General features: G+C 41.4%; 43 protein-coding genes, 4 tRNA genes and 2 pseudogenes. 16 read left to right on the top strand and 33 right to left on the bottom strand.

Annotated features, from left to right (window positions below; genetic code table 11):
- Positions 1-117: 117 nt before the first annotated feature.
- A pseudogene (locus ACPEH5_RS00705) lies at positions 118-267 on the top strand (integrase); the annotation flags it as partial.
- Between the two features lie 14 nt (positions 268-281).
- On the opposite strand, the gene ACPEH5_RS00700 reads toward ACPEH5_RS00705, so the two are convergent.
- A tRNA-Lys gene (locus ACPEH5_RS00700) sits at positions 282-357 on the bottom strand.
- A gap of 254 nt (positions 358-611) precedes the next feature.
- Here ACPEH5_RS00700 and cycA point away from each other — a divergent pair.
- A complete protein-coding gene (cycA, locus tag ACPEH5_RS00695) occupies positions 612-2012 on the top strand; it encodes a D-serine/D-alanine/glycine transporter (protein ID WP_042847937.1) in 1401 nt (466 codons plus the stop codon).
- 94 nt (positions 2013-2106) lie between these two features.
- Here cycA and putP read toward each other — a convergent pair whose 3' ends face one another.
- Positions 2107-3591, bottom strand: coding sequence for a sodium/proline symporter PutP (gene putP, locus ACPEH5_RS00690; RefSeq protein WP_423727010.1), 1485 nt, complete (start codon positions 3589-3591; stop codon positions 2107-2109).
- A gap of 500 nt (positions 3592-4091) precedes the next feature.
- Here putP and putA point away from each other — a divergent pair, with 500 nt between their 5' ends.
- A complete protein-coding gene (putA, locus tag ACPEH5_RS00685; RefSeq protein WP_240133555.1) occupies positions 4092-8075 on the top strand; it encodes a trifunctional transcriptional regulator/proline dehydrogenase/L-glutamate gamma-semialdehyde dehydrogenase in 3984 nt (1327 codons plus the stop codon).
- A gap of 260 nt (positions 8076-8335) precedes the next feature.
- Here putA and fliZ read toward each other — a convergent pair whose 3' ends face one another.
- Complete coding sequence (gene fliZ, locus ACPEH5_RS00680; protein ID WP_042847941.1) at positions 8336-8851, bottom strand: flagella biosynthesis regulatory protein FliZ; 516 nt, start codon at positions 8849-8851, stop codon at positions 8336-8338.
- 1019 nt (positions 8852-9870) lie between these two features.
- Here fliZ and ACPEH5_RS00675 point away from each other — a divergent pair.
- A complete protein-coding gene (locus tag ACPEH5_RS00675) occupies positions 9871-10179 on the top strand; it encodes a DUF5339 domain-containing protein (RefSeq protein ID WP_042847942.1) in 309 nt (102 codons plus the stop codon).
- Between the two features lie 180 nt (positions 10180-10359).
- A complete protein-coding gene (locus tag ACPEH5_RS00670; protein ID WP_129466683.1) occupies positions 10360-11055 on the top strand; it encodes a hypothetical protein in 696 nt (231 codons plus the stop codon).
- Between the two features lie 58 nt (positions 11056-11113).
- Here the strand turns inward: ACPEH5_RS00670 and mgtA are convergent, their stop codons facing one another.
- The 4 genes from mgtA to cspE form a co-directional block, all read right to left on the bottom strand.
- Positions 11114-13819: a magnesium-translocating P-type ATPase gene (gene mgtA / locus ACPEH5_RS00665; protein ID WP_071547924.1), complete on the bottom strand. Its 2706-nt coding sequence runs from the start codon at positions 13817-13819 to the stop codon at positions 11114-11116.
- A gap of 149 nt (positions 13820-13968) precedes the next feature.
- Positions 13969-14667, bottom strand: a complete 699-nt coding sequence (locus tag ACPEH5_RS00660; protein WP_042847948.1) for an MgtC family protein — start codon at positions 14665-14667, stop codon at positions 13969-13971.
- A gap of 425 nt (positions 14668-15092) precedes the next feature.
- Complete coding sequence (gene dsrB, locus ACPEH5_RS00655) at positions 15093-15284, bottom strand: protein DsrB (protein WP_129466685.1); 192 nt, start codon at positions 15282-15284, stop codon at positions 15093-15095.
- A 104-nt stretch (positions 15285-15388) separates the two neighbouring features.
- Positions 15389-15601: a transcription antiterminator/RNA stability regulator CspE gene (gene cspE, locus ACPEH5_RS00650; RefSeq protein ID WP_008911725.1), complete on the bottom strand. Its 213-nt coding sequence runs from the start codon at positions 15599-15601 to the stop codon at positions 15389-15391.
- Positions 15602-16081: 480 nt separating this feature from the next.
- On the opposite strand from cspE, the gene ACPEH5_RS00645 reads away from it, so the two are divergent.
- The 7 genes from ACPEH5_RS00645 to ACPEH5_RS00615 all read left to right on the top strand — a co-directional run bounded on the left by ACPEH5_RS00645 (position 16082) and on the right by ACPEH5_RS00615 (position 20406).
- Positions 16082-16585: a YlaC family protein gene (locus ACPEH5_RS00645; protein ID WP_042847955.1), complete on the top strand. Its 504-nt coding sequence runs from the start codon at positions 16082-16084 to the stop codon at positions 16583-16585.
- A gap of 135 nt (positions 16586-16720) precedes the next feature.
- Positions 16721-16796 (top strand) — tRNA-Asn (locus tag ACPEH5_RS00640).
- Between the two features lie 336 nt (positions 16797-17132).
- Positions 17133-17208 (top strand) — tRNA-Asn (locus ACPEH5_RS00635).
- A 600-nt stretch (positions 17209-17808) separates the two neighbouring features.
- Positions 17809-17884: transfer RNA gene (locus ACPEH5_RS00630), tRNA-Asn, on the top strand.
- Between the two features lie 191 nt (positions 17885-18075).
- On the top strand, positions 18076-19125 hold the full coding sequence (gene pyrC / locus ACPEH5_RS00625) for a dihydroorotase (protein ID WP_281111204.1): 1050 nt from the start codon (positions 18076-18078) through the stop codon (positions 19123-19125).
- 217 nt (positions 19126-19342) lie between these two features.
- Positions 19343-19597 (top strand): biofilm formation regulator BssS, encoded by a 255-nt coding sequence (gene bssS, locus ACPEH5_RS00620; protein ID WP_042847959.1) that lies wholly within the window; start codon positions 19343-19345, stop codon positions 19595-19597.
- A gap of 215 nt (positions 19598-19812) precedes the next feature.
- A complete protein-coding gene (locus ACPEH5_RS00615) occupies positions 19813-20406 on the top strand; it encodes a LuxR C-terminal-related transcriptional regulator (protein WP_281111205.1) in 594 nt (197 codons plus the stop codon).
- A 35-nt stretch (positions 20407-20441) separates the two neighbouring features.
- Here the strand turns inward: ACPEH5_RS00615 and ACPEH5_RS00610 are convergent, their stop codons facing one another.
- Entirely contained in the window at positions 20442-21485 is a 1044-nt protein-coding gene (locus ACPEH5_RS00610) for a rhodanese-related sulfurtransferase (RefSeq protein ID WP_131680686.1), read from the bottom strand.
- Positions 21486-21763: 278 nt separating this feature from the next.
- On the opposite strand from ACPEH5_RS00610, the gene ACPEH5_RS00605 reads away from it, so the two are divergent.
- Both ACPEH5_RS00605 and ACPEH5_RS00600 read left to right on the top strand, forming a co-directional pair.
- Positions 21764-22132, top strand: coding sequence for a hypothetical protein (locus ACPEH5_RS00605; protein ID WP_281111206.1), 369 nt, complete (start codon positions 21764-21766; stop codon positions 22130-22132).
- Entirely contained in the window at positions 22129-22404 is a 276-nt protein-coding gene (locus tag ACPEH5_RS00600) for a hypothetical protein (RefSeq protein ID WP_281111207.1), read from the top strand. Before ACPEH5_RS00605 ends, ACPEH5_RS00600 begins: the two co-directional genes overlap by 4 nt.
- Positions 22405-22644: 240 nt before the next feature.
- On the opposite strand, the gene ACPEH5_RS00595 is transcribed toward ACPEH5_RS00600, so the two are convergent.
- The 25 genes and pseudogenes from ACPEH5_RS00595 to ACPEH5_RS00475 form a co-directional block, all read right to left on the bottom strand.
- Positions 22645-24102, bottom strand: coding sequence for a hypothetical protein (locus tag ACPEH5_RS00595; protein ID WP_281111208.1), 1458 nt, complete (start codon positions 24100-24102; stop codon positions 22645-22647).
- 21 nt (positions 24103-24123) lie between these two features.
- Positions 24124-24315, bottom strand: coding sequence for an ogr/Delta-like zinc finger family protein (locus ACPEH5_RS00590; protein WP_154634686.1), 192 nt, complete (start codon positions 24313-24315; stop codon positions 24124-24126).
- 84 nt (positions 24316-24399) lie between these two features.
- The gene (locus ACPEH5_RS00585; RefSeq protein ID WP_423727009.1) at positions 24400-25521 is read right to left on the bottom strand and encodes a phage late control D family protein; all 1122 of its coding nucleotides are present in this window, start codon (positions 25519-25521) and stop codon (positions 24400-24402) included.
- Entirely contained in the window at positions 25518-25985 is a 468-nt protein-coding gene (locus ACPEH5_RS00580; protein WP_195848988.1) for a phage tail protein, read from the bottom strand. The genes ACPEH5_RS00585 and ACPEH5_RS00580 overlap by 4 nt, the downstream gene beginning before the upstream one ends.
- Position 25986: 1 nt before the next feature.
- Positions 25987-28797, bottom strand: a complete 2811-nt coding sequence (locus tag ACPEH5_RS00575; RefSeq protein WP_281111209.1) for a phage tail tape measure protein — start codon at positions 28795-28797, stop codon at positions 25987-25989.
- Positions 28790-28858, bottom strand: a complete 69-nt coding sequence (locus ACPEH5_RS00570; protein ID WP_336297980.1) for a GpE family phage tail protein — start codon at positions 28856-28858, stop codon at positions 28790-28792. The genes ACPEH5_RS00575 and ACPEH5_RS00570 overlap by 8 nt, the downstream gene beginning before the upstream one ends.
- Before the next feature lie 65 nt (positions 28859-28923).
- Positions 28924-29232 (bottom strand): phage tail assembly protein, encoded by a 309-nt coding sequence (locus ACPEH5_RS00565; protein ID WP_154637559.1) that lies wholly within the window; start codon positions 29230-29232, stop codon positions 28924-28926.
- Positions 29233-29243: 11 nt separating this feature from the next.
- Complete coding sequence (locus ACPEH5_RS00560; RefSeq protein ID WP_281111210.1) at positions 29244-29759, bottom strand: phage major tail tube protein; 516 nt, start codon at positions 29757-29759, stop codon at positions 29244-29246.
- A 2-nt stretch (positions 29760-29761) separates the two neighbouring features.
- Positions 29762-30934, bottom strand: coding sequence for a phage tail sheath protein (locus tag ACPEH5_RS00555; protein ID WP_281111211.1), 1173 nt, complete (start codon positions 30932-30934; stop codon positions 29762-29764).
- A gap of 112 nt (positions 30935-31046) precedes the next feature.
- A complete protein-coding gene (locus ACPEH5_RS00550) occupies positions 31047-31433 on the bottom strand; it encodes a tail fiber assembly protein (RefSeq protein WP_281111212.1) in 387 nt (128 codons plus the stop codon).
- Entirely contained in the window at positions 31434-32948 is a 1515-nt protein-coding gene (locus ACPEH5_RS00545; RefSeq protein WP_281111213.1) for a phage tail protein, read from the bottom strand.
- On the bottom strand, positions 32945-33556 hold the full coding sequence (locus ACPEH5_RS00540; RefSeq protein WP_281111214.1) for a phage tail protein I: 612 nt from the start codon (positions 33554-33556) through the stop codon (positions 32945-32947). The genes ACPEH5_RS00545 and ACPEH5_RS00540 overlap by 4 nt, the downstream gene beginning before the upstream one ends.
- Complete coding sequence (locus tag ACPEH5_RS00535) at positions 33549-34457, bottom strand: baseplate assembly protein (RefSeq protein ID WP_281111215.1); 909 nt, start codon at positions 34455-34457, stop codon at positions 33549-33551. Before ACPEH5_RS00535 ends, ACPEH5_RS00540 begins: the two co-directional genes overlap by 8 nt.
- Before the next feature lie 2 nt (positions 34458-34459).
- A complete protein-coding gene (locus ACPEH5_RS00530; RefSeq protein WP_154637552.1) occupies positions 34460-34801 on the bottom strand; it encodes a GPW/gp25 family protein in 342 nt (113 codons plus the stop codon).
- A pseudogene (locus tag ACPEH5_RS00525) lies at positions 34798-35314 on the bottom strand (phage baseplate assembly protein V). The gene ACPEH5_RS00530 and the pseudogene ACPEH5_RS00525 overlap by 4 nt, the downstream one beginning before the upstream one ends.
- 69 nt (positions 35315-35383) lie before the next feature.
- A complete protein-coding gene (locus ACPEH5_RS00520; protein WP_281111216.1) occupies positions 35384-35998 on the bottom strand; it encodes a phage virion morphogenesis protein in 615 nt (204 codons plus the stop codon).
- Entirely contained in the window at positions 35991-36422 is a 432-nt protein-coding gene (locus ACPEH5_RS00515; protein WP_281111217.1) for a phage tail protein, read from the bottom strand. Before ACPEH5_RS00515 ends, ACPEH5_RS00520 begins: the two co-directional genes overlap by 8 nt.
- Complete coding sequence (locus tag ACPEH5_RS00510) at positions 36400-36945, bottom strand: DUF2570 domain-containing protein (RefSeq protein WP_281111218.1); 546 nt, start codon at positions 36943-36945, stop codon at positions 36400-36402. Before ACPEH5_RS00510 ends, ACPEH5_RS00515 begins: the two co-directional genes overlap by 23 nt.
- Positions 36942-37346 carry a structural protein gene (locus ACPEH5_RS00505; protein ID WP_281111219.1) on the bottom strand — a complete coding sequence of 135 codons (405 nt, stop codon included), beginning with the start codon at positions 37344-37346 and terminating at the stop codon, positions 36942-36944. The genes ACPEH5_RS00510 and ACPEH5_RS00505 overlap by 4 nt, the downstream gene beginning before the upstream one ends.
- Positions 37347-37661 carry a phage holin, lambda family gene (locus ACPEH5_RS00500; RefSeq protein WP_281111220.1) on the bottom strand — a complete coding sequence of 105 codons (315 nt, stop codon included), beginning with the start codon at positions 37659-37661 and terminating at the stop codon, positions 37347-37349.
- A 24-nt stretch (positions 37662-37685) separates the two neighbouring features.
- Positions 37686-37889 carry a tail protein X gene (locus ACPEH5_RS00495; RefSeq protein ID WP_154637547.1) on the bottom strand — a complete coding sequence of 68 codons (204 nt, stop codon included), beginning with the start codon at positions 37887-37889 and terminating at the stop codon, positions 37686-37688.
- Positions 37886-38350, bottom strand: a complete 465-nt coding sequence (locus tag ACPEH5_RS00490; RefSeq protein ID WP_281111221.1) for a head completion/stabilization protein — start codon at positions 38348-38350, stop codon at positions 37886-37888. The genes ACPEH5_RS00495 and ACPEH5_RS00490 overlap by 4 nt, the downstream gene beginning before the upstream one ends.
- Positions 38351-38416: 66 nt before the next feature.
- Positions 38417-39109, bottom strand: coding sequence for a phage terminase small subunit (gene gpM, locus ACPEH5_RS00485; RefSeq protein WP_281111222.1), 693 nt, complete (start codon positions 39107-39109; stop codon positions 38417-38419).
- Positions 39109-40185 carry a phage major capsid protein, P2 family gene (locus tag ACPEH5_RS00480; protein ID WP_281111223.1) on the bottom strand — a complete coding sequence of 359 codons (1077 nt, stop codon included), beginning with the start codon at positions 40183-40185 and terminating at the stop codon, positions 39109-39111. Before ACPEH5_RS00480 ends, gpM begins: the two co-directional genes overlap by 1 nt.
- 26 nt (positions 40186-40211) lie before the next feature.
- Positions 40212-41036, bottom strand: coding sequence for a GPO family capsid scaffolding protein (locus ACPEH5_RS00475; RefSeq protein ID WP_281111224.1), 825 nt, complete (start codon positions 41034-41036; stop codon positions 40212-40214).
- A gap of 169 nt (positions 41037-41205) precedes the next feature.
- On the opposite strand from ACPEH5_RS00475, the gene ACPEH5_RS00470 reads away from it, so the two are divergent.
- Both ACPEH5_RS00470 and ACPEH5_RS00465 read left to right on the top strand, forming a co-directional pair.
- The gene (locus tag ACPEH5_RS00470) at positions 41206-42963 is read left to right on the top strand and encodes a terminase ATPase subunit family protein (protein ID WP_281111225.1); all 1758 of its coding nucleotides are present in this window, start codon (positions 41206-41208) and stop codon (positions 42961-42963) included.
- Entirely contained in the window at positions 42963-43988 is a 1026-nt protein-coding gene (locus ACPEH5_RS00465) for a phage portal protein (RefSeq protein WP_281111226.1), read from the top strand. The genes ACPEH5_RS00470 and ACPEH5_RS00465 overlap by 1 nt, the downstream gene beginning before the upstream one ends.
- Positions 43989-44667: the final 679 nt, after the last annotated feature.

Here is a 44667-nt window from a genome sequence, read left to right as displayed (position 1 = left end):
AACCCAGTGACCATTTGGAATATCGCAAGGGCCTCGCTTTCTAATTCGTCGCCGTTTTCGTTTTGGTACTCGGGATAAGTGGTGATGCAGTCAAGCCCAATCTATCATGGGGATTTCGGATGGAAAAACATTAAAATGGTTCTACGATATGCACACTTAACACCAGATCACTTAGCCAAACACGCCAAGCAAATTGATACAATATTTAATGCTCACGTCCCAAATACATCCCAAATGGTACGCATAAGTAACGCAACCAACACCTAACTTATTGAAAAACTTGGTGGGTTGTGGGGGGCTCGAACCCCCGACCTAATGATTAAGAGTCACCTACTCTACCAACTGAGCTAACAACCCAATACGAAATATTTAACGCCCATCAATTGATACAGTCAATACTATTCTGCTATTTTTATTACCTAAGTTAAATTTTAGTTGCGAATGTTAAATTTAGGATAATTATAGTTCGAATAAACATCACTCCGGTTCCAGTAAGGTAACTTTTCCTTACTCTAATTGAGATTTATGTCACAATATTTCATGCAAACATAACCACAAAATAAAAAAAGACTGTGGCTAACAATAACAAACCACTACGGACACTTTACAGTATGGAAGAAAATCCAACATCAACACCGAAGCAGCATAATGCTGACCGTAATCAATTAAAACGTAGCCTTAGTAACCGCCATATACAACTTATTGCAATTGGCGGCGCAATTGGAACCGGCCTATTTATGGGGTCAGGTAAAACTATCTCACTTGCTGGCCCGTCAATCATATTCGTATATATGATAATTGGTTTTGTGCTGTTTTTCGTTATGCGAGCGATGGGAGAGCTGCTGCTATCCAACCTTGATTATAAATCTTTTAGTGATTTTTCAACTGACTTAATTGGCCCATGGGCTGGCTTTTTTGTAGGTTGGACCTACTGGTTCTGCTGGGTTATCACAGGAATAGCGGATATTATTGCCATAACCTCCTATGTTAGTTTTTGGGCTCCGGAATTTCCAGAATGGGTAACCTCGTTTATCTGTGTGATCAGCCTACTCACCTTAAACCTTGTTTCAGTCAGGCTATTTGGTGAATTAGAGTTTTGGTTTGCAATGATAAAAATTGTTGCCATTGTTGCCTTAATTGCCGTAGGTGGGACGTTGATCGCCATGAACTTCCAGTCACCAACTGGGCATATCGCATCCTTAAATAATATTTGGAATGATGGCGGTATGTTCCCGATGGGAATAAGCGGTTTTTTTGCTGGCTTCCAAATTGCTATTTTTGCTTTCGTTGGGATTGAATTAGTAGGAACGGCAGCAGCAGAAACTCGAGATCCCGAAAAATCATTACCAAAAGCCATTAATGCAATCCCAATCCGAATTATTGCATTTTATGTTTTGTCCTTGATTGTTATTATGGCAGTAACGCCATGGAGAACTATCTTGGCTGATAAAAGCCCATTTGTAGAAATGTTTGTCCTTATCAGCCTCCCTGCTGCTGCAAGCATTGTCAATTTTGTGGTGTTAACTTCTGCGGCTTCATCAGCCAACAGTGGTGTATTTTCCACCAGTCGAATGTTATTTGGGCTGTCTAAAGAAGGGGATGCCCCAAAACAATTCAGCCAATTATCAAAAAAAGCTGTACCTGCAACAGGCCTAATATTTACTTGCATCTGTCTGAGCTTCGGCATCATTCTGATCTACTTTATTCCTGATATCATGCATGCATTTACATTGGTTACCACTGTGTCTGCTATCCTATTTATGTTTATTTGGAGTATGATCTTATATAGCTATTTGAATTTCCGTAAGAAACGACCAGAGATGCATAAATCTTCACGTTATAAAATGCCTGCGGGTATTGTTATGTCATGGTTAAGCTTAGCCTTTTTCGCCTTTATGGTGGTGTTACTGGCATTCCAACACGATACAAGACAGGCTTTAATTGCAACACCAGTCTGGTTTATCGTTTTGGCTATTGGTTACCAAATAGCTAAACGTAGGAAAGTTAATTAACCTTTGCCCATTAATTACTAGGCTGTTGATTTGACAAACAAAAAAGCCGAGCAATTGAAATTGCTCGGCTTTTTATCTTATCGGTACACCTCAATTAATGAGATTTATATTCCGCTTCCACTTCATCAAACCGTGCTTGTGCTGCCGCACTAGGCCCTTTAGTTACCATACTGACAACAATAATTGCTATTGTTGCAAACACAAAGCCTGGGATGATTTCATATAAATCGAACCATTTATATTTCATCCAAACTAATACGGTTACAGCACCCACCAACATACCTGCCAATGCGCCAGTACGAGTCATCCGCTTCCACATCACAGAGATTAATACTACTGGCCCAAATGCTGCACCAAATCCTGCCCATGCATTACTTACTAGCGCTAAAACTTTATTATTTGGGTCACGAGCAATATAAATAGCGATGGCTGCAACAACTAACACCATACCACGCCCGACCCAAACCAACTCTTTTTGGCTCGCTTTCTTCCGGAAAAATGGTTTATATAAATCTTCCGTTAACGCACTTGCACATACTAACAATTGGCAACTTAATGTGCTCATTACTGCCGCTAATATTGCAGATAACAAGATACCCGCTATCCATGGGTTAAACAGTATTCCGGTTAACTCCATGAAAATACGTTCACTATTATTCGACACTGAACCTGCTAAGCTTGGATTGTTTTCAAAATAAGCAATACCAAAGAAACCTACTGCAATAGTTCCCACTAAACATAAAACCATCCATGTCATACTAATACGACGTGCAGAACGAATAGTGCGATGGGAATCTGCAGCCATAAAACGCGCTAAAATGTGAGGCTGGCCAAAATAGCCTAACCCCCAGCCTAATAACGATAGGATGGCAACAAAGTTCATTCCTTTAAACATATCTAGGTATTCAGGGTTTTTCGCTTTTATAACTTCAATTGAAGTATCAATTCCACCTAATGAAAGGATCACCACGATAGGCGTCAGAATCAAAGCAAAAATCATTAATGACGCTTGAACGGTATCTGTCCAACTAACCGCCAAAAAACCCCCTAAAAAGGTATAAGCGATTGTCGCTAATGCACCTAACCACATGGCTTTTTCGTAGCTCATATTGAATGTGCTCTCAAACAGTAAACCGCCAGCAACAACGCCTGATGCACAGTAGATAGTAAAGAAAACTAAAATAACCACAGCGGAGATAATACGTAAAATTTTACTATTATCCTCAAAGCGGCTAGTGAAATAATCGGGTAAAGTTAAGGCATTGTTATTCTTTTCTGTTTGTACGCGTAAACGCCCAGCAACAAATAGCCAATTAAGGTAAGCCCCTAGGCTTAAACCAATTGCTATCCAGCTTTCAGAGATACCCGCCAAGAAAATAGCACCAGGTAACCCCATCAGCAACCAACCACTCATATCGGAAGCACCTGCAGATAATGCGGTGACAACACTCCCTAAGCTTCGGCCACCAAGAATATAATCATCAAAGTTTTTGGTCGAGCGATAGGCCAAGTAGCCGATTAATAACATGCCAGTAATGTATACGATGAACATAATGATCATCGGAGTGCTTACAGTCATCCGTTTTCTCCATTGAGTATTTTTAAAAATTGTTAGTTATCTTTATATAATTGCCTTTGATAACTTGTCACTTCATGGTGTTGCACTTTATTGCACTTTTTCATTTATCTCTATGAACACCAAATAGGCTGTGATTGTTTGCGTTGCACTAATTTTAATTTCTTAGCGACTCCATCCTAGACAGACTCCTATTAAATTAACAAGAAATTAACTATTTTTTATTCCATAAATAGAATCCATATCACAAATGTTAAAATTTAAAGTCGGATTTACAAATGAATGACTAACTAATACCACAACAACCCAAAGGTTATAACCATATGAAATATATACAAAATAAATAACCATAAATTGAGCAAATAATATTCACCATATAAAAACCAGATGTGTTTCACATTTCCCTCAGAAACCACGATTAACAATGTTGCACAAAGTTGCAACATTAGGATACTCTGATGTAACTTTTCGATTTAACCGACTCGTGAACTAGAGGAATTAAGATGAGTAGCACAACAACTATGGGTGTGAGACTTGATGAAGCAACTCGTGAACGCATTAAAAATGCCGCTCAACGTCTTGACCGCACATCACATTGGCTTATCAAACAAGCTATTTATAATTACCTAGAACAATTCGATAATGGCCAATTTCTTCCTGAGCTATCAGCCGATGTCGACGCAAAAGAAAACCAATCAACAGATGAAGACACAACGGTTGACTCTAGCTATCAGCCATTCTTAGATTTTGCAGAGCACATTTTACCACAATCTGTAAAACGCTCCGCAATTACTTCTGCCTATCGGGTTCCTGAAACACAAGCAGTACCGATGTTATTACAGCAAGCACAACTGCCCGTAGAACAAGCCGAAGCTGCTCATAAATTAGCCTATTCGATTGCCGAAAAATTACGTAACCAAAAAAATGGTGTCGGTCGTTCTGGCTTAGTTCAAGGTTTGCTACAGGAATTTTCCCTGTCCTCTCAAGAAGGTGTGGCATTAATGTGCCTAGCAGAAGCCCTACTTCGTATTCCAGATAAAGCAACCCGTGACGCCCTGATCCGCGATAAAATTAGTAATGGTAACTGGCAATCACACCTAGGCCAAAGTAGTTCAATGTTCGTTAATGCAGCAACATGGGGCCTTTTATTTACAGGTAAGTTGGTTTCTACCCACAACGAAGCAAAACTATCGACCTCTTTGAATCGGATCATTAGTAAAAGTGGTGAGCCTTTAGTCCGCAAAGGTGTTGATATGGCAATGCGCCTAATGGGGGAGCAATTCGTAACAGGAGAAACAATATCTCAAGCGCTAGCGAATGCACGCAAGCTTGAAGATAAAGGCTTCCGTTACTCTTACGATATGCTCGGAGAAGCTGCATTAACAGAAAAAGATGCCCAAGATTATATGGTATCTTACCAGCAAGCGATCCACGCGATTGGTAAAGCATCAAATGGACGCGGTATCTATGAAGGTCCGGGTATTTCGATTAAATTATCGGCGCTACACCCGCGTTATAGCCGTGCCCAATACTCACGCGTCATAGATGAATTATACCCACGTCTCTTGTCTTTAGTATTACAAGCACACCAATATGATATTGGTATTAATATTGACGCAGAAGAAGCTGACCGTTTAGAAATTTCTTTAGATTTATTAGAAAAACTCTGTTTTGAACCACAATTGGCGGGCTGGAATGGTATCGGCTTTGTTATTCAGGCCTACCAAAAGCGTTGCCCTTTTGTCATTGACTCTATTATCAATTTAGCTGAGCGTAGCCAACGCCGTTTGATGATCCGTCTGGTTAAAGGGGCTTATTGGGATAGTGAAATTAAACGTGCTCAAATTGACGGTTTAGAGGGTTACCCTGTTTATACTCGTAAGGTATATACTGACGTCTCTTATCTGGCTTGCGCTCGTAAATTATTGTCTGTACCAAATTTAATTTACCCTCAATTTGCGACACACAATGCACATACTCTTGCGGCTATCTACCAAATTGCAGGTAAAAACTATTACCCAGGGCAATATGAATTCCAATGCCTCCACGGTATGGGTGAACCTTTATATGAACAAGTCGTAGGCAAAGTTGCTGATGGTAAACTTAATCGCCCTTGCCGAATTTATGCGCCTGTTGGCACCCATGAAACCTTACTTGCCTATTTAGTTCGCCGATTACTGGAAAATGGCGCGAACACTTCATTTGTCAACCGTATTGCTGACGCAACTATTCCACTGGATGAGCTAGTCGCAGACCCAGTAAAAGACATCCTTGAATTATCAAAAACAGAAGGCCAAATTGGGCTACCGCACCCCAAAATCCCATTACCTCGCGATTTATATGGTCAAGATCGTGTAAATTCTATGGGCCTTGACCTTTCTAATGAACATCGCTTGGCGTCTTTATCTAGCGCTCTACTCAGTGCAGCAATGCAGCAAAAAATTGCCCAGCCGCTACTCGGTGGGGATTTCCAACCATCCCAAGCAATACCTGAATCGACACCAATCATTAACCCTGCATGTAATAAAGATATTGTCGGGCAAGTTCGTGAAACTACTGAGCAAGAGGCGGAACATGCCTTAAATATTGCCGATGAAGCAGGAACCATTTGGTTCGCAACGCCCCCTTCTGAACGTGCTGCTATCTTATTACGCGCAGCCGATCTGATGGAACAGCAATTGCAACCATTATTGGATGTCTTAGTACGTGAAGCGGGTAAAACCTACAATAATGCAATCGCTGAAGTCAGAGAGGCGGTAGATTTCCTCAATTATTATGCGACCCAAGTCAAAAATGACTTTGATAATAATACCCATCGACCGTTAGGTCCGATTGTCTGTATCAGTCCTTGGAACTTCCCATTGGCGATATTTTCAGGGCAAATTGCGGCAGCCCTTGCTGCAGGTAATACTGTCCTCGCCAAACCTGCTGAACAAACTCCGCTAATTGGTGCCATTGCTGTATCAATACTTCATCAAGCGGGAATACCGAGAGATGTATTACAGTTTTTACCCGGTAAAGGGGAAACTATCGGTGCACAGTTGGTTGGTGATAAGCGTGTTCGTGGTGTCATGTTTACAGGTTCAACTGAGGTTGCAGGGCTACTACAACGTAATATTGCTGGGCGTTTAGATGCACAAGGTCGCCCTACTCCGCTCATTGCAGAGACCGGGGGCTTGAATGCTATGATTGTCGATTCTTCTGCGCTAACAGAGCAAGTTATTGCTGATGTAGTTGCTTCTGCATTTGATAGTGCGGGTCAACGCTGCTCCGCGTTACGCATTTTATGCGTACAAGAAGATGTTGCCGATAGAACAATCCGCATGTTAAAAGGCGCAATGGAAGAATGCCGGATGGCTAACCCTGAGCACCTTTCTACTGATATTGGCCCAGTTATCGACCGCGAAGCAAAAGAAAATATTGAACAACATATTCAGCAAATGCGCAGTAAAGGGAAAGCCGTATTCCAAGCCGCTTTCGAAAACCCTGACGATCAACAAGAACAAACAGAAGGAACTTATGTTAAACCGACATTAATTGAACTAGATAATGTCAACGAGCTGAAAAAAGAAATTTTTGGCCCTGTTCTGCATGTTGTTCGCTTTAACCGTAATGAATTAGATGCCTTAGTAGACCAAATTAATGCAGCCGGTTATGGGTTAACTCTAGGTGTACACACTCGCATTGACGAAACAATTAACCAAGTTGTCTCTAAGGCTAAAGTCGGAAATTTATATGTTAACCGCAATATGGTCGGAGCGGTTGTTGGCGTTCAACCGTTTGGTGGAGAAGGCTTATCAGGCACAGGGCCTAAAGCTGGCGGTCCATTATACCTTTATCGTTTATTAAGTGAACGACCGGATAACGCAGTTTCAAATACATTAGAAAGACAAGATAATCATTTACCTATGGATGCAAGTGCTCGAGCAGATTTACTGTCATCTTTTGAGTCCTTTGCCCAATGGGTAGAAAAACAAAATAACATTATTGAACTTTCGGTAATTGAATTATTTACTCGCTATACACAAGCTGGAACCACCAGAGTGTTGCCAGGCCCAACAGGCGAAAGAAATACATATACCTTACGCCCACGTGGTTTAATTCTGTGTATTAGTGACAACGAAAAAGATTGTTTGATTCAGTTAGCCGCGGTTCTTTCCTCCGGTTGTCAGTCCTTATGGCCACAAAGCGAACTCCATCAAAAACTGTTTAAATCACTTCCTGAAAAAGTGAGAAAATCAATCTCATTGACTAAAAACTGGCAAGAAACGAAGGAGCCAATTGAAGGAGTGATTTATCACGGCGATAGTGATCAGTTAAAAGACGTTTGCGCAGCTATTGCACAACGTAAAGGGCCAATTATTTCAGTACAAGGATTTGAACGAGGTGAAACAAACTTGCTTATCGAACGCCTTGTTCATGAACGCTCCTTAAGTGTCAATACCGCAGCCGCGGGCGGTAACGCAAGCTTAATGACCATCGGCTAAAAAACAAAAGACCTAGTTTCACCGTACATGAGACTAGGTCTTTACTTTATAGTGCTATTCATTATTTACTTATCCCTTGAATATTCAACCTTCCATATTTTTTATCAAATGAGAATAATGAATTTTGGGGCATTATTTCGAATAATAATTCATTTTATAACAATAGGTTAATACTATAAAAACGCAAAAGGTGCCCTACGGACACCAATTCATTAAATTATAACAATGAAAATAGCTATTATTTATGTATTTTCAATATGTTATTGAGTTTTTTCTGATTCCCAGAATAAATACTGCTCATACTTGCGCAAGGCAATATTATAGTTACTAAATGCAGAGTCTGTCATTTTTTCACTTAACTGTTCTTGAACCTTACTTGCAGTAAATTCTTTCATAGAAAAGTTAGATGAAGATAACAACTCATCTAAGCGGCGTAAGCGAACAACATATTCGCGAACAGTACTATGGCTCATCTCAGTCTGTAAGAATAAATACTGTTTAAATGACATGATATCAAAATAATCAGTATTACTATTGCAATAAATCTCACTACAAAAGCGGCAAAGTGCAGTAAATTTACCTTGTAGTTCCCCCCAAGTACTTTCATCGACCAATTCAGTCATATCAGCGATAGCTTCTTTATTTAAGATGTCATCGTTGAAAACCAAAGAGATACGATCCAAAGTTTTGTGACAATGTGCACAATGAGTTTGACTATGTTTAAAATCTTTAATGTAACGACTCAGAGGCCGTTTCTTTACAATAGAAGCAGACATAATGGTAAAGCCCTGTGTGTAAGTCTAAATATAAAATTGTAACTAGATAAATCAAGCTACATACATTACATGCCCATAGCATTAATAGAATATCTGCTATGTTGCATAGTGATACGAGTAACCCCGCATCTCGCCCTCTTACTTTCTCTTTAGGAGAATGATCCTCCTGAGAATGTAGTGTAAGAAAATTTAATACCCTTTATTTGAAGCATTCTAACTTGTATTTCGCTCTTTGGCGAATTTCAACAGTGAGTCAATTTTGGTATGAATTTGATTTAGCGTCAACCTAATTAACCTAAATACCGTTAACTCTGTACACTTATTGTTAACCTACCAAATAGCGACATGAGCTGTTCAGACTGCCTAAAGGCAAAGACTTTACCTTATAATTTCATCTTCGTACAAAGAAAATTTGATTTAAAAATCAAACTTATACATATACAAAGGTTTTATTCGTAAATTTGTGAAGCAGCTCACTTTTCGTATCTATAGTTGCATCTTAAATGTACAGATATTAATTCTAAAAATATTTAATAAAGCCAATTCATCACTCACATGTAAACATTTAGTTACAATTGACCCTTGTTTTAATCAATAGATACCGCATATAACAAAGTATTATAATAAATATAAAAATGTTATATGACCCCATAAAGTTAAGTAAATATGCGTAACATTAGGGTAAGCATATTTTTCAATTCAAAATATGTTTACCCCAATAATATGTAAGCAACGTCATTTTCTTCGCTAAATTTTGAAATGTTTTATCTTAGTACCCAGTACTTACTTCGAATGCATGTCTCATGACAACAACTCAATACACTGATAAACAATGATTTTATCGCTATAAGAATAATAGCAATCTAAAATAAAAAATATCCCGATATTATTATCCAACCTTTCGCATATATCACTATATTATTGAAGTATTATTTTAGGATTTGTTACGTTTGATATTAAAAACATCTCTTATATACTTCGTTTTGCTATATAAATAAATAAATTTAATAAGGTTGATTATGAAAAAGTTAATTTTAGCTTGTGGTATGGGTTTATTGGCACTGACGATCACTGCTTGTTCAGAGGAAGAGAAAAAAGGTGAAGTTGCTGGTGCAACTGAAACTTGTAATACTTACTTCGCTGAAGTTGATAGCTTAATTGCTAAAGCTTCAGAAAACCCTCAAGCAAAAGCACAGTTGGATGCAATGAAAGGTCAACTGGAAGAAGGTAAAAAGCAAGTTGCAGCACTACCTAAAGACCAGCAAGACAAAGCTTGCCAACAAGGTATTGATGCGATGAAACAAATGAAAACGGCTTTAGGTCTATAATAAAGAATTATTTAGATTAGTCAGTTTTCCAAAAAGAGCCCTATTGCGGCTCTTTTTTATTTCCTTAACTCCCTAGAAAATCATGCCTTCCTATACATTCAATTTTCCCATAGTTTTTTGCAAGCTTATCCCCCCTTAACTTTATAGAATTAAATTGATTTAATACATTAAGGAAAAATAATGAGCGTGCATTTAAACCAAGTTATCAAGTCACCCAAGCCATTTATCACTATAACAAAAGGTTGTAGTAAATTTAGCCATAAAATCAAAGAAGCTTTAAATATCAATAGTAAAAAAATAGAACTTAAATTTGAGGGTAATACGATTACGTTAAATGAAAGTAAAATAGTGAGAAAACTAAAATCTCAAATTGAAACGGCTGATAAATTAGAAAAATTTAAAATAAGCGAAAAGAAAATTCAAATCGGCAGCACTATCAATAGAGCTATTGATGAAACAAGGGAAGAATTATCGGATAAACTAAATAAAACAAAAGTCTCTCTTACCTCTAGCGATAAAAAAGAAATTTTTCATCGTGTTGCGAAAAAATGTGGCATTTCTGAGTCTGAGATTGATACAAATGCATCTCAGCAATTTATTAAGCACCTTCTTTCTCAGCAAAAACAGATACAAAAAGTAATTACACATGATTTATTCCTTAACAAAGAACAGCCGAATGGAGATAACGCGGCTGTAACAAAATATGTAATTGGTACACTCAATGCCAGAGTTCAGGAAATTTTTTTCCCGGATATTAATTTTAAGAAAATCAAAGATTGCGCAGAATCTGAAACTAAGGAATTACTAGAAAATAAACTCAACCAAGCAAATAATGAGATTGTTACTTTATACTTTTCAATCGAAAAAAAAAGGTGATTTAGTTGGAGATAGGGAGAGCAGTCCTTGCCCTCCCTTTTTCTTATTTAACAACCTATTATAGCCAGGTCCCAAAACGTTTAATATAAAACTGCTTCATCAATTGAGCAACAACACAATAGCTCACCAATGTTAATACTAACCATGGGAAATACTCTATTGGTAATGGTTGTAACCCGATCATTTCACCAAATGAAGAGAATGGAATATATAAACCTAATGCCATAATTAGCCCTGTTGTTAATAACACAGGTAATGCCGCTGTACTTTGAATAAACGGAATTTTTTGTGTTCTTAGCATATGGACAACTAATGTTTGCGAGAGCAAACCCTCAACAAACCAACCTGACTGGAAAAGCGCTTCATGGGCAACACTATTTGCTTGGAACACATACCACATCAAGGCGAAAGTTGTGATATCAAAAATTGAAGAGGTTGGCCCAATCCAAATCATAAAACGCCCGATATTTTTCGCATCCCATTTACGAGGTCGTTTTAAAAACTCTTTATCCATTTTATCCCAAGGTAATGCTAGTTGGGAAATATCGTACAGTAAATTTTGAACGAGCAAGTGAATGGCTAGCATAGGAAGGAATGGAATAAATGCACTGGCAATTAATACCGAAAATACATTACCAAAGTTTGAACTTGCAGTCATATTTAAATATTTAATAATATTACCAAAAGTCTCTCTTCCTTTAATAACCCCCTGCTCTAACACCATTAAATCTTTTTCTAGCAAAATAATATCTGCTGATTCCTTGGCGATATCTGTTCCAGTATCAACAGAAATCCCCACATCGGCATCTCGTAAAGCAGGAGCGTCATTGATCCCATCACCCAAGAAACCGACAGTATGACCGTTCGCTTGTAACCTTTTTAAAATACGCGATTTTTGTAATGGCGTTAATTTACAAAAAACAGAAACTTGCTCTACTTTTTGACTTAATTCTTCATCAGATAATGCTTCCACTTCTAAACCTGACATGATTTCACTAATATTTAGCCCTACATCATGACAAATTTTTTCGGTAATAATGGCATTATCACCCGTCAGAACTTTAACAGTAACCCCATTTTCACGCAGTGCAGCAATTGCAGAAATAGCGCTTTCCTTTGCTGGGTCAAGGAATGTTAAAATACCTTGTAACTCCAATTGTTGCTCCGCTTGTGCAGATAAGGGCAAACTAGCTTCCGCATCATTTAACTGGCGAGTCGCAAGTAACAACACACGAAAACCTTGCCTGTTATAGTCACTTACTAGCTCAGTTATTTTCGCCCTCGCCTGCTCATCAAGTAAATAAGACTGTCCATCCTGCTGATAATGTTGACATACTGCCAGCATTTCTTCGGCTGCCCCCTTGCATATTAACAAGGCCTCTCCTGAAGGGGTTCTAACCGTCACTGATAATTTACGTCTGATAAAATCAAACGGTAATTCATCAATTTTCTGAAATGCTTTTAGTTTTTCAACTTCACTATTCCCTCTTCCTCGGCGAATTATCGCCTGATCCATCATGTTTTTAGTGCCGCTTTGATGGAAACTATTGAGCCACCCCAATTGCAAAATTTGACTATTTTTCTGCCCATTATTGTCTAAATAGTGTTCTAAAATAATTTTATCTTGCGTTAACGTCCCTGTTTTATCAGTACAAAGTACGTCCATGGCACCAAAGTTTTGAATAGCATTTAACCTTTTGACAATAACTTTGTGCTTTGACATTGCTATTGCGCCTTTAGCTAGATTCGAGCTAACGATCATCGGTAACATTTCTGGCGTTAACCCAACAGCAACTGCTAGTGAAAATAGCGTAGCTTCAAACCAATCTCCTTTTGTAAAGCCATTAATCAGTAGCACGATAGGTACCATGACTAACATAAAACGGATCAGTAACCAACTTACACTATTAACACCACGGTCGAATGACGTTTGCGCCCGACTACCAACAATGGATTTAGCTAATGACCCTAAATATGTGTTTGACCCTGTGGCAACCACAATTCCACGCGCTGTTCCACTGGTTACATTGGTCCCCATCAAACAAATATTGGATATTTCTAATAACTCGTTTTCTGTTGGTGAAACAGGTTCTAAACTTTTAGCAGAAATATCACCTAGAGTATCATATTTTTCTACCGGTATAGATTCTCCGGTTAAGATAGCTTGGCTTATAAATAAGTCTCTCGATTCAACCAATTTTAAATCTGCAGGAACCATGTCACCGGCAGATAATAAAACAATATCACCGGGTACTAAGCATTTGATCGGCACTTCTTTTCGAGTAGAACGACCTGTTTTATTATCACGTCGAAATACGGTAGCAGTGGTACGTACTAATGATTTCAAGGCTTCAGCAGCTTTATTAGTTCGGTACTCCTGCCAAAAACGAAGTAACCCACTCAGCAAAACCATTGTAATAATGATTATTACACCAGTTAAATCAGTCTCATCACCTTGTCGCTCAGGTATAAGATAGTCAGTAAAAAAACTCACTATTGCCAATATAATGAGTACGAATATGAATGGATTTTTAAAAGAAATGAGTAATTGCTTCCAAGCAGGAGGCGCTTTTTCATGAGCAACTTCATTTTCCCCTTCAGTAACAAGGCGGTCCATCGCCTCATTTTCTGTCAGACCTAATAAATTCGTTTGATATTCATTAAGTACTTGCTCAATATTTTTACTGGCCTGTTCGCCAACAATAAATTTTTGGCGAACAGGAGCAGCTTTAACGCTTTTGCGTTGATGTCTTATTTCAGTCATAGCGTTGTCTCTAATACAACAATTGCCTATTTTTACGCTACCTAACCAAAATAAAAACCTTTTAATTATCCGTTAGATAGCTCCATTTTCTACTCCATGACGGAGGGTGATCGTCCATTTCGGCTCCTATAGTGAGTTAATTTCTAACATCAGGCGGGTAGCTCTGATGCCACTTTCCAATTGATAGCACTGACACTTTGCTCAAGGCTTATTCGGCATACCAATGCTTCGATTTCTTTCTGCTCGGCAGGTGTTGCTAAAAATTCAGCACACACTTCCAGTTGTTCTGGCTTTAAAGTGTCCGCGCTACTCAAAGACCGTAAACGAATATGTAAGCCATTAATGGCTTGCAAGATAAGTGTTCTTACTAGGATTTCATCGGTTTGATGACACATAACGCGAATTTTATAGCGCTGCTCTACATCAAGAGCTTGCTGCTGTGGTTGCTTATTGATCCGCGAAGCCGCTTCCCTTAGTAAAATATTGGCACATAAAATTAACAATGTGGCCATCAAGGCCAGTGAGTACTGGCCTAATCCACACAACACGCCGATCCCTGCTGAGCACCAAAGAGTTGCCGCGGTATTTAAGCCACGAATATTCATACCTTCACGCATAATGACGCCTGCGCCCAGAAAACCAATTCCTGAGACAACTTGCGCCGCGATACGGCCCGGGCTATCTGGTGATGTTGTCACCGAACTTAAAATAAATACCGCAGCACCTGTAGCCACTAAAGCATTGGTTCTAAGGCCAGCCATTCGTTGACGCCATTGGCGTTCAGCACCGATTAATGCGCCAAAGCACATTGCAGAAAGCAGATTTAAAATATCAGGAGAAAAAAGCATAGTAGCTCCTCCAAAAACAGCTTGGATAATGAGACTTACATGCTTAATAAAAAGCACATAGCCATATTTTGAGTAAATAAATTACCCTAAAAATTATTGGCTATTGCCTGGAGGGAATAGAGAGTAAATATATACCAACATGATACACACTCAACATAGCAGTAATACACTGACTAAACTAAATAGCAGAGAGTACTTTGTTTATAATATAAGGGTGTGTGTGAAGAAAAATATCAGACACCGCCCGCCTTAGTGGCAAGCAGCGAAAAGAAAAGACGATTACTGGCTTGCCGTTAAATTAAGTTTTTATTCCAACTCTGACTGTCCAAGTAATAATCTCCTAAGTAAAAGATGGGTGGAGTATAGGTGGGGAAATTTATGATGTAAAGAACAAAGTGTTAATTTATTTTAAATAAAGTAAAACTCTACCCTTCAATTGGGACAACAAAAGTCCCTTCATCACCATCTTTTTCATTAAAAAACCAAATACCTTCTGGGTAGTCCGGCAATGAAACTAAATACATGACGCCTTCATTGAAAGGTTCAATGAGTAAAATTTTACCTTCTCGGCGCTCTTGCCCATCGGTTTTTACATAAACACGGTCATTAATATTCATAACACTTAGTTTCCAATGAAATGATGTTAATCATAAATGTAATAAAAACGAAAAAGCCCGTCATTAGAAATGACGGGCTTTAGAAAATCAGTTAAGCAATAAGCTTAGATTGCAGTTACGTTAGCAGCTGCTGGGCCTTTTGCACCGTTTTCAATGGTGAATTCAACTTGCTGGCCTTCAGCCAGAGTTTTGAAACCAGCGCCCTGAATGGCAGAGAAGTGGACGAAAACGTCTTTGCTACCATCAGCAGGAGTGATGAAACCGAAGCCTTTAGACTCGTTGAACCACTTAACTTGACCTTTCATTTTGTCGGACATTTGACTTTTCCTATATAACATCAAAAAAACTTGCCTTTTTGGCATATACGGGCCAGAGTCAACTATTTAATCAGGAAAACACCAAGATGAAGCGTCACGGTCAAAGGCTATCTGTGATAACTTTCTTCTTTAGAACACACTAACTTAGTAATCATACATCAAATAGGACTGCTAAACAGGCCGATACTCATTAACTCATGACTTAAAGATAATAGCAACTATTTTATATGTTCAAACGCTAAAATTGTGCATTTTTTTCGAGTTCGTCACTTTTACAGGCTATAATGTTAATAAAAACACTGCATTTGGTTGATAGTTTACAAAAAAAATTTAATAAAAAGAGCCCCGTTTTATAAAAAGACAATCAAGAAATGCCCACCACAATGACAATCCCAGTAAATATTTTTCTTAACTGATATATAACAATCGAATCTGCTCGTGATACTCTCCTAGTATAGATATCTGACAGAGAGTTATCACATGGATATTATCAAACAAATACTCATTGAAGATTTAGATGCCATCAATAAACGCGAAAAACGTGATGGTAAGCCTTACTTTAATAGCCAGTTCCTTGGTAATCACCCTTACTTATGTATCGGTATGGTCGCCGCTTATATCCCTCTTGCTATTATTCTTTGGTACGCGCCATATTTTGGCCCTTATTGGACACTCGGTATTACTGTCTTATTTTTAGTTTTAGCCAGTGTTTTACTTTTTGATATTAAACCCGTTTATCACTTTGAAGATATCGGCGTATTAGATTTACGTGTTTGCTATAACGGTGAGTGGTTTGTCACTGAGCCAGTTTCAGATAACGCAGTGCGTAAAATACTTGATTCGAAAGAGGTTAGCCAAGCCATTAAGCAAGAAATATCACGTTTAATTGCCTTGAAAGGGGAAATTTCATTTTATGATATTTATCATGTCGTTTTCCCTGAAGTTTCTACGCCATTACAAGGTAAATTAGCAACACAAAATTAATGCATTATCAATTAGCTAGCGTAAAAGTTAGCCATAATGAACAGTGAGTGAGCAATTAGATTTTTTTTGTGTTTTTACCGTTGACAGCCTGAGTCGATCTCGTTAATATTCGCCTCGTTCTCAGGAACAAGCAATTCCTCCATAGTTCAGTCGGTAGAACGGCGGACTGTTAATCCGTATGTCGCTGGTTCAAGTCCAGCTGGAGGAGCCAAATTTAAGAAGCCCGCCTAGTGCGGGCTTTTTGTTATCCATACCTATCCTCTCTTTTTTATTTCATATCATTGTTGATGCAAATTATTGGTTCAACGAATAACTTCACTTTCGTTGTACTTATAGCTTATCAGCACTATCGGCAAAAAAATGGTTCGCCTTTTTATTCCTTTCTGTCATCTATGACTATCTTAACTTCCTGAATTTTGATACATATTGGGGTAGATAACCATCAAATTGCTTACTTAACACGCAGTTAATCATTTTTTTTATTTTTATGCTTTACAACTGAGTATAGGATGGGTAATATGCGCCTCGTTCTCAGGAACAAAGCAATTCCTCCATAGTTCAGTCGGTAGAACGGCGGACTGTTAATCCGTATGTCGCTGGTTCAAGTCCAGCTGGAGGAGCCAAATTTAAGAAGCCCGCCTAGTGCGGGCTTTTTGCTATCTATTCCTACTGAGTACCCACCACACACAAACTGGTTATATACCGTAAAGCCCCCATTATAAATTCCCCCGTATATTTTCAATCACTCTTTTTCAAGGAAAATTTGTTTTATCGCTTGTCGTAACCATTGATGTGCAGGGTCTCTATCTAAACGCAGATGCCAAACTTGGACAATAAATAGCGCTCTCAAAGCAAAAAGCGTATTAGCTGGCTTAATACTTCTGTTACCCGCGGTTTGCTAAATGGCGTTCGACAACCCGTGTTAGTTATCCCTCTTTAACGCTTCTAGGTCTTTTGACGACCAAATCGTGTTTACAAACTCAGTGATTAGCCACAAGTTAGTCACTGAAATAACAACCTAAAATTTAGCCACGAACAGATGATAGAGGTTTACCTTTTGACTCATTTACCTATCAGCATGAACCTCAATTCACTGTCACCAAATCATTTTCGATCAAACTTCCCTCAGTTCGCACAGATAACAGCCAAACGAACTTTTTTTTCGATATTCTCCTTTGACAATCCAGTAAGAGAAAGCTAATATCCTCTGCGTACCAAGGAGTTCCTCCATAGTTCAGTCGGTAGAACGGCGGACTGTTAATCCGTATGTCGCTGGTTCAAGTCCAGCTGGAGGAGCCAATCATTTAGAAAAGCCTGCTTAATCATTAAGCAGGCTTTTTGCTTTTGGTACATTAATCTCCCCCTCATCTATCTATGACATTAACCTTAATTGTGATTTCTCATAGCTATTTTTTGACTTTCCCTTTATCATTCTATCCCGGCTTGAGCACCCGCTCATCACCCCTCTCTACCCTTATGGAGCCGGTTTAATGACAACTGTAACTACCCTAACAATCCGCCGCCCTGATGATTGGCATGTTCATTTTCGCGATGATGATATGTTAAAAGCGGTCGTTCCCTATACGAGTGAATTTTTTGGCCGTGCCATTGTCATGCCTAATCTTGTCCCCCCAGTGACGACAATTGAAGCGGCAAAAGCTTATCGTGAACGTATTATTCAAGCCGTTCCAGAAGGTCACCAATTTACCCCCTTGATGACATGTTACCTCACTGATAGCACTGACCCTGTTGAGCTGATTAAAGGCTTCCATGAAGGGGTATTTACGGCTTGTAAATTGTATCCTGCCAATGCGACAACTAATTCCAGCCATGGTGTCTCAGATATCAAAAAGATTTATCCCGTACTAGAGGCTATGGAACAAGCAGGTATGCCCTTGCTAATTCATGGGGAAGTAACCGCTAGCCATATTGATATTTTTGACCGTGAAGCGCTGTTTATAGAACACGTTATGCTACCTTTGCGCGCGCAGTTTCCACAATTAAAGGTTGTGTTTGAGCATATCACGACCAAAGAAGCTGCCCAATACGTCCAAGAAGCAAATGAATATACCGCAGCCACATTGACACCACAGCATTTAATGTTTAACCGTAATCACATGTTAGTCGGTGGTGTCAGGCCACATTTATTCTGCTTACCTATTTTAAAACGTAACGTTCACCAAGAAGCACTACGCTCAGCGGTAGCATCAGGCTGTGACCGTTTTTTCCTAGGTACCGATACGGCTCCACATGTGCAATCACGTAAAGAATCATCTTGTGGGTGTGCTGGCGTGTTTAATGCGCCAACTGCATTAGCCGCTTATGCCACTGTTTTTGAAGAGCTTGGTGCTCTAGCACACTTCGAAGCATTCTGTTCACTCAATGGCCCTAAGTTTTATAATTTACCTGTTAACGACGGGTTTATTACATTAACTAAAGAGCCCAATATTACTTGTGAATCAATTGATTGTTGTAATGACAAGCTGATCCCTTTCTTAGCAGGTGAGGACTCTCAGTGGACAATCGCACTTTCTAAATAATTAGCACTTATAGGAAGCTATTTGGGCTTCCTATATTACTTTTTATAGTCATACTCACCATTTTTGTGCATTTCCTGCCATTTATACAAAAAAAATTTTTAATTGCTTCCTTATTAGCGAAATCTCCTTATACTAAAAGTGGCTTCATTTCGAGAACATTGCTCTTAGTCAGTTATAGATATTTACTATTTATCACGCTGTTTGATTAGGAGGTTTCATGAATAGAAAAGATGATGTTATTCAAACTCACCCAGTTGTTGGCTGGGACATCAGCACAGTAGATTCCTACGATGCGATGATGTTGCGTTTGCACTACCTCCCTGAACAAGATAAAAACTCAGGAGATGCCATTGTGGATAAAACTATGTGGCTAACGACTGATGTTGCTAAGCAATTGATTAATATACTTCAAGCTGGCGTAGATAAGATAGAGTCAGGCGAATATATCGAACTTAATCTTAAAACACACTAGGGAAATGAATGGATATTTAAGAATTTAATATCCATTTTATTTTATATAATATTCACCAAACAAGTAGTTATATATTTATATATAACTACTTGTACCTTTTTAACTAAATAACAATTGTAAATAAAAACACTATTTACTATTTTTATTAATCCTCGGTTGACTTCACTAGCAATTCCCATTTATTGTAAGACTCTTTTCGAACAAGGATGTTCCCGATGCGAATATTAGTTATTGATGAATGTTATTACACTAGACTTGGCATTACTGAATATTTATCTAAAAATGAAAAATTAGAATTTATTAGTACAGGTTGTATTAAGGAAGCTATCAGGTTTATAAATGAATTCACGCCAAGTATTGTATTGGCTAATTTAACTTATTATTGTCATTACTCTAATTACTGTCCAGTATTACAAGATCTATTAAATAGAAAAAATAATATTAGGTTTTATATTTATATAAATGCCCCTTACCCACAAACAGCCAACCCATTGTTATTAAAGGATAACTATTTCATTCTATCCAAAAATATTATTACCCAAACCCTTGATAAAGTGATTCGAGAACACGAACAAATAGAACATATCACGAAGCTCGCTAATAATATAGATTCATCCATCTTCACTGCAAAAGAACAAAACATTATTAATAACTGGATGAATGAAACACCTAATCATATTATCTCAAGGAAACTAGGGATTAGTAATAGCACGGTTTATTCACAGAAAAGACATATCACTTCGAAAGTATTTGTAAAAAACAGAATTGAATTATTTTTTATCTATAATGTATTTAAATATTTATATTAAGAGAGAGCCCTAATTAAAGGGCTTTCTTATTATCGTTATTCTTTATTTAATAAGCCATCTGATAAACGATGACGCGATTTATTAAAAATCTTATTGCTGACTTCACGGCCTGCACGGCGAGCACGTTGTTCTTGCTCTGGGAGTTTCATTTCCTCAGTACAAGAAATACTACAGCAACCCTCGTATTTTTCTGCACAGCTAGGGCATTGGATAAACAACAAGTGGCAACCATCATTATTGCAATTAGTATGAGTATCACATGGTGCACCACACTGGTGGCATTGGGCTAAAGTATCATCCGTAATGCGCTCTCCCATACGGTTGTCGAACACAAAGTTTTTCCCTTTAAAACGTAATGGTAAACCTTGTTCCTTTGCTTTACGTGCATACTCAATAACGCCACCTTCAACATGGTATACATTTTTAAAGCCATTATGCAGCATATATGCACTGGCTTTTTCACAGCGAATCCCCCCAGTGCAATACATGACAACATTTTTATCTTTTTGCTCTTGCAGCATTTCCACTGCCATCGGCAGTTGTTCCCTAAAAGTATCTGATGGAATTTCAATTGCATTATCAAAACGACCCACTTCATATTCGTAATGATTACGCATATCAACGAATACCGTGTTTGGATCGTCAATCATTTCATTCACTTCGTGAGCTTTCAGATATTGCCCTGTATTCGCTGGGTTAAAGGTTTCATCTTCGATGCCATCTGCCACCACGCGATCACGTACTTTCATGCGTAACACCCAGAAAGACTTACCGTCATCGTCAATCGCAATATTTAAACGCAGGTTATTTAGTGCGGTATCAGTGGAATATATCAGTTCGCGCAAAGCATCAACATTAGATTCAGGCACACTGATTTGTGCATTCACCCCTTCTTTCGCAATGTAGACACGCCCAAAAACACTCAGCGCTGTAAACTGTTGATACCATTCATTGCGAAACGCCACTGGGTCTTGAATATTAAAATATTTATAAAAAGAAATTGTGGTACGTGGCTCTGTTTCCGCCAACATGCGTTCTTTTAATATTTTATTTGAAATTTGGTTATGTAACACTGGCATGGTGTTCTCTTTTCCTTTGTAACTAGTTAATATTTAAAGCATAAAATCATGTAGTGTCCACAGAGTGTCCACACTCGACCATTATCAAATATTATCGCTGTTATTTTGTTAATAAAAAACCCCTAATGTTAAGGGGTTTTTATCATCAATTCGTTGTAATTGTCTTTATCCGCCTATAGCTGCTTATATCTCCTTGATGTAGTAATATGAAATAATCATATTTTGCATAAATCTAACAAAGCCAATTTGTTGGTAATGCTTAAAAAGTGGAGTACATAATGGATCAGCAAGAATCACAGAAAAAACAATATAAATTATTTATTGAAAGATTAAAGACAATTACAAGCCAACAATTTTTAGATTTCTTAGACGAAAAGAAAGTTAATACTGTTTGTGCAATGTGTGGTCATGACGGAGAACAGATTGTTGATGAGACAGGCCACACAACCTTAGAAGATGTCCAAAAAGGTAATCCACCTAATTCCTTTGTCACGTTTTACCATCATCAACCTGCAATTCCTGGAGATAGCGATATTAATTATTATTATAAGCTGACTTGCTCTCATTGTGGTTTTATCACAACTCATAGTGTTAGGAATGTCTTGATTTGGTTGGACTCGAAATCAGGTGGAGATAATTCTAAATGAGTGACTTACTGCATTCCACAGGATATAGTTTTAACCAACTGCAGGTACAAGTAAGACGTAGCAATCAAGCGGAGGATCATGATATGCATGTACGAATTGCTAAGATTGAATCTGACATTTCATATATTAAACGTGATATTAGCGATATAAAAGATGATTTAAAAGAATTAAAAAAAGATGCGAAAATAGATTTTCGTCTATTTTTTGGGTCACTCATCGCTGTAGCATTAGGCCTAGCTGGTTTAATGGCTAAAGGTTTTGGTTGGTTATAAATTTCCTATTATGTAAAATTCCGTCTCAAATGAACAGCCCCTATGAAGGGGGCTTTTTTTTGCCTCTAATTTACTGTTTTATAAATGGATTTATAAGACAACATCCACATATCATCCACGATGTAACCCACCTTTAATTTTAGCCCCTCTTCATGAGGGGCTAAAATTACTTTATTGCCACAAAGAGGCAATCTGATACTTTGAAGAATATTAAAAATATTGATTATTCCAACTTAATAATTACGTTCTGCTACGTTTCCTTGCTTTTTTTAATTTTCTTTGAGCTTTATTCTTTTCTGTACTCTTTTTTTTATCATACTCTTTTTTTAAGTCACTCATTTTGTAAGACCAGTCAATGAGATTATCAGGGTATTGTTGATCAAATATAATTCTAGTCTCATAACCAATACCGATGAAACTACTTTCATTTTCTACGCATGAAGCAATACCTTTCCCATTAATGGAAAGCATATTTGTTGTATCAATGATTTCTGGAGGAAAATTCAAAATCTTATAAAGTTTCGGATATTTTTTGTTTGCTCTATCTACAAATAGCTTTTGATCAAAACAAAGTACTACAATTAAATTACCATCAATGATATCCAAGAGTAATTTATCTGGTAAATTGAGGCTAAAGAACGGGCGAGATAGCGGATCAGAGAAGCTATCCAGTATATTGAAAATTCTACCGGAAATCTTACCCCCATCCATCCACCCATTAAACCCTATAAATCCCATGTTGGCATTACTATATGCACCAATAAATAGACATTCATTAATGTCGGTAATAGCCCATGATTTTCCATTATAGACCTTATTCCAGAGTCCTATTATTTTATCTGTGTAAAAATCAGGTTGAAAATTTTTATCTAATATTTTGACTGGGGACTGAAATAAGTTGTCAAATCCAGAGCCTGTACTGATAGCTTCGATGACATTTCGCCCCCTTTCTACCTGACGTTTGGTTCTTTGGTAGTGTTTAAGATCTTTCTTGTCAAACCCTTTAGTATATTCCTCTTCAAAATGATTACATTCACTCATAACTGCAAATTTAGCAGCCTTGGAAAACTCAATGTTTTTTTTCCCACTCTTAAGCTCTATTAGAGCAATACCTTTATTAGGAATCAATGCAAGTAAATCACCAGTATGTACAAATGTCGTTATATCAGTAATTATAGCAATCGCCATTGGGTCAGCATTGATTTCATTTGCACTCGCCATTGAATCATTTATATTAAACGCTGACAAATTATCTGGATTTCCATTTATTGGAAGCCGTCTTATGGCCGAGTGCTCATTATTTAGTAACATCCATACTATTGAATCAATGCATTTACGTAGAATAATTATCTCTGACTTAATATTTTTAACATTCCTTATACATTGATTTTTCGTTTCATAGTCTTTACTTGAATGAGCTAATTTTTTTTCTTTTTCCAGCTCTTGAATACGGGTAAGCTTAACTATCAACTCATCAGCAATTATCTGTTGAGCTTGTTTCCATCCACTTAATAAACGTTTAAAATCTTCTATAGGCTCTATTTTTATATTTTTTGAATTATCATCAACTCCATGCCTAATTAACACCATTAGTTTTTTTATAAGCTCTTTGAATTCTGGAGAGCGCCACTCCCATAAATTAATAAACGGTCTATACTTCCGTTTCATATCTTCTTTGTTTTCGTTTGAATCTACCATATTACTTATTCCTTGTATGACCTATCTAGTATGTAACAAGACTGAATCCACTTTCGTAGGCTTAACAATAAATCGTGAAACGGATTCATGGCTGATGAATGTTGCACTGCAATTAACATTCTGGCACTGATTGTGATTTTCTTTGGTTTCGTTAGTGATATAACGTGAAGTACGAATACGGGCAAGCTCGCCGCAAAGAGGACATTTCATCATGATTCGGTTACCTTTTTCATGATGTTGATATTACGTATATTGTACTGACACTTTATACAGTAGTCATTACTTTTTCTTTATTTTTCATTCACTCATTTCAAGGCTTGATACTTTAACTTCAAGCTCAAGTGAGGATGTGTACCCACTGTCATTTAATGAGTGAGAAACTCGCGTTAATATCCACTCTGCACCATCAATTTCAGGCTTAAACCCCTGCACCTTAACTGGCATTTCGGGGTAGATATCAGCCCTCCCCTTTGCAAGCTGTATTGAAAATGAAGCAACTCCACGCTGCATCTTTTCCCATGCTGCCTTTGCGGCCCGTTCCGCATTGCTCTTGTTCGCGTAGGTATGCGAAAGCGTTAATGTGTTCCCCTCTTCGCCGACAAGATAATCCCCTTGCGGCTCATCCACCTTAGTTTTAGCTGGCTCATCCTTTTTTGCCGACTCTTTCTTTTTAGTTTTTCGCTTACGCTTTACTTTGACTTCATCTTTTTGTTTTGGCTTCCGTGTATTTAACCAACTTGCGACTACGCCGGTATATGCCCCGCGATCAGCGAGTGTAAACCGGTAACTATCCCCAATCTCTCGCGTTAACAGCAAAGGCGGGATAGGCTTTCCGCTTGCCGTTTTTCCACTCCCCTGCGGCATAAATAATAACTGACCATTCTTAATGGCAGCAATAGCCCCCTCTTGCTGCCCTAATCTAGCCAAAAAAGAGCCGTCAGACTCATTGGTTTGGTCAATGTGCTTAAGTGTTATTTGGGCTAATCGGCTCTCAATGACTGGCTCAACATTGTTACGCGCAGCAATTGTTTTGATAATGTCGCCCAATGTTTTATCGTGATATGACATTTCACGCTTAACATTGAGTGTCGATCTAAAATCCGCGCTGCGGCCACGAATAGCAATTTTATCCGGCGCGCCGCTGTATTCAATTTCATCAACCGTGAATTTCCCTTTAAAAATTAACGGCTCATTTTTCCAGCCTATATGAATTGATAATTCCTCGCCCCGCTTAGGTAGCATCATTTTTCCATCGGCATCGTCGATTTCGATATCAAGCTGGTCGGCTTCAAATCCCCGATTATCAGTCAGGTTCAGCGAAATTAATCGCCCTTGTAGTCGCTCGTTGATATTCACCGTTCCGGCGGTAATGACATATTGCGGCACCGACTCAAAGCCAGTTAGAAAAAAATCACTCACCCTAGCATTCCCCCAATCCCATTACTGACTGCATCCATGACAGAGTTTAACTGCTCATTAAGATTACCGAACATCTCAGAGAGTGACTCATCAACCCGCTTTATTGTTAGCGTAAACTCGATTTTTCTGGCTGCGCTATCTTCAAAAAAATCGCTTTTATTCTCGCTTAAGCTTTCAATGACATACATCCCGTAAATAGTGCCATCACCACCAATAAACGACCATGCCTTGCCCGTCTCAGCCATAATCTGTAAGGCTAACAGCGAAAACTTCCCGCCAGTTAATTCAGGGTATAACGTACCTGACAAAGTAATCGGGTCATTCGATGGCCCCAAAAACTGATAGCTTGGGCGCTTACCGATACGATTGTGATAACCAAATCGGAATTGGTGCTCTCGCTGCATTCCTTGAAATGGGGTTGTTCTCAACTCAAAGACGAACAACCCTAACGCTGCCATTGCCATATTAATAACCCTCGCTATCACGGTATTGGCTACGCTGTGCCGCTTTTTGCTTCCGATAATACGCGTCAATTTGTCGTGCGACTTCCTGCCCGATATCCTGCGCAGATTGGTTCGGTTGTGGGTAAATATTAATGATTGGCGCTGGAATTGGCTGACTTGGCTGCACCGCCGTTTTAGCGCCTGAATTCACCGCATACGGATGGATAGGCTTTGCACTCACCGGCTCAGCTAATGATCCTAGCGTCATTGCTGCAGCCATTGCCATGGCTGCCGTATTTCTTCGGCTGGTCACGCGAGCAGGGCCCTCGACAATTTCTGCGCCCCGTTCACCAACAATGCCAAATTGCCCACGCGGAATAACGCCGCCGCTATCAAACATACCTGCACTTTTCATCCCCGCCTGTACGACGGTCAATTGATTCATTGCGCGTACATTTTTAGTTTCATCCGACAGCATCCAATTCGGCAAGAGGTCAGTGGCCATTTTTTTAATTTCAGCAAATTGGGCTTTCAGTGACTCCCACTTTTCCAGAATTCCGTTTTTAAGACTATCAATAATCTGTCCGCCGATTTGCTGGAAATATGCCGGTAAATTAGTGACGTCATTAATAATTTCATTCCATTTATCTGAAATGGTCTTTTTAATCAGCGCCCACATATTAACCGTTGTCGTAACAATGCTATTCCAGTGCTGGTAAATCAGCCCAACGATAGTCCAATTGAGAATATACGATTTTAAGCCCTCCCAGAATGCGTTAAACACCTTGGTCACGCTTTCCCATAAGGACTGGCTATATCCTACAATCCCGTTCCATACTTTAATAATGGGATCTATAGTCCATTTCATGATAAATGACTGAATCCAATTCCATGCGTCAGAAAAAATCTGAGAAACTAACGCCCACAACCCTTTAAAGAATGGCGCAATATCATCCCAATATTTGTAAATGAGATATGCTGCTGCCGCAATCGCTGTAATGATTAAGATAATCGGGTTTGCTAACAATGCTTTTCCCAGCATCATAAATGCTGCACCGACCAACTTAATCGGCTTAATCAACAATGATAAGAATCCGCTTCCCTTAATCCCCAATACCGACAAGCTAAACTTCGCCATCGCGAGTGGCCCAATCATTGCCGCAATCATGAGCGAAATACCACCGCCCACGGCGAGCACGGCGCCTAACCCCAAAGTGATCATGGTGATTTGTTTTACTAGCTCAGGGTTTTTCTTTGCCCATTCACCGAATTGGCCAATTAACCCTGTGACTTGCTGCGCAATGCTTCTTAATGGACTGTCTGCACCGCCAAACACCTGAATACCGACATCTTCATACGCGGAGGTTAAATTTTTCAAATCACCATCAAGGTTATCGGTCATGGTTTTAGCCACTTTTTCGGCTTCACCTTTTGCGGCTTTGATTTCTGCAATCATGGATTGCAACTGCCCTAAACCCGCTTGATCGGCAAGAACAGACAGCGCTGAGAACGCCTCCTCTCCCGCAATATGTTTGAACAGCCCTGCTCGTTGTGCGGTACCCATTTTCTTGGTTTTCTTATCCAACTCTTCAAGAATGGCGGGAAACTCGCGTAAGTTTCCTTTTGCATCGCGGGTTTTGATACCCAACTTTGTGAGTGCCTCAGCGGCTTGTTTTGGCGGCTCAGCTAAACGCCCCAGAATAGATCGCAAACTGGTACCCGCCATTGAGCCTTGAATACCTGCATCACCCAACTTACCTGCTGCAACGGCTGCCGTTTCTAAATCAACCCCCAACCCTGATGCTACCGGCGCAACATATTTCATGGTATCGCCGAGCATGTTTAAGTTGACGTTAGAGCGTGTAAACGTGGCGACTAACGTGTCGCTCACGCGGTTCATTTCACCGGAATCAAGTTTAAAGCCGGTTAAAATGTTAGAGCCGATATCTGCCGTCGTTGCCAAATCAATATCGCCGGCTAACGACATTGACAGCGTACCTTTCATGGCATTTTTAATTTGCTCTGGCTTGAAGCCTGCCATTGCATAGAACGCTTGCCCTTGTGCCACTTCATTGGCGGTAAATGCTGTCGTCGCCCCCAAGTCACGCGCTTGGGTTCCGAGCATCTTATAATCAGCCGAATCTTTATCTAAGCGCGTCAATGCCTGTACTTTTGACATGCCGATTTCAAAATCATAGCCGGGTGCCAGCACTTTTTTAGCGGCATATCCCATGCCCACACCGGTGGCAGTCATTGCCGCCCCCGACCCCGCAATTTTGTTCCGCGTGTCCATTGCAGATTGATAGCTATTTCTGGCACTCGACATGCGCCGCTCTTGCTCAGCACTGCGCTTTAATTGCTGCTCTTGCCGCTGTAATTGCTGAGTTGTCCTAGCAATGTCGCTGTTTAATCGCCGCTGCGCCTGCCCGAGTTGATTCGTTGAAATACCACTCGCTTGCAGTTCGCTCCGCTGCCTCTGGACAGATTGCTGTAATTCCCCATATTTATTTTTTAATTGTGAGGCTTCTCGCTGCGCTTTTCTTAACGCATCGGCTTGCTTTCTAGTGGGGTTTTCTGTTGCGCTCAGTTCACGGGCTAACGCTGACGCACGTTGAGTGGCAGCTTGGTAAGCCTGCTGAGTTTCATTGAGTTGTTGTTTGACTTTGCGAAACCCCTCAATCTGTCCAGCCTGTTGATTGAGGGTTTTTAATGCATCACGAGATTGGCGGATAGCTTCCGCCAGTTTTTTGTTAGACTCTTGCGCGCTGCGAAATGGCTTTGTCAATTTATCGACAGCATTTAGCACGACTTGTAAACGTAGGTTTTTACTCATCACCGTGTCCGCTTCGTTTGTAAGCGCGATAACGCCATTCTAATAATTCGATGAGGCTCATTTCGGCGGTTGCCGACGGTTGCCAATGAAAAATGGTGGCAATATCTGCCACCAAATCATCAACGGTTAATCGTTCTGGTAGTCCGTGCGCATCGAGTTCGGTAGCAAAAAATTAACCACCTCAATCGAAAGCAGAACCAGATCAGCGGGGTTCATTGCCATGATTTCAGGCTTAGTCAGCGTGGGGGATGTGATACGCGGCAACACTTCTGACATAGATAATACGTCCATATCCATCAAAGCCTGTAAACGCACACCACGTAATGCACCGGTGTTCGGCTTACGCACGACAACTTCGGTAAGTTCTGTTTCACCGCGTTTAATTGGTTCATCCAGTTTTACAGTGGCTTGATTTTTTTTCATTTCATCAGTCATTTTATTTTCCATTACAGCCCAATAGCCGCGCGTTGTTCAGCAAAACGATCAACACCGTCCACGATTTCAACCATGTTGATAATGTCAATTTCGATAATCGACTCACCACCCCAGATCAGCTTGTAGTACATCGATTTAAAGCTGAATTTAACTTGGGTGTTATCACCCTGTTTTGCCGTTCCCGCATCAATCTCAGAAAGGAAACCGCGTAATTCGACCTCACAGGCTGTCACCTCACCGGTATCTTCTCGTTGGTAAGCACCGGCAAAACGTAACGTCACACCATCAATTTCAGTGATACCCCACTGTTTATAGATTTGCGCTTCCATCCCGCCTAACGTGATTTCGCTATCGAGAGCGCCATCATCTAACCCCATGCGGATATTAACGGCGCCATTCATTCCGCCGCCGCGATAGGTTTCTAACTTTCGGGTGATTTTCGGTAATGTCATTTCTTCGACAATGCCGACCCAATTTTGTCCCTCATTAAAGAGGTTCATACTTTTTAATTTACGTGGTAAAGCCATGATTACCCCTTAATCTTTGATGAGAAGTCCATCAAATATTTATCAGTGATACGCTGACGTAATGTGATGTTTTCCGCAGGTGGTACCGGTGTGTAGTCATAATCAATCACTAACTTACCGTCTTTTAATTCGTCCTTATCATTAGCATCAGGATCAAACCAACACTCACCACCTAAGAGATAACCATTGCGAGTTAGTGAACGCATTTTCGCGTTAATGCCTGAAATGATGAATTTTACCAGCGTTGGTGTCATTGGTTTATCAACTGCCCACATGTGCGCTTCCGCCATCGTGTCAGCAATGATTTGTGCAGTTCGCGTGTAGTTCTCGAATGCAAATAGCGGATCATCGGAGCAAGTGCGAGAACCCCAAAAGCGAAAACCATCCTCACGAATCAGAGTGGTAATATCGTTTTCGTTGAGTAAGCCGGCATCAGTGGCAGGGTTTTGCAAATCCCACGAAATATCGGCTGAAATACCTGTTACACCGTTAACACCTACGTTAGATAGCGTCTTATGCCAGCCAGTTTCCTGATCGATTTTTGCACGCAGCCCTAATGCTCGCGCCGTGGCAAAGGCGATAGATTCACCGTTGGCAACTTTGTCCCATGATAAAAAATCAGGGTGGATGATCATTAATTCGCGCTGATTAAAGTTTTTGCGGTAGTCCAATACCTCTGACACCGTTTTACAGCCGTAGGCACTAACATAAGCAAAGGCGCGCAGCTCTTGTGCAATGGCCGCTAACTTGGTCGCAACTGCCTGCGTGTCATGACCCGGCACACCGAGAATGCGAGGCTTAACGCCAGTATGATTTTTGGCAGTAAGCAATGCCTGCAATCCCGTTTTTTGTCCGGTATCGGTAGTTCCACCAATAATATTGGTTGTGGTCTCGGCTTCGGTTTCCCCTTGCTCTACGCGCACAACGACAGTAATCGGAGACGTTTGGTCGCCAATCGCTTCTAACGCATGGGAAAGCGTTCCGGTTTTACCGGCTTTGCCTAATGCACTTTTAATATTAGTAATAAGCACAGGCTTATTAAGTGGAAATGCGGTTACATCAGCATCATCAGCGGTACACACCATGCCGACAATTGCGGTGCTAATAGTTCGAATAGGGCGTGTTCCGTCGTTGACTTCAACAGTGCGGACGCCGTGATGGTAATCTTGTGCCATAAAAGAAGCTCCTTTTTGTGGTAGCTTCTATGGTGTTATTGATATTTCGCGTTGTCGCGGGGTGGGTGTTGTATCGCGGAGTTGTACAACAAAGGGGCAATAGCCCCCTTGGTCATTCTGGCTTGATGCCCCAGTCAACATCAGGGGCTTGTGAAGTATCAGCATCAGCAATTTTGACGCTGTAAATTTCCCATGCAGTCAGTAGTTCTTTTTCTTCATCAGTTGCTATGCCTAAGCGTATTTTTCGTTCAAGAATAATAATTCTCTGCTCAGCTTCATCTAGCAATTCTCTCTTATCCTGTTCCGCTTTTTCGATATGTCTAGCATTATCGTGCGAGTAACAACAATCGCCATTATCATTCACGTAAAATTTGATATCAGCCAAATCTTCAAATTCACCATCAAATTCGACTTGATAAAAATTACTGATCTCTTTTTTAATCGGCTCCGGAATGATTTGAAATACATTTAAATTTCTTTTATTAACAAATACAATCATTTAAACCCTCGCTCTCACTGTTACTTTTCGAGGCGCTCCCCCGTTTGCACTATAAACACACCTTAATGTTTTCCCTCCTCCTTCTAACCGAATTCTCAAATACCCTGACGCGCCTGAATTTGCCGCAATCAATATATTATCATCAGGGATAAACGCAGGTGTTGATGGCATTCCGTCTTTATCTTCACAGTAAAACCAACATCCGCGATAATCAGCAGGCAATGAGATAGCTTGACCATCTCCCATCGGAGACCCAGAGTAAACAACTTTTAACGCAAACAACCCGATATTTCCACGCGGTTCATAACGAGCATCCCCCTGTTGTTGTGTCATTCCACCAACATCACCCGCACTCAAAGTAATATCCGCAGTTAAAGGTTTTCCATTTACTTTCCTACCACTTGGCACTCGACCATTCGCATTATTATTGGCATTAGTTGCTGCGGTATTGGCAGCATTGGCTGTTGCCTGTGCATCTGTACCGGCTTTTTTCGCATCAGCAACTTTGGTGTCGGTTTCTGCCTTGGTGTAAGCGCCAACATCACCCGCTGTCAGTGAGATATCTGCACTTAGCGGTTTGTTATTCACTTTTCGTGTACTAGGCACTCGACCATTCGCATTATTATTAGCATTAGTTGCTGCAGTATTGGCAGCATTAGCTGTTGCCTGTGCATCTGTTCCCGCTTTTTTAGCATCAGCAACTTTGGTGTCCGTTTCTGACTTGGTGTAAGCACCGACATCACCTGCTGTCAGTGAGATATCTGTACTTAACGGCTTGTTATTCACCTTTCGCGTACTAGGCACTCGACCATTAGCATTATTATTGGCATTCGTTGCAGCGGTATTGGCAGCATTGGCTGTTGCCTGTGCATCTGTACCGGCTTTCTTCGCATCAGCAACTTTGGTGTCCGTTTCTACTTTTGTGTACGAACCTACATCACCTGAATTTAACGTGATATCTGTGCTTAATGGCTTACCATTCACTTTACGAGTTACTGGTACCGCGCCAACATCACTGGCTGTTAACGAACCAATACGCTTGTCTAAAACTTCAATAGCATCATCAACGTACTTACGGGTTGCTAATACCACTGTCGGATCAATTTTAAGCGTGACAGATTCGGTATGGCTGACAATGAGAACCACACGAATTGTTTGAGTTCGCCCCGACCCCTCGACTAAAAGCGGCTTATAGGTTTCTGGGCAGTTGGCAATAGCAACTAATGCCCCTGACTTATCAAACAGTCCAATTTCACGTATCCACCAACCACCCTCATTCTCAGGAATGACCTGTTCTGCAATGATTTGATTCGGGTTCAATGGATCAATAAACAGGGTATTAATCGCTGCCTTTCGACGTTCATTAATGAGTTTCGTTTGCTTGGTGTCCGGTGCCGGCAATGAGCCGCCACCATCCCCAACAGACATATGTGTTAATTCGATTTTTGTGCCGAGAGCTGTCGCCTCTGCAAGCACTTTCTCACCATAGGTAGTGAGTAATGCAAAATATTTCATTGTAGAGTAACCCTCATTTCATCAATAACATGGACTGCCGCCCCCGTGGAAATAGCACCACCGACGCTGATTACGTCTGGTGTATATGGATAAACCGTCAGCTCATCCCCGCCATAACTCGTCGCAGCACAAAAAATATTGCCTTTAGTTTCAAGTTGAATAGTTAGCCCGACAAGATGCCGGCTGGCTGGCTTTGCATCGAAAATAAGCGCCTCTAGTTCTCGATACATTTCCTCAGTAATGCCAGTTTCCAGCACTCCAATATCAAGACGAAACGTGCCGGCGGTTTCGTTGGTTTTCCACCACTCAATCACGCGGATCAAATAACCCAATGGCTCAACTACTCGGCGCAGCGCCCCGATTGTTCCCTTGTGTTTGTGAATAAACATCGCCGCTTTAATGGCGTCGCGTTTAGCTTTTTCTGTCCAGTTTTTATCCCACCGGTCAACACTGAATGCCCATGCCAGATACGGCAGCAAATGCACCGGACATTTATCAGGATTCCATAGAATACGAATAGGGATCGGCACCCGCTCTATTTGTGCCAACGCATTAGCCGCCGCAAGTTCTAGTGTTGATGATCCAGTCGGGAGTAATCGATCACTCATCAGAGCCACCCAACGACACATTAATACCGGTGCAAAAGCTGGCTTGTGTTTTATCTAACTTGATATCTGCAATGGGCTTTTTCAGCTCAACACGTTGCACACCTTGAACATGCAAGGCGGCATAAATCGCGCTCAGAACAATGTCACGCCCTAACCGGTGTTGCTGGGTTGTGTAACGAGCTAGCTGCTCTTCTGCTGCCGCAGTAATAGGCTCGTATTCAGGGGAGGGATAACAGTAAATAACCGCATCGATGTCATAATTAACAATCGTTGCTGACTGCACCGTGACACGGTCAGCAACAGGGCGCACATCTTCATCGTTTAAAGCCAGCTCTACTTTGTCAATTAAATCAGCCGGCGCGGTACCGTTCCCCTCTCTCGATAAAACAGTCACTGTCACACAGGCTGGTGATGGACTGATCACTGAGGCATCAGCAACGCGCCCATCGGCACTACGCGCATGATGCTCATAACTGCCAACTGGCCCCGCCACGCTCAGCCCCTCAAATGCACTGGGAATGCGTAATCTTAAATCAGCATCAGACTCATACACTGGCGGGATCGGCGGCACTGCATTAGCATCCCCCTCAGATAACATCAGCCGCTTAACATTATTGTTAGCCGCAAGCTGATCTAAATCAGCCCCCACAGCAAAAGCGACCATGCTCGCGCGAGCAGCTTCATTAATACGTTGACGTAATAAAAGCTCTCGATAGCAATTCTCTTGCAATAACTTGGTTAATGGCTCGGATTCAAGCGCCAACGTTCTCGCTATTGCAGGGCGTAATTCACTTGGCATCGCGTCAATCATTGAATTTTTACGCTCAATGAAAATCAACTCAAATTCCAAACTTTCAACCACATCCGGTGGCGGGAGTAAGCTTAAATCAATGGTCGCCATGATCACCTCACAGGAACAGAGAAACTGAACGCTTGTTCAGTTCCTGAAAAAACACCGCTCAACTCAATCACAATGCTGGCTGGCGTAGGTGTAGAAATGATTAGTTGCTGAATTTCAATGCGAGGCTCCCACAGCAAAAGCGCGGTGTAACACGCCGCCATCAGTCGCAGCCTTAACGCTTTATTGTCGGGTTGGTCTATCAACCTAAACAGCAATGAGCCATAGGAACGCCGAGCAATGCGGCTCCCAATGGGAGTGACTAAAATATCGCGAACAGACTGGCGAACATGGTCAATGTCGGTAATGCTTTGACCGGTAGCAGCGCTTAAACCGAGAAATCTCATTGAGGCTCTCCCGTTGTCTCACCACCTGAACGCACACCGCCATGCTGGTGCGAATGCAATGTAATACCATTGGATTTAATCGCGCCGCCGGTATGAGTAAAGTTGCCTGTCATTTCACCGCCCTCAGTTACATTTAATGTGGCGCACGTTAAGTTATTCGAACAAATCACCTTTGGTGTGGTTAGCTTGATTTGTTCGCTGGCATTCACAATGACCACTTTGGTTTTCGCACTGATTTGCTCGCTGGCTTCAATCGTTGCCGTCTTAATGCCCGTTGCTTTTAGCGCACCGGTTGCAGGCTCATATTCAATGACAGCACCATCGGAGTAGGTCACATGATTGGCAGTCAATGAATCGGTAGGCTCGCTGTATTCATCAGAAAAAAGCCCAACTAACACAAGGCCCGTAGTCAACTCGACACCCACGACGAATATCGACATCAATAATGACGCCGGTGCGGATCATGTTTCGGATGATGCGGAGCAGCTCCGCGTTATTGGCATTTGCATTCATGGCGATAGCCTGCCAGACAAAATGGCTGGAATGCATGGCTTCGCTGTTGTAATGCGGCGAATTACAACATCACGAGGCGAAATGATTAATGATCATGTTTTCAATGTGGCGGATGTCATCAACCGTAAAACCCAACAATTGACGCACAGGATATTGAATATCAAGGTTACGCAGTTTTTCTTTCATCCCATATTGATGAATAGCGGCAATGGCGGCGGCTGACGGCGCAAAGAAAATAGCGGCTTCATTGTCGCCGGCAAATATTCGCATATAGCGTGCTGTTGCTAATTTTTTAAACATCCGCGCTTGCTTACTCTTACCTTTGATTTTAACTCGGTCTTTTTTTACAGAGATAAATCGCTGGATATCCCCTTTTCTAAATGAACGCTGCGCCCCTTTGTCCACGTCAAATCCGGTAATGGTTTGCCTACCTTGGCGCCAGTTTTTAAGATTACGTTGCTGGCCTCGCCAGATAAAACGCATCTCACGCTGAACAGTAATAAACTGGGCTTTTCGCTGAGTAAATGGGCTACCATCAGGGTTTTTCTGCTCTCGAATACGTTTGATTTGTCGCTTTCGTAAATCGCGAACTAATACCCGAGAGAGTTTTTTCCTCTCTGCTGTTGAGGCTCTCGCTAAAAGCCCCGCAATTTCACTGTTTAACTCAGTCAGCGCATCATCCATACAACGAATTCCAGTCATAAGTTGGATCGGCTGGCTCGTTGACAGCTTCAACGTGATACTTGCCCTCTTTCATCGCAACAATCACACGCTCTGTCAGTTTTAAATCAATGCTGATATTGGCACTTTGACTATTGAGAATATCCGCTTCAAAACGAATACCGGTAGCCCGTTTATCAGGATTCGCGAGAATATCGGGCTGATGCTCTTTTAGCCATTCCAGCACCACGGCAAAAATAATATTTTGGTCATCAGGAAATGCCTCAATAATAATATTCAAGCTGTAGTTGTACTCGTAAGACAACGAGGGTTCGTAGGTGGCAATAATGCTGCCATCATCAACAAACAGATAGAGTTTTTCTGGGTTATCTTTTAGGTAGGGTATTTTTTGGCACAGCCGGTCTTTAATGCTGTTGAGCTTTTTCATTCTGACGCGCCTCCTCCGCCTGCTCTATCGCCATCAATTGTGTATTAGCCTGTTCGATATCGGTCAGTAACGCATCCACCCATACGGGTAAATCACAATAGGTTAGCGCCCTTCCGGCAGTGATGGCGGAATCGGCTGGGTCAGCGTTTTTGGTATCGGTACGCATTGCGATTCCACGTAATCGATACGTGTTGTTGAGCAGCCGGTCAGCAATGCCACGAGGCACAGGCAGATCACAGGTGGGGTCTTTTTGAATAATCGCTTTATATTCAATTTTTCTTTCCTCGGATGCAGCTCGTTGGTGTAATCCGTTTGATGAGGCACTTGATGCGATTTGATTAAAGCGCTGAAATTGAAATGATTTATCAACAATCATTTTATTTTGCAGCGCAATCGTGTGGTTTTTCTGCTCGTTATCAGTTTCCAGCCGCTTACGTAAAGCATCACTTTTATCCAAAGCAAAAGTGAGGCAGCCAATAATCATGATGCTGGCAACTGCTAATATAAGCGGCGTTTTACTCATAATAGGCTGTACGCTTTTTCAAACATGGCGTCATTGTATGGCTGTGAACCATTCTCATGCCGAATAATCGCCTTTGCTAACTTAATCACTGTCGCTTTATCACGAGGATCAATCACTTCATTCGTGGTGACGCCCAACATTTTTGCTACCCCATTGATATAGTTTTGCGTGACGTTCTCATTAGGCGGCGCCCAGCGGCTAATCATTTTACTGACCGTGTTAAATCCTTTTTTATGGTAGGTGCTCAATAATTTCATTAATGCACGGATGCCATACTCTGGGCTTTCGAAGCGGCAAAAACGCGGCTCGATAGCTTTATCCATTGGCAATTGCCCTTGCCATTTATTCGCAGGGTTATAATCAATATTTCCTGGGTTATTATTTCGAATTCCGCGTGTCACTTATTTATCTCCTAACCGCTTATTAATCATTCGGTGTGCAATCTCACGAATTTTTTCCACACCTAAAAAGCCAATCGCACCGCCAATCATGCCGGATGCACTATTTGGAAAACCAATAAACTCAGCACCGCTAAGCGCTGCCCATGATAACGCGCCACATAATAGGCATTCGGCCCACTTATTTTTTCGCGTATCCCCGTCATAAATCAGGCAGGCATAGCGAATAAAAATTGCCAATGCTACGCTGGATAATTGCGGTAATGCGTTTTTGACCATTTCGAAAATTTCTGCAAAGTGTTCTTTCATCGTTTTCATACCATCCCCCTATTGAGGGTGTTGTTAATCCCAAAGTTGGATCATGGCTTTTTTGGGCTGCTCGGTGATATCGGGTAATTCAACTGTTACCCCATGCGTTAATATTGGGCCCATATCAGCAAGGTTTGGGTTAAGCTCTAAAGCTTGCTCAACCACTCCGGCTGTCTGCCCCAACACCCTAAAGCACAGGGCATCCAATGTTTCGCCTTGCAACGCCATCACTTTCATATCAACTCAACAATATTGTGTGATTCACCCTTGATGCGCTGAATTGCCCATTGCACATCACGCCATAATTCATCAATCGTGGTACCTAAACCCTCGGCTTTTTTCTCACCACTGTTAGTGGTATCTACATCGCGGTAACGTTCGGTCAAATTGGCTTTCGTTTGGCTGTAAACCGCACGACGATAGAGCAATACCAATTCACTCTCTGCATTCACAAATTCAGCCGGAATTTTATCCATTGACGCATAGCCCTTTTCAATCTGGCTTTGTCGCCAAGCGGATAACTCCCGATTGATTTCAATGATGGCGTTAGTGATGGCATGCTTGAGGCGCTCTGGCGTCAGCTTTCCATCTGTCAGCATGGATTTTTGATAATCCAGTGCATGGATATCAGGAAAGAAATCGCCACTGTGAAAAACTTCATCAGTGATGTTTAGTGATTGTGAGGAAGTAAAATCCATACATTGCCTCTAAATAGGTGGGCGGTGGACAAAAGGAGTTAAATCACATTATTCCTTTGTGCCGCCCTAGCGCGGTGGCTCGTTCAGTTGTTCCGTGTTGTTCTCTTGCTGCTTTTCTAAGTATTTCTCAAGCTGACGCAAGTCTTGCTTCACACCAACACGGTCATTTAATTCCAATGCTCTCAACCATGAGCAGGTTGCGGGTTGAGGTTGATTATTGTCTCGCTGGGCATAGCCTAACCACTTATAAAGATTTGCACGGACTTGGTCTGGCATATCTTCATCAATCGTTAGCGTCATGGTTCGAGTAAGGACGTCCAACGGCATCGGGGTTTTAGCGGCGTATTGCTTTTCAGCCTGATCAGCAATCTCTTCCGCAATAGCACAGCCCGTTGTGCGGGTGTGCTTATCGGGCATATTGAGGTTATAACGCAAAGCGTAGTCGGCAATATCTAATGCCCCGTGATAATCACCAGCATCAATACGCCACAACATCACCCGCATCGTGACATCATCTTGCTGACCTTTACCGCTCGCCAAAATACCAGCAACCCAAGGCGCATAATTAGGCAGCATTTCCCGTTTAACACTCGCTTTACGCTCAAAAGACTGGATGCGTTTTAACCGACGGCGGTCAGCATTCATCATCAGTGTCATTTGTGTGTAAGCCGTTCCCGTTTGCATAATCGGATCGCGCTGTTGCGCGTCCTTTTCTGCGCCCATACGGATAACGTGCCGACGGAAAATACTGCTGCTCATTACTCGCCGCCCTCGCCCTTATCAGCTTCTGGGGCTTTTGCTGGCGCATTCACCATTTCGATATTTTCAATCAGCGCAACACCGCGATAATCTTCAACTACGTAGGCTTCATTGACCGATTCGTAGTTTTCGATTTGGTCACGCTTTGGATTGTCCAATATATGGCGGCGGCGAGTTTCGTTCTGCCAGTAAATTGACAAGTTATCGAGACGGGTGATCAGAAGTGCGTTATCAGGGAAATACGGGGCGCGAACGGCTTGCAAGCCGCCAATGCGTTTTTGGCTGATGATCATATCTGCCGCGAGTTTTTCGCTGTTTTCCTGCTCTTTATTGACTAGCGGGAAATACTTATCACTGAGTAACTTACGACCACAAATCACTACGATATCAGTATCATCTTGATATTCTTCATCAATCAGATCATCAACCGCGCTCATCACCAAAGCGTCAAGGTTATGGAAATCACCATCAACCCCGACGCGGATTGTCGCAGAAATCACGTTCCCGTCGGCATCTTTGACATCACTGACCACATGTTCTGGCGCGTCATTTCGCACTTTTTGCAGCCAGCCGATATTGACGTCTTGCAGTAATTTATTCACTTCACGATTAGAGTCTTTCGCGCGGCTGGTACCGTTAAAACCAATCATGATACGGTCAAGCGCTTGACGACGAATAATCGCGTTACGAATACGTAACTGGAAGTCTTTAAACTTCGCCCATAAATCTAATTTTTTATACGAAATAGACGTATCAAAGTTGGTTTGCTCACACTTATATGTCACTTCATTCAGTGCGCTTGGATCTGTTGGCTGACGGTCTTTTTTCGTCGTATCCGTTGTACCGGCTACGGTTGAACCTACGCCAAGCCCAATGACAGAGCCAGACTGCTCATCAACAGGAACCACGTTTACCATGGTTAAAAATGCCGCGCTTTGCTGAATGTTATCTTCTAGCGTTTGGGCAATAGACGGATTCACTTCAACTTTGCTGGATAACGCCTCCACTTCAACATCAAACAGCGACGCTAACTGAGTGAGAAAGGCATTAAATTGAAATCGGGTATGTTTTTTCATGTTTGCTCTCAAATTTGTAGGGCTAATTAGCAATCCGTCAGGAATTCAGGGGCAGTCGAGCCGTTATCACCCAACGACTGTGGTCGATTTACATTGCTTCCATCCGTTTGTTTGAGCGTGGCTTTTAGCTCATTCAGCTCATTACGTAGCTCACTGACTTCATGCATTTCGCTTTCGTAAGCGCTTAATTTTGTTTTGGCTTCATTCAGCTCTAAACGCACGGCATCAATCGTTTGAGCGCACAGCTCAACGCTTTTATCGACATCAGAAAAACGAGCATCGTCTTTCTTGCTTTTTCCTCGCAACATTTCGGTTACGCGAGAAAATAATGACGGGGTTTCCGGCTTTTCTTCATCGAATTCAAACAGGGTTTCTTCCGCAAGCGTGAACACGTTCTCTTGAGATTGCTTACGACCAGATAGCGGGTTAACACTGTTGGTTGCGCTAAATTGCAGCATTTCAGTGCCAAGGCTGGCAGGGTTATCGGTTACTGCTAAACCAACAAGGTAGGCTTCGCCGGTGTCTGCGAACTTCGGGTTAATTTCCACTGAGGTATACACTTTCTGACGCTTTTTATTCATTTCGATCAAGTCGTCAGTTGGCAGTAACGTGGCATACAAGCCCAGCTTGCCTTTTAGCGCACCCTCTTTAATTTCTTCGGTATAAACAGACTCCACATCACCAAAACGCGGCATCCATTCATACTTTAAGTGTTCAGAGTTAATGCGAGCACCATACACGCTGGGATCGTAATTTTTTTCGATATCAGTTAGCCAAGAACGCTGTACCGTGCGCCCATCTGTCGTGGCACCCTCAACACAAATTCGCACTGGCTTGGTTTTTTTCGTCATGCAAATGACTCCATCAGCAACAAAACGGGATTGTCAGAATATTTTTCAAAAATAAGTGGCTTATAGGTTTCAGTGTTTACATCAAGGAGACAACGGATCGCTGTTGTATGAAAGGCAGGTACAACACAACGCCAGCGCGCGCGAGGATTGCGCTCAGTAATCTGGCTGCATGAATACATTACATGATTTTGAACCCCGCAAACGCGCGATGCACCTTTATTTCAGTGGGCACCGTATTGCGCGTATTGCCGAAATTTTAAAAGAAAAGTCATCCACGATTCATAGCTGGAAACGGCGCGATAAGTGGGATGAGATCACGCCAATTGAACGTGTCGAAATGACGCTTGAAATGCGGCTTTGCACACTCCTTGAGAAAGACAATAAAGAGGGAAAAGACTTCAAAGAAATCGACTTACTTTACCGCCAAGTTGAGCGACACGCCAAAATCCACAAATACCAGAACGGCGGTAATGAAGTTGATTTAAATCCGAAGTTGGCCAACCGCAATGCCGGCGAACGCCGCCCACCCGATAAAAATGTATTTAGCGAAGAACAAATTGAGCGATTAGAAGAAATCTTTCGTGAAAACATGTTCGGCTATCAAAAGGTTTGGTATGGCGCCGGCAATCAATATCGAATTCGCGACATTCTCAAATCCCGACAAATCGGAGCAACGTATTTTTTTGCACGAGAAGCTTTCATTGATGCACTGACTACGGGGCGAAATCAAATCTTTCTATCAGCAAGTAAGGCACAAGCCCACGTTTTTAAAGGCTACATCATTGAGATGGCGCGTGAAGTTGATGTGGACTTGAAAGGTGACCCCATTGTTTTATCAAACGGGGCAACCCTCTATTTTCTCGGTACCAACGCAAAAACGGCCCAGAGTTATCACGGCAATTTATACCTTGATGAATTCTTTTGGATACCCAAATTTCAAGAATTGCGGAAAGTTGCCAGCGGCATGGCACTCCACAAAAAATGGCGTCAAACCTATTTCTCTACTCCATCAAGCCTGACGCACAGTGCTTATCCGTTCTGGTCTGGAAAATTATTCAACCGAGGACGCGCTAAAGCTGACCGTATCGATATAGACGTCAGTCATGCAGCTCTCGCCACTGGCAGGCTATGTGAGGATGGGCAATGGCGTCAAATCGTCACTGTTGAGGACGCTATCAAGGGGGGATGTGACTTATTTGATATCAACCAATTGAGGCTGGAATACAGCCCCGATGAATATCAAAACTTGCTGATGTGTGAGTTTGTCGATGATATCGCGTCGATTTTCTCACTGGAACTGATGCAACGATGCATGGTTGATAGTTGGGAAGTTTGGGAAGATTTCCAGCCTGAAATGTATCGTCCTTATGGCTATCGCTCGGTTTGGATTGGGTACGATCCCGCCAAGGGTACCGAAAATGGTGACAGCGCCGGTTGCGTTGTGATTGCTCCGCCATCCATGATGGGTGGGGCCTTTCGCATATTAGAGCGCCATCAATGGCGCGGTATGGATTTTCGCGCCCAAGCGGAAGCCATCAAGCAACTGACTGAACGCTATAACGTCGAATATATCGGCATTGATTCCACCGGTATTGGCCACGGTGTTTATCAATCCGTTTTAGAGTTTTTCCCGCAAGCCCGTGAGTTTGTCTATAACCCCGCCATGAAAAACGCCTTAGTGCTTAAAGCATGGGATGTGATCAACAGCGGCCGGTTAGAGTTCGATGCCGGTGACACTGACATTATTCAATCATTTATGGCCATTCGCCGTTCAACTACGGCCAGCGGTAACCGACCGACCTATGAAGCCAGCCGCAGTGAAGATGCCAGCCATGCTGACTTAGCATGGGCAGCAATGCATGCCTTATTCAATGAACCGATCACCGGTGACAGCACTCAACACCATAATATTGTGGAGCTATACTAATGAGCCGTAAAAACCGTAACAATCGTAATAAAACTCAAAATACCAGTGGCGTTGAAGCGTTCACGTTTGGTGAACCGATTTCCGTTCTCGACAGTCGTGAAATTTATGATTATCTGGAATGTGTCAAAATGGAGCATTGGTATGAGCCACCAATGAATTTCAATGGACTATCGAAAGCGTTCCGTGCGGCGCCACATCATAGCAGCGCGATTTTTGTTAAGCGCAATATTCTGACCAGTACCTTTAAGCCACATACATTACTTAATCGACAGGCCTTTGATAGCTTTGCGCTCGACTTCTTGATGTTTGGTAATGCCTATTTGGAAGAACGAAAAAATCTATTAGGTGGCTTACTGAGATTTAAGCATATTCCCGCAAAATATACCCGCCGTGGCATTGATGACAATCAATACTGGTTTGCTAAATATGGTTATGAAAGTGAGCCTTATCCCTTTCAGCAAGGCTGTGTGTTTCACTTGATTGAGCCTGATATCAACCAAGAGTTATATGGCTTACCTGAATATCTTGCCGCCCTACCCTCAACCTTACTAAATGAGTCTGCCACGTTATTTCGCCGCCGGTATTATCTCAATGGGAGCCATGCCGGTTACATCATGTATATCAGCGATTCGTCTCAGTCTCCGACCGACATTGAAAATATTCGCAATGCAGTAAGAAGTAGTCGCGGCCCCGGCAATTTCCGTAACTTGTTCTTGTATGCCCCGAACGGAAAGAAAGACGGCATTCAAGTTATGCCTCTGAGTGAAGTCGCTGCGAAAGATGAATTTCTAAATATTAAAAATGTCAGCCGTGATGATATGCTCGCTGCACATCGGGTACCGCCACAAATGATGGGGATCATTCCACAGAATACCGGTGGCTTTGGTGATGTTGAGAAAGCGGCTAAGGTATTTGTTCGCAATGAACTCATTCCACTGCAAGCCAAGATGAAACAGTTAAATGATTGGTGTGGTGAAGAAGTTATTCAGTTTGAGCCGTACCGGCTGGATGATGATAACGAATAGATTATCTCAAAATTAAACATGGTACCGCCTTAATGGCGGTATTTTTTCGCCATTAAGCATGTGATCTCGATGGTTTAAATAATAATAAGCCCCACACTATTATATCAAAACCACCACACCAAGACGAATCAACCTAATTTCATCCCTGCCAAACCGATGCCTAGCCGTCCTGTAATCCATTCTGAGGCGACCTAAAATAATTGCTATCTAGCTATAGATATTTGAATTTAACGCCGCTATAGCTCGGAGAATTTGCGGACAGATTATTAACAATAAACATGTCACCGCGCAATCGTAGCCCCGCCACGCCTGCCCACTAAATAGGTCGGTTTTCATGCACCTGCAAAAGGTCGTCAAAACCGCGCCAGTGGTGGCGCTTCGTGCTGGTAATGACCCTTTTTTTGAACTTGCGAATTTTGGCGAGAAATTGCACATTTAACAAATAGTTTCTTGAAAGAAAAACTATATTAAAGAATGTGTTATCTCTTAGAGAGTAGTCTGATTATAAATATTGCAATTTAGGCTGTGAATTTTAATATAAAAAAGAGTTGCCTGAGGGGAAACTTTTGTATATGATACGAAACATGGTCAAACGAGTTCGTTTGCACTTTGCTCTTTAAAAACCTTAGTGGACGGTAAGGACTAGTAAAGCAGTCATCTATATTTTCATCACAATATG

The sequence above is a fragment of the Providencia sp. NPDC089933 genome, from assembly GCF_049545585.1.
GTDB classification, from domain to species: Bacteria; Pseudomonadota; Gammaproteobacteria; order Enterobacterales; family Enterobacteriaceae; genus Providencia; species Providencia huashanensis.
Note: the sequence above shows the minus strand (reverse complement) of the source record. Positions and strands in the feature narration are given on the sequence as shown.

Coding starts and splice junctions, on each gene's coding strand:
- cycA (WP_042847937.1), top strand. CDS start 612: ATGGAAGAAAATCCAACATCAACACCGAAGCAGCATAATGCTGACCGT.
- putP (WP_423727010.1), bottom strand. CDS start 3,591: ATGACTGTAAGCACTCCGATGATCATTATGTTCATCGTATACATTACT.
- putA (WP_240133555.1), top strand. CDS start 4,092: ATGAGTAGCACAACAACTATGGGTGTGAGACTTGATGAAGCAACTCGT.
- fliZ (WP_042847941.1), bottom strand. CDS start 8,851: ATGTCTGCTTCTATTGTAAAGAAACGGCCTCTGAGTCGTTACATTAAA.
- ACPEH5_RS00675 (WP_042847942.1), top strand. CDS start 9,871: ATGAAAAAGTTAATTTTAGCTTGTGGTATGGGTTTATTGGCACTGACG.
- ACPEH5_RS00670 (WP_129466683.1), top strand. CDS start 10,360: ATGAGCGTGCATTTAAACCAAGTTATCAAGTCACCCAAGCCATTTATC.
- mgtA (WP_071547924.1), bottom strand. CDS start 13,819: ATGACTGAAATAAGACATCAACGCAAAAGCGTTAAAGCTGCTCCTGTT.
- ACPEH5_RS00660 (WP_042847948.1), bottom strand. CDS start 14,667: ATGCTTTTTTCTCCTGATATTTTAAATCTGCTTTCTGCAATGTGCTTT.
- dsrB (WP_129466685.1), bottom strand. CDS start 15,284: ATGAATATTAATGACCGTGTTTATGTAAAAACCGATGGGCAAGAGCGC.
- cspE (WP_008911725.1), bottom strand. CDS start 15,601: ATGTCCGACAAAATGAAAGGTCAAGTTAAGTGGTTCAACGAGTCTAAA.
- ACPEH5_RS00645 (WP_042847955.1), top strand. CDS start 16,082: ATGGATATTATCAAACAAATACTCATTGAAGATTTAGATGCCATCAAT.
- pyrC (WP_281111204.1), top strand. CDS start 18,076: ATGACAACTGTAACTACCCTAACAATCCGCCGCCCTGATGATTGGCAT.
- bssS (WP_042847959.1), top strand. CDS start 19,343: ATGAATAGAAAAGATGATGTTATTCAAACTCACCCAGTTGTTGGCTGG.
- ACPEH5_RS00615 (WP_281111205.1), top strand. CDS start 19,813: ATGCGAATATTAGTTATTGATGAATGTTATTACACTAGACTTGGCATT.
- ACPEH5_RS00610 (WP_131680686.1), bottom strand. CDS start 21,485: ATGCCAGTGTTACATAACCAAATTTCAAATAAAATATTAAAAGAACGC.
- ACPEH5_RS00605 (WP_281111206.1), top strand. CDS start 21,764: ATGGATCAGCAAGAATCACAGAAAAAACAATATAAATTATTTATTGAA.
- ACPEH5_RS00600 (WP_281111207.1), top strand. CDS start 22,129: ATGAGTGACTTACTGCATTCCACAGGATATAGTTTTAACCAACTGCAG.
- ACPEH5_RS00595 (WP_281111208.1), bottom strand. CDS start 24,102: ATGGTAGATTCAAACGAAAACAAAGAAGATATGAAACGGAAGTATAGA.
- ACPEH5_RS00590 (WP_154634686.1), bottom strand. CDS start 24,315: ATGATGAAATGTCCTCTTTGCGGCGAGCTTGCCCGTATTCGTACTTCA.
- ACPEH5_RS00580 (WP_195848988.1), bottom strand. CDS start 25,985: ATGGCAATGGCAGCGTTAGGGTTGTTCGTCTTTGAGTTGAGAACAACC.
- ACPEH5_RS00575 (WP_281111209.1), bottom strand. CDS start 28,797: ATGAGTAAAAACCTACGTTTACAAGTCGTGCTAAATGCTGTCGATAAA.
- ACPEH5_RS00565 (WP_154637559.1), bottom strand. CDS start 29,232: ATGACTGATGAAATGAAAAAAAATCAAGCCACTGTAAAACTGGATGAA.
- ACPEH5_RS00560 (WP_281111210.1), bottom strand. CDS start 29,759: ATGGCTTTACCACGTAAATTAAAAAGTATGAACCTCTTTAATGAGGGA.
- ACPEH5_RS00555 (WP_281111211.1), bottom strand. CDS start 30,934: ATGGCACAAGATTACCATCACGGCGTCCGCACTGTTGAAGTCAACGAC.
- ACPEH5_RS00550 (WP_281111212.1), bottom strand. CDS start 31,433: ATGATTGTATTTGTTAATAAAAGAAATTTAAATGTATTTCAAATCATT.
- ACPEH5_RS00545 (WP_281111213.1), bottom strand. CDS start 32,948: ATGAAATATTTTGCATTACTCACTACCTATGGTGAGAAAGTGCTTGCA.
- ACPEH5_RS00540 (WP_281111214.1), bottom strand. CDS start 33,556: ATGAGTGATCGATTACTCCCGACTGGATCATCAACACTAGAACTTGCG.
- ACPEH5_RS00535 (WP_281111215.1), bottom strand. CDS start 34,457: ATGGCGACCATTGATTTAAGCTTACTCCCGCCACCGGATGTGGTTGAA.
- ACPEH5_RS00530 (WP_154637552.1), bottom strand. CDS start 34,801: ATGAGATTTCTCGGTTTAAGCGCTGCTACCGGTCAAAGCATTACCGAC.
- ACPEH5_RS00520 (WP_281111216.1), bottom strand. CDS start 35,998: ATGGATGATGCGCTGACTGAGTTAAACAGTGAAATTGCGGGGCTTTTA.
- ACPEH5_RS00515 (WP_281111217.1), bottom strand. CDS start 36,422: ATGAAAAAGCTCAACAGCATTAAAGACCGGCTGTGCCAAAAAATACCC.
- ACPEH5_RS00510 (WP_281111218.1), bottom strand. CDS start 36,945: ATGAGTAAAACGCCGCTTATATTAGCAGTTGCCAGCATCATGATTATT.
- ACPEH5_RS00500 (WP_281111220.1), bottom strand. CDS start 37,661: ATGAAAACGATGAAAGAACACTTTGCAGAAATTTTCGAAATGGTCAAA.
- ACPEH5_RS00495 (WP_154637547.1), bottom strand. CDS start 37,889: ATGAAAGTGATGGCGTTGCAAGGCGAAACATTGGATGCCCTGTGCTTT.
- ACPEH5_RS00490 (WP_281111221.1), bottom strand. CDS start 38,350: ATGGATTTTACTTCCTCACAATCACTAAACATCACTGATGAAGTTTTT.
- gpM (WP_281111222.1), bottom strand. CDS start 39,109: ATGAGCAGCAGTATTTTCCGTCGGCACGTTATCCGTATGGGCGCAGAA.
- ACPEH5_RS00480 (WP_281111223.1), bottom strand. CDS start 40,185: ATGAAAAAACATACCCGATTTCAATTTAATGCCTTTCTCACTCAGTTA.
- ACPEH5_RS00475 (WP_281111224.1), bottom strand. CDS start 41,036: ATGACGAAAAAAACCAAGCCAGTGCGAATTTGTGTTGAGGGTGCCACG.
- ACPEH5_RS00470 (WP_281111225.1), top strand. CDS start 41,206: ATGAATACATTACATGATTTTGAACCCCGCAAACGCGCGATGCACCTT.
- ACPEH5_RS00465 (WP_281111226.1), top strand. CDS start 42,963: ATGAGCCGTAAAAACCGTAACAATCGTAATAAAACTCAAAATACCAGT.